The sequence below is a fragment of the Parafrankia sp. BMG5.11 genome (assembly GCF_004337455.1).
The window spans coordinates 1-53,601 of record NZ_SJXI01000108.1; the positions used below are offsets into that span (position 1 = coordinate 1).

The window sequence follows — 53,601 nt, forward strand, 5'->3', positions numbered from 1 at the left end:
CACACGTTAATCTTCAGTAACGCTGGTGAAGAATCCGATACGCCAGCCGCTGCCGCCAAGGTCGTCGGGAGTAACGTGCGTGCGCTGTCTTACCTTTAACCACCTTCGTTGAAGGGTGGGATCTGGGGAACTATGGGATTCCTCCGAAGGTTCCGGACGTTATCCGTTCTTTTTCTGTGCGAGCAGTACCCGCCCATCGTCTGGGACGGCGCGGGTACCTATACCGCCGCACTCGCGGCGGCGCTGGTGGGGCTCGGGCACAACGTTCATGTTCTCTGTGCCCAGGGCCGCCAGTTCACCGACACGGTGGAGCACGGGGTGCATGTGCACCGACGTCCGCTGCTGCAGGTCCCGATCACCAGGATGCTGGGCGGGTTCGGCGCGCGGCTGCGCGGTCCGCTCCATCCGCGCGACTCGCTGGCGCTGCGGGCGAGCCTCACGCTGTCCTACAGCACCTGGATGCGCCAGATCGGCCTGCGCCCCGACGTGATCGAGACACAGGACGGCGAGACGCGCGGGCTGATCGAGGCCCTGTGCCGCACTCGTCCGCTGGCGATCCACCTGCACTGCCCGACGATGCTCACAGTCCGGATGGCCGGACAGCCGGTGGGCGTCCGCGGCCAGCTGGCGGATCGGCTGGACCGCGCGTCCGCGAGCCTCGCCGCCGTCGTCACATCCCCGTCGCAACTCCTCGTGGACGAGCTGCGGCGGGACGGCTGGCTGGGCGACCGCGATGTCGAAGTGATCCCGAACCTCTTCGACGCCGGTCCGTGGCGGGACATCCCGGAGGCGCGCGGCACCGAGCCGACCATCGCGGTGGTGGGCCGGCTCGAGCCCTACAAGGGCGTGGACGTCCTGCTCGAGGCGTCGGCGCGGCTGCGTGCCGCCGGCGTCGCCCACCGGCTGGCGGTCGTCGGGCGCTCGTCGGGCGCGATCGACGGCGTGCCGTCAGGCGCCTGGCTGGCCCGCCGGGCCCGTGAGCTGCGCCTCGACGTCGAGTTCAGCGGGCATCTGGCGGGGTGTGAGGTCCGTGACGTCTATCGCGGTGCCCGGGTGGTGGCCGTGCCCAGCCGTTTCGAGAGCTTCTCGATCGTCGCGGCCGAGGCGATGGCGGCCGGGCGCCCGGTGGTCGTGACGAAGCGGACCGGGATCGCCCCCTTCGTGCAACGGTGGGGCGCGGGAAGCGTGGTGGAGACCGGTGACCCGGGCGCGCTGGCCAGCGCGTTGGCTCCCTTCCTCCTCGACGCCGGACGGGCGGTCGCCGTCGGGGAGCGCGGGCGGCTGGGGGTGGCCGAGCTCGACCCGCAGGCCATCGCCCGCCGGAAGGAGGCGGCCTACCTGCGGGGAATCGCCGAGTTCAACGACCGGATCCGCGTCCGGGACCGGTTCATCGGCCAGAGCCGTCCCCGGAACCGGAACCGGACCCGGGATCACGATCGGTGGCCGGGCCGTGCGGGGCGGCCGGGCCCGGACCAGGTGTGGGAACACGAGAAGGGACGGGACCAGGGCTGGGACCACGGCCACTTCCGCGACCCGGCGGCGGAGAGTGCGGCCGCCCCGTGCCCCGAGCCCCGCCAGCTCGCCACGGACGGTCGAAATCGAGGTGCCGCAGCCCGTCGGCCGCCACATAGACCTCGTACCGACTCTCCAAGGTCGCCAGCAGGGAGCCAGTGAGCGGCGCCCCCGTACCCGGGCGCTGATCGCCCTCCGCGCCGGGCCCGACCTGCGTGACGTGCGCGGCGAGGGCGTGCTTCTGCCGTTCCCGCAGGCCGCGGGCGTCCACCAGGAGCGGGCGCCGTTCGTGCACCCGTTGGACCGGTGCCAGCAGGAGCCGTCGTGCCGACCAGTGTCCGGTCCCGTGGCCGAGGGTCCACGGCCAGTGCGTCCACAGCCACACGGTGTACTCGAGGATCTCTCCGTCGAAGCCGCCCGCCCGCACCGCGCGGCGCACCGCCTCGTGGGTGGCATCGTGGTCGGGATGTCCCTCGCACGAGGCCGGCGCCAGGATCTGAGCGGGGGACCGGGCACTGATCACCTCGCCGAGCCGGGCCGCGATGCTGTCGACGCACCCGGGCAGCTCGGAGTCGGGGAACCCCAGGAAGATCACATCAGTCTCGGCGACACCGAGGCGGGCGCAGGCCCGCCGCGCCTCAGTCCGTCGCATCTCGGCGAGCTCCGCGGGCGAGTGCCTCTCGACCAGGCGCTGCGCGGGTGGGCCTGCCGCTGATCCGCCGCGGGCCCCGTCGCTCACCAGCACGACGGTCACCGGCGTCCCGGCCGCGCGTTTGCGCATGATGGCCACCGCGCAGCCCAGGGTCTCGTCGTCGGGATGCGGTGCCACGACCAGACACGGCGCCGCGGCCATCGACGCGGTGATGTCGATCCCCCGGCGCTCCCACACCCGTCGCCAGAAGGAACGCGCCGGCACCATCACCCGCTCATGCCCCAGCCACACATCCCCGGGAACCATTCGTCGAGCCAGCAGTGAAATGTTCATACCGTGCCTTCCGTGCCCCCATTCTCCAGCCAATTCAAACAACAAATACAGCGGTTTGGGCGGGCGTCACGGCGGGCGAATCCGATGTGCGGCGGTTGAGAGAGTCCATGGTGACACTGGACCGCCACAGTTCGGGTCAGGCGTGTTCTCCCGAGGCACGGTGTTGCGGGGGGATTCCGTCGGGGCGTTCGGTGGCCAGGGGGGCGCTGGTCGGGTCGGTGCCGAGGTTGTTTCCGCAGCGGGTGGAGATCCAGCGGCGGCGTCCGGGGGTCGGCCGCCAGCTCTCGACGTCGAAGCTGTCGCCGGTGGCGTACTCCTCGCCGCCGCGGCCCGGTACCAGCGCGAGGGACTCATGGCAGCGGAGCTGGTCCTGCAGGCTCTCCGCGACCGCCGGGTCCACCCCACCGACACAGCCCTGGACGGCTTGCCAGATCTCGGCACTCGCGGCATCCCGGTCATCGGCGTGCCGGGCCTCCTCGGTAGGCCACACGGAGATACGGAAATCCCCGCCCGCCCATCGCTGCAGGGTGATCTCCTCGACATAGCGGCTCGAACCGCAGTACGGCGCCCCCGGGGCCGGCCGCGTGCCAGCGCCGCCGTCGTCGCCCGCGCTGCCGGGAGCCACGGCGGCGAGGCTGGGAGCGGCGGTGGCTGTAGCGGTCGGCGTGGTCGTGGCGGCCTCCGTGCCGGCGTCGGTCTCCGAGCCGGAGCCGGAGCCGCGGAGCATCGCCACCCCGACGGCCATGGCGGCCAGCACCCCGACGGTTCCGCCGAGGGCACCGCGCGACCGCCGCTGCTCCGCCACCCGACGAGCGTATGGCGTTCGGGCGGTCCGGGCCGGTCGAGCGAGCCAACCCGGTGATCCCGCCCCGACTTCGCGACACCGACCCTGACACGCGCGCCGATATCCGCGCCGCGCCGGCGGTGATGATGGAACGGTGAGCACACCGATCCCCGGCGAACTGGACCGCCCCGGCGAACTGGACCGGGCCGCCGCCCTGCTGCGGGAGGCCGACGCGCTCCTCGTCTGCGCCGGTGCGGGCATGGGGGTGGATTCCGGCCTGCCCGACTTCCGCGGTGACACCGGCTTCTGGCGGGCGTACCCGCCCTACGCCCGCCTGCGGCTGTCGTTCGCGCAGCTCGCCGACCCGGTCCACTTCGGCGCCGACCCGACCCTCGCCTGGGGCTTCTACGGTCACCGCCTCGGCCTGTACCGGGGGACCGTGCCGCACGCGGGGTTCGACGTCCTGCGCCGGTGGGGTGCCGGGCTGCCGGCCGGGATGTGGGTGTTCACCTCGAACGTGGACGGCCAGTTCCAGCGTGCGGGCTTCGTCGACGTGGCCGAGGTCCACGGCTCGATCCACCATCTTCAGTGCACGGCCACCTGCGGGCCGGACGTCTGGCCCGCCGACGGGGTCGACGTCGACGTCGACCCGGAGACGATGCGTGCCCGGGAGCCGCTGCCGCGGTGCCCGCGGTGCGGCGCGCTGGCCCGGCCGAACATCCTGATGTTCGGGGACTGGAACTGGCTCGGGGCACGCTCCGAGCGGATGCTGCGCGCCTGCTCGTCCTGGCTGGACGCGCTGGCCGGCGCCGGGCGCCGGCTGGTGGTCGTCGAGATCGGCGCGGGGACGGCGGTGCCCACCGTGCGCCGCATGGCCGAGTCGGCCGCGGGCGGGCGGCTGATCCGCGTCAACCCGGCCCCGGACAGGCTCTCGCCGGGCTCAGGAGTCTCCGTGCGGCTCGGCGCGCTCGCCGCCCTCACCGAGCTGGACGCCCGCCTGACGGCCTGAGCGCCGGGCCGAGGCCCGCCGTGATCGGTCGTGACACTGACCGATAACTTTTACGAAACAGGGAGCCTTATATTCCTGTTTGCCGCGAGGGGGCGGCCGTCTGGTCGGGCGTCGCGCGGCACCGCTTTGTCCTCCGACGGCCCGGGCTGCTGATGGAGGACCGATGGTCGCTGTACCGACCCTGCCGAAGGGCGCCAACACCGTCATACCGACGGAGGTCGTCACAGCCGTCGTCAGTTCGGCTTCGGGCGAGCCGGTGGACGTCTGCGCCGTGCTGGTGACGAGCGCCGGCCAGGTCCGGTCGGACGCCGACATCGTGTTCTACAACCAGCCCCGGCACAGCTCCGGCGCGGTCAGCCTCGTCTCCTCCGGTGCCGGCGCCACGCTGACCGTCGCCCTGCCGGACGTCGAGCCCGACATCGTTACCGTGGTGGTCGCGGGGTCGGTCGACGACGGGACCTTCGCCCAGGTCGACGGCCTGCGGTTGCGCATCGACGGCGTCGCGGGCCGGCCGCTCGTCGAGTTCGCGTCGGCGACGTCCGACCCGGTGACGACGATGGTCTTCGGCGAGATCTACCGCCGGGGAGGCGGGTGGAAGTTCCGCGCCGTCGGCCAGGGCTGGGCCAGCGGCCTCGCCGGCCTGGCCCGCAGCTTCGGGATCTCCGTCGAGGGGCCGGACGAGGCCGCCGGGAACGACGAGACCACCGGGATCGCGGCCTCGCCGCCCGCACCGGTCCGACCGCCCGCGCCGGTCCGACCGCCCGCACCGCTCCGACCGGCCGAGCCGGCGCGCCGGGCCGACTGGTACCCCGACCCCGCGGCGCCCGGCCTGCTGCGGTGGTGGGACGGCACGACCTGGGCGTCCCGCACCAGGCAGCCCTTCGTCGAGTCGGAGGCGACCTGCGGCAGGTGCGGCGCGGCGAAGCGGCGGCGCCTGTTCTCCGCCCCGGTGCCCTGCGTGGCGTGCGAGGACGAGATCCGCCGGGTCCTGGCCGACTGGCGGCGGCGGCTCGTCGAGGCGGTGGACGCCGGTCCCGGCGCGCCCGGGCTGGACGCGCTGTGGGCCGAGCTGCGCTTCCAGCTGGTGCCGGAGGCCGCCGGCCAGCAGGTGTTCCGGTCGGTCGCCCTCGCCTACCTCCAGCGGATCGTCACCTTCGCGTTCGGTGACGAGATCATCGAGGAGCACGAGTACCAGCTCTTCGAGGACGAGGTCCGCCGCCTGGGCGTCGTGGACCCGGCCGTCGAGGAGATGCGCCGCAGGCTCCGCCGAGGGCTCGACCTCTCCCGCATCCGCAACGGCGACCTGCCGCGGGAGACGTCCTCGACGCTGCACCTCGATCTCGACGAGATCGTGCACCTGGACACCGACGTGGTGCAGGTCCGCCAGCTCGCGAGCGGTCCCCGGCACACGCCCGGACGTCTGGTCGTCAGCAGCCGCAAGCTGCGGTTCCTCGCCCAGAACGGCGGCGGGACGGAGACCGCCTGGTCGAAGATCGTGGCCGTCGCGGCGGGCTACGGCACCATCGACGTCTCGGCGACGACGAGCCGTGGCGGTGGCACCTACCAGGTCGGGGACCCCGAGTACGTGGCGGCGGTCCTCGCCGGCACGCTGCGGATCGCCCGCCGGCTGGTGATCGCGCCCGGCGCCCGGGACAGCCGTGCCATCTCCCAGGTGGTGAAGGCCGAGGTCTGGCAGCGTGACGGCGGCGCGTGCGTGCAGTGCCAGGCCACCGAGTACCTGGAGTTCGACCACGTCATCCCGCACAGCCGCGGCGGGGCCAGCAGCGTGAACAACCTCCAGCTGCTCTGCCGCCGCTGCAACCTGGAGAAGGGCGCCCGGATCTGACAGCGGCCGCACCTGCCGGGTTTCCCACGTCGGCCGGGCGCGGCCACGCCCGTCGGCCTGCGCCCGGCGGAGGTGCCGGCGCTACGGCGAGCTCGGGCGGCGGCCCTCGCGGATGGCCTCCACCACGAGGCCGATGACCCAGTTGATGGCGTTCGTCGCGGCGTCGCCGTCGAACTCCCACACGCTGACCAGGCGCTCGTAGGACGGCACGTTCCACAGCACGTCGAGCATGGCCGCCGCGGTCTGGCGCTCGGCCTCGGACCAGTCGGCGGTCTGCGGGATGACGGCGTTGAGCAGCGCGTCGCGGCGCAGCCTGTCCTCGGCGACGAGGGCCGGCTGGCGCGGTTCCGGGTGGCTCCACCGGGAGACCGAGTAGGAGGACAGCGTCGCGAACGACCGCCTGGTGACGTCGGGGAGACCGTCGAGCTCCAGCCCTTCGTAGGTGACGCCCGCCTCCTCCTGCAGCCGGCGCATGACCGCGTTGTGCAGGTCGCGCTCGGTGGGGAAGTGCCGGTAGACGGTGCGCTCGCCGACCCCGGCCCGCTCCGCGACCGCGCGGAAGGTCAGGCCGCCCCAGTCCCAGACCGGGAATCCGTGGACGAGAGCCGAGCCGGCGGCGACGATGCGTTCACGCGTCTGGACAGCCCGCTCACGGCGCAGCGGGCTGTCGTAGGGCCGCCGAGGCCGGGCGGCCTCGCCGCCGTCCTCCTCAGGTGTTGCCGGGACGCTCATATTGGTGACATCATACTGTCGCCAAACCCTTTCGGCTGGACGAGGTGGACGGAGGCAACCGAGGTGGATCTTGGCTTAGCTGGTGCCGCGGTGGTGGTACAGGGCGGTACCCAGGGTATGGGCCTCGCGGCGGCGGAGTGCTTCGCCGCGGACGGGGCCAGGGTGGCCGTACTGGCGCGGAACCGGGCAAATCTGGAGAAGACCGTCGGCCGTCTGCTGGAGCTGGGGGCCGCCGACGCCGTGGCCCTGCCCGCGGACATCACCCGCTCCGACGAGGTGACCGCCGCGTTCGGCCTCGTCCGTGACCGGTGGGGGGAACTGAACTCCCTTGTGAACGCGACCGGCCCCAAAGGCGGCCGGATGGGCCCCTTCGAGGAGCTCACCGACGACGACTGGTTGGCCGCGGTCGACGTCGGCGTGTTGGGTATGGTCCGGTGTGTGCGGGCCGCGCTGCCCCTGCTGCGCGCCGCCGAGTGGGGCCGCATCGTCAACATCTCCGCGCATTCGACCAAGCGGCAGACCGCCTCGCTGATCGCGTACACCGCCGCGAAATCGATGGTCACCAGCATCACCAAGAACCTCTCGCTGACCCTGGCTCCGGACGAGATTCTCGTCAACACCGTGTCTCCGGGAAGCTTCGCCTCCGAGGGCCTGGCCATGTGGGCCCGCGGCATCGGCATCGACCCGGAGGACCTGCACGCCGTGATGCGCGGCATCACGGAGCATTTCGGCCATCCCGCCCACCTTCCCCGCGCGGGCGCGCCGCGTGAGATCGGTGCCGTGATCGCCTTCGTCGGCTCGCGCCGGAACACATACATGACCGGCGCGAACGTCAACGTCGACGGCGGCTCCGACTTCTCCTGACGGACGGGTTCCCGCGGTCAGCCGCGGGTTCGTCGACGCACAGATCCTCAGTCGCCCAGTCGCCCAGTCGCCCAGTCGCCCAGTCGCATAGCCGCCTGGGCCCATAGCCACCCGCGACGCACGCCGCGGGCGGCGGCCCACGTCCGAAGGGGAGAAACCGTGGGAGCGCATCACGAACTGCTCGACGCCGCACGCGCCGAGACCGGACTTACCGACTTCGGTGAGGACACGTTCCTGGAGGGCCTGGAGGTGCTCGTCCGCGCCCTCCAGCAGGAGGCCGCGCTGAACAGCACCGGCCAGGCGGCGTTACGCAAAATGATCGTCGGCCTGTTGAGCCAGCGGCTGCAGATCGAGGACTGGTACCGGCGCCAGCCCGAGATCGACGACGAGCGGATCACCGCGCCGCTGATCGGGCTCGGCCTGCCGCGCACCGGGTCGACGGCGCTGTCGTTCCTGCTGGCCGAGGACCCGAACGCCCGGTCGCTGCGGATGTGGGAGGCGACGGCGCCCTGCCCGCCGCCGTCCACGGTCCACGGTGACGACAAGAGGATCGAGGACGGCCGGGCCGACGTGGCGGAACGGAAGCGGACCTCGCCGCGCCGGGTCGCGCTCGTCCCGGCCAGCGCGACCGGCCCGACGGAGTGCCAGAGCCTGATGGCGCTCGACTTCCGGGCGCACTTCTTCCAGGCGTTCGCCTACGTACCGTCCTATTCGAAGTGGCTTCTCAACGCCGATCTCACCTCGACCTACCGGTACGAGCTGCGTGCGCTGAAACTGTTGCAGTGGGGCTTCGAGGCCCAGCCGTGGCGGCTTAAGTGCCCGACCCACCTGCTCTTCCTGGACGATCTCGACAAGGTGTTCCCGGACGCCCGGTTCGTGATGACGCACCGCGATCCCGCCGAGGTCATGGTGTCGGTGGCCGACCTCTACGCCGCGGTGGCCCGTTCGTACTGCGACGACATCGACGAGCGCTATCTCGGCCAGCTCAACATCGAGCACTGGTCGGTCGGCATGGAGCGGGCGCTGGCGTTCCGCCAGAAGGCCGGCGACGACCGGTTCTACGACATCGACTTCCGGGCGATGCAGCGTGATCCGCTCGGCGAGATCCGCGGGCTCTACGCCTGGCTCGGCGAGCCCGTCACCCCGGAGTTCGAGGCCGGAATGCAGGGATGGTGGCGGGAGAACGCGGAGAAGCGCGAGCGCAACGTCCACCCGGACCCGGCGACGTTCGGTATCGACGTCGACCGGATCCGCCCGCTGTTCGCCGACTACACCGCGCGTGCGGCGGCCTGGACCGCGCACTAGCTCGACCGCTCATCGAAAGGAAAGCAGTGCAGGACGAGAGCGTCTACTACGACCCGTACGACTTCGAGATCGACGCGAACCCCTACCCGGTGTGGCGGCGGCTGCGGGATTCCGCGCCGCTGTACTACAACGAGAAGTACGACTTCTACGCGCTGAGCCGGTTCGAGGACGTCGAGAAGGCGTTGACGGACTTCGGGACGTACACCTCGGGCAAGGGTTTCATCCTCGAAGTGATCAAAGCTGGTATCAGGCTGCCGCCCGGCAACCTCCTGGCGGAGGACCCGCCGCTGCACGACATCCACCGCGGTCTGCTGTCGCGGGTGTTCACGCCGCGGAAGATGGCCGCGCTCGAGCCGCAGGTGCGCGAGCTGTGCGCCCGCATCCTCGACGAGCTGGTCGGCACCGACGGCTTCGACTTCGTCGCCGATCTCGGCGCGATCGTTCCGATGCGGGTCATCGGCATGATGCTCGGCATCCCGGAGAGCGACCAGGTGGCGATCCGTGACGCCGGCACGCGGCGGCACCAGCTCACCGAGGGTGAGGCGCCGGCGCCGACCGACGCCCGGTCGACGGCGCAGCCGTTCGCCGACTACATCGACTGGCGGGCCACCCATCCCTCCGACGACCTGATGACCGAGCTGCTGCGGGCCGAGTTCGAGGACGAGACCGGCACCACCCGCCGGCTCACCCGCGACGAGGTCCTGACGTACACCTCGGTGCTGGCCGGTGCCGGCAACGAGACCACCCGCCGGCTCATCGGCTGGACGGGACAGCTGCTCGGCGAGCACCCGGACCAGTGCCGGGAGCTCGCCGCGGACCGCTCGAACGTCCCGCAGGCGATCGAGGAGGTCCTCCGGTTCGAGTCGCCGTCACCGGTGCAGGGCCGGGTGGTCTCCCGCGACGTCGAGCACCACGGCGGCACCATCCCGGAGGGGAGCGCGGTGATTCTGCTCAACGCCTCCGCGAACCGGGACGAGCGGCACTACACCGACCCGGACACCTTCGACATCCACCGCCGGATCGACCGGCATCTCGCCTTCGGGCACGGCCTGCACTTCTGCCTCGGTGCCTCGCTGGCCCGGATGGAAGGCCGGGTCGTGCTCGACGAGGTGCTGAAGCGGTGGAGCAGCTGGGAGGTCGACCGCGACAACTGCGTGCTCGACCACACCTCCACGACGCGGGGGTGGATGAACCTGCCGGTGGTCACGTCGTGAGGAACAACTCCTAGACAAGCAGAAGTTGCGCAGGACGGCCGGCCCGGCGGGAGGATGAGCAGGATGCACCGAGAACGGACACACGGAGTTCGGGCGCGCCCGAACCAGGTGAGGACCCGGTGGACCGATGTGCGCTGACAGCTCCGACGCGGCGCGGGAGCTGGCGGCGGCGGTTCTGCCCGTGGACACGGTGGGCCTGCTGGAGGGCCTGACGACGACCCGGGCGATCCGTCGTTACACCGACGAGCCGGTGCCCCGTGAGGCGCTGCGCGCCATGCTGTTCGCGGCCACCAGGGCGCCCAGTGGCTCTAACCGGCAGCCGTTCCGGTTCATCGTGCTGACCGACGGCCCGAAGGCCGGGGCGGCGAAGAAGCTGATCGGTGACGCCGCGCGGCGGACCTGGGGTGGCAAGCGCCAGCGGGACCGGTACGACAGCGGGACGGGGACGGTCGCGGACTCGCCCAAGGCCCGGATGGCCGCGGCGATGCAGCAGTTCGTCGACGGGTTCGAGCGGGTGCCGGTGCTGATCCTGCCGTGTCTGGTGCGTTACCGGGACCCGACTCCGACCGAGGGGGCGTCGGTGTATCCGGCGTGCCAGAACCTGCTGCTGGCGGCTCGCGCGCTCGGCTACGGCGGGGCGTTCACCGGCTGGAACTTCGCCGTCGACGCGCAGCTGCGCGAGCTGCTCGGCGTGCCCGAGGGCACGTTCGTCGCCGGCACCATCACGCTGGGTCGGCCGGCGGGCCGGCACGGTCCGGTGCGCCGCCGCCCGATGGCCGAGCTCGTGTTCGAGGAGGAATGGGGAGCGCCCGCGGACTGGGCGCTCGACCCACCCGGCACCGCGTTCACTTCCGCCGGCCCGCCCCGGCCCCCGGCCGCGGCGGGCGGTGGCATCACCGGTGGCACAGCCGGCAACGACGAGGAAAGGCCCCGGTCATGACGCCGGTCGACGGTACGGACACACCGGTACGGACGGAGAAGGGTAGCCCTGGCATGGGCCGACTGACACATCTGCAGCGCCTGGAGGCGGAGAGCATCCAGATCTTCCGGGAGGCGGTGGCGGAGAGCGAACGGCCGGTGATGCTGTATTCGGTGGGTAAGGACAGCACCGTGCTGTTGCACCTGGCGATGAAGGCGTTCTTCCCGTCGCGGCCGCCGTTCCCGCTGCTGCATGTGGACACGACGTGGAAGTTCCGGGCGATGTACGACTTCCGGGACAAGGTCGCCGCGGAGCTCGGTGTCGACCTGCTCGTCTATCAGAACCCGGAGTGTGTGGAACGGGGCATCAACCCGTTCGACCATGGTTCGGCGACGCACACGGACATGTGGAAGACCGAGGGTCTGAAGCAGGCGCTGGACAAGTACGGGTTCGATCTGGCGTTCGGTGGTGCGCGCCGCGACGAGGAGAAGTCGCGGGCGAAGGAGCGGGTGTTCTCGATCCGCTCGGCGCAGCATCGGTGGGACCCGAAGGCGCAGCGTCCGGAGCTGTGGCGGTTGTACAACGCGAGCAAGGCGCCGGGGCAGAGCGTGCGGGTGTTCCCGCTGTCGAACTGGACCGAGCTGGACGTGTGGCAGTACATCCACCGGGAGCAGATCCCGATCGTGCCGTTGTACTACGCGGCGCCGCGCCCGGTCGTGGAACGCGACGGCGCTCTGATCATGGTGGATGACGACCGGATGCGGCTGGCACCGGGGGAGGTGCCCGAGCAGCGCAGTGTCCGGTTCCGGACGTTGGGCTGCTACCCGCTGACCGGCGCGGTGGAAAGCGCCGCCGGAACCCTCCCGGAGATCATCCAGGAGATGTTGTTGACGACGAGCTCGGAACGCCAGGGCCGGGTCATCGACCATGACTCGTCCGGGTCGATGGAGAAGAAGAAGCAGGAGGGGTACTTCTGATGGCGCACGCGGCCAGCGACCTCGTCGCGGACGACATCGAGGCGTATCTCAATCTGCACGAGCACAAGAGCATGCTGCGGTTCATCACCTGCGGCAGTGTCGACGACGGAAAGTCGACGCTGATCGGCCGGCTGCTGTACGACTCGAAGCTGGTGTTCTCCGATCATCTCGCCGCGTTGGAAGCGGACTCGAAGAAGGTCGGCACGCAGGGCGACGGGCTGGATTTCGCGCTGCTGGTCGACGGGCTCGCCGCGGAACGTGAGCAGGGCATCACCATCGATGTGGCGTACCGGTTCTTCTCCACCGAGCGGCGGAAGTTCATCGTCGCGGACACCCCCGGGCACGAGCAGTACACCCGGAACATGGTGACCGGGGCGTCCACCGCGGATCTCGCGGTGATCCTCATCGACGCGCGTAAGGGTGTGCTGACGCAGACCCGCCGGCACAGCTATCTGGTGTCGCTGCTGGGGATCCGCCACATCGTGCTCGCGGTGAACAAGCTCGACCTGGTCGACTACTCCCGCGACGTGTTCACCCGGATCGAGGCGGACTACCGACAGTTCGCGGCCCGGATCGGCCTGAGCGACATCGTCGCGATCCCGCTGTCGGCGCTGGCCGGTGACAACATCACCGAATCCAGCCCGAACACCCCCTGGTACAGCGGGCCGACCCTGGTCGGGCATCTGGAGACGGTGGCGGTCGACGACGACGCGCACACCGGGGCGTTCCGCCTGCCCGTGCAGTGGGTGAACCGGCCGAACCTGGACTTCCGCGGGTTCTCCGGGCAGATCGCCGGGGGCACGGTCCGCCCCGGGGACCGGGTCCGGGCCCTGCCCTCGGGGCAGGAAAGCACCGTGGAGCGGATCGTCACCGCCGACGGGGACCTGGACGAGGCGATCGCCGGCCAGTCGATCACCCTCACCCTCACCGACGAGATCGACGTCAGCCGCGGCGATGTGATCGCCACCGCGATCGACCCGCCCGGGGTCGCGGACCAGTTCGAGTGCCATCTGGTGTGGATGGCCGACGAGCCGATGCTGCCCGGCCGCCCCTACCTGATGAAGATCGGGGCGCGGACGAGCAGTGTCACCATCGCCCAACCCAAGTACAAGGTCAACGTCAACACCCTGGAACACACCGCCGCGCGCACCCTGGACCTCAACGAGATCGGCGTGTGCAACATCAACGTCGACCGGCAGATCCCGTTCGATCCGTACACGACGAACCGGCACACCGGCGGGTTCATCCTGATCGACCGGTTCACCCGGGCCACGGTCGCGGCCGGGCTGCTGCACTTCGCCCTGCGCCGCGCGGACAACGTGCACTGGCAGGCCGTCGAGGTCGACAAGACCGCCCGGGCGCGCGCGAAGGGGCAGCGGCCGGCGGTGCTGTGGTTCACCGGCCTGTCCGGCGCGGGGAAGTCGACGATCGCGAACCTGGTCGAGAAGCGGCTGCACGAGCAGGGTTTCCACACCTACCTGCTGGACGGCGACAACGTCCGGCACGGGCTGAACAAGGACCTCGGGTTCACCGACGCCGACCGGGTGGAGAACATCCGCCGGGTCACCGAGGTCGCCCGGCTCATGGTCGACGCCGGGGTGATCGTGCTCGCCTCGTTCATCTCCCCGTTCCGCGCGGAACGCCAGCTCGCCCGTGACCTCCTCGAGCCCGGCGAGTTCATCGAGATCCACGTCGACACCCCCCTGGACGTCGCCGAGTCCCGGGACCGCAAGGGGCTCTACGCCAAGGCCCGCGCCGGTCAGCTGGTGAACTTCACCGGGATCGACTCGCCCTACGAGCCTCCCGAGCACCCCGAGCTCCGCCTCGACGCCAGCGGCACGATCACCCCCGAGGCCTCCGCCGACCTCGTCGTCGAACACCTGCGCACCAACGGCATCCTCACCCCGCCGGACCCGGCATGACCCCCACCGCCACCCTGACCCGTGTGGAGACCGGCCCATGACCAGTGACACCGCCGGCGCGGCGCCGTCCATCCCGGCGGCCGGGATGGACGACCACACCCTGGCCGCCGCCCTCGCCCACGAGGCCGGCGAACTGCTCCTCGCGATCCGCGACCAGGGCGGCGCCGAAGGCGACCGGCAGTCCAACGAGTTGCTGCTGCACCTGCTCGCCCAGACCCGCCCGCGCGACGCCGTCCTCTCCGAGGAGAGCACCGACAACCACATCCGCCTCGAACGCGACCGGGTGTGGATCATCGACCCGCTCGACGGCACCCGCGAGTACGGCGAGCCACCGCGGGAGGACTGGGCCGTCCACGTCGCTCTCACCAGCGGCGGGACGCCCATCGCCGGGGCGGTCGCGCTCCCCGCGGCCGGCCTCGTCCTGCACACCGGCACACCACCGGTCCTCCCCGCACCGGTGGGCGGGCCGATCCGGCTCGCGGTCTCCCGCACCCGCCCACCCGCCTGCGTCGACCACCTCCTCACCCAGCTCGACGCGACCCTGGTTCCCATGGGCTCCGCCGGCGCCAAGGCGATGGCCGTCGTCCGCGGCGACGTCGACGTCTACGCCCACTCCGGCGGCCAGTACGAGTGGGACTCCTGCGCACCCGTCGCCGTCGCCGCCGCCGCCGGGCTGCACGTCTCCCGCCTCGACGGCTCGCCCCTGCGCTACAACGAACCCAACCCCTACCTCCCCGACCTGCTAATCTGCCGCCCCGAACTCACCGACACAGTCCTGACCGCGCTGAGAGACTCGTGAGGGGAACCGCGCTGTGAAACTCGCCGGCAGGGTCGTCGTGATCACCGGCTCGGGGGGTGGTCTCGGCGAGGCCTGCGCGCGTCGGTTCACCGCCGAGGGCGCGAAGGTCGTCGTGACGGACGTCGACCCCGCCGGCGTCGAGCGGGTGTCGAGCGCGATCGGTGGTGTCGGCCTGGCGGCCGACATCACGGTCGAGGACAACGTCCGCGCCGTCGCCGACCTCGCTCGCCGTGCCTACGGCGAGATCGACGTCTGGTTCAGCAACGCGGGGGTCGCCGGACCCCGCCAGCCCGGCGACGTCCAGGCGAACCCCCTGTGGGATTCGTCCTGGCAGCTGCACGTGATGTCACACGTGTACGCGGTCCGCGAGGTTCTGCCGGCGATGCTCGAACGGGGCGACGGGTATCTGCTGCAGACGGCGTCGGTCGTCGCGCTGTCGACGCAGGCGGAGAAGGCGGCGTACTCGGTGACGAAACACGCGGCGCTCGCGCTCTCCGAGTGGCTGGCGGCCGCGTACCGCCCGCGCGGCATCAAGGTCTCCTGTTTCTGCCCCGGCGCGATGCTGACACCGATGCTCCTCGCGAACGGCCTGCCCGCCGACCATCCGGTGCTCCGCTCCGCGCCGACACCGGACGCGCAGGCCGACCGGCTCGTGCGGGCGATCGACGAGGAGCGGTTCCTCATCGTCGACTCGGAGCAGGGGCCGGACGCGATGCTGGCCAAGCTGACCGACTACGACCGCTGGATCGACGGCATCGCGCCTCCGTTCGCCTGAGTTCGCCTGAGATCCCGCCCCGCCGCGGCCCCGACACACGCCCCGTCGTGACCCCACCACCCGGTCCAGCCGGCCTTCCCCGGCCGCGCGGTCAGGCGTCCGCGTCCGCCTCGGTGAGGATCGGCGGCCCGGCGTCGATGCGGGCGCGGGCGTCGTCGGGACCGCCGCGCCACCAGCCGAGAGCCTCGACCCACCAGGTCAGCCCGGCATCGGCATAGGGCCGGACGACCGCGGCGCCGCGGTCGGGCGCATCCGCGTCGGTCGCCCCCTCGAGGACGATGTCGAACGGGCGTCCGTGCGTCCCCGCGGACACGCGTAGGGCGTGCACGTACCGGACGATGTCGGCGAGCATCGGCGCGGGCATGGTGGTCGGGCGGCCGTAGTCGGCGTGGACGGGCATCACGCCGTCCCACCGGGCGGCGCGGCGGAACGGCGCGCGCAGCGGCCACCGGCCCGCGCACCACACCGGTGGCCGCGGGCGCTGCACGGGGGTCGGCGCCATCGACACGCCGTCCACGACGACGTGCTCGCCGTGGGCGGTCACCGACTCGCCGCTCCACAGCGCGGCGAGCGCCGCAAGTGACTCGTCCAGCCGGGCCGCCCGCAGCCGCGGGTCGGCGGGCTCCCCGAACGCGGTGTACTCGGACGGCATCGAGCCCAGGCCGGCCCCGAAGACCAGCCGGCCGCCGGAGAGGACGTCCAGGGAGGCGATCTCGCGGGCGAGCTTGCCGACCCGGCGCCGGGGAACCGCGGTCATCAGGATTCCGAGCCGGATCCGCGTGGTCGTCGCGGCGATCGCGGCGGCGACCACGGTCGGGTCCACGACCGGCCAGTCGTGGTGGTACAGGACGTGATCCCATGCGAACGCGCCGTCCCACCCGGCCTGCTCGGCCCGGCCGGCCAGCTCGGTGAGCAGAGCCGGGTCGGCGAAGACGCCGACATTGGGCAGGCCGACGGCGAACCGCGGCGACGTGCCGTCGATCGTCATGATTGGACGCTAGGCGAACGCCGGCACCGCCGGTCACCGGTTCGGGATGGGAAGCTGTGGACCATGAACGTGGGCACGGGGGGCGTGGCGGGCCGCGAGGCCTCGGGCGGTCCGGCGGGCGTGGCCTTCTTCGTCTCCTACACGCGGGCTGACCGCCGCTGGGCGGAGTGGATCGCCTGGGTGCTGGAGGAGAACGGTTACTCGACGCTGCTGCAGGTGTGGGACTTCGGCCCGGGGAGCCGGTTCGTCGAGGAGATGCACCGCGCGGCGGGTGCGGCGGAGCGCACCGTCGCCGTCCTGTCGTCGGAGTATCTCGACTCGCGGTTCGGCGCGGCGGAATGGCAGGCGGCCTGGGCGGACGATCCCGACGGGCGGCTGCGCAAGCTTCTGGCGTTCCGGATCGAGGACTGCCCCCGGCCGGGTCTGCTGGGCCAGCTCGTCAGCGTCGACCTCTTCGGGGTCACCGAGGAGGTCGCGGCCGCCAGGGTGCTCGCCGCGGCCCGCGGCGGCCGGGAGAAGCCCCCGATCCGCCCGGCGTTCCCGGGCTAGGCGCGGGCCGGGAGGTGTCGGGAAGGCGCGGAGAAGAGCCCGCGTAGTCGGATGATCGACAGGGCATGTCGCGTAGGGTCGGTGGGGGCAGAGACTTCCTCCGGCATGTGCACCCGCCGGGCGCGGGTGCCGGAAGGGGACGCCATGTCGGATTCGCTGGACCTGGGCGGGCCACCGCCCTCACCCGTCGGCGCGGCCGCCGCCGGCACCACCAGCGGGGTGCTCGAGCTCGCCCCACCGGCTCCGGTGCCGGTCGTCGCGGACGACCAGGTGGACAGCATGGTCCCGCTCGACGAGAAGACGCGGGCGCAGCTGCGCACGCGGGCCGCGGCCTTCGCCGACGACCTCGCCGCGCAGGACCCGCGCAGTCCGGCGTTCCAGGACAAGATCAACGACATCGTGCGCATGGGCGAACGCGAGATCGTCGCGAGCGCCCGGGTGTCCAGCCGGATGCTCGAGCGACCCGCGGCGGCGCTGCGCGGCACCCGCGGTGGCCGCGGCTCCGGCAGCGGCGGCGACGCCCAGGCCCGGGTGGCCCACACCCTCGTCGAGCTGCGCCAGACGGTGACGGACCTCGACCCGGCCGGGGCCGACCTCAAGGGCACCCGCCGGCTGCTCGGCGTGGTCCCGTTCGGCAACCGGATCTCCCGGTACTTCCAGCGCTACCAGTCGGCGCAGAAGCAGCTCGACGCCATCATCAGGGCGCTCGACTCGGGCCAGGACGAGCTGCGCAAGGACAACGCCGCCATCGAGCAGGAGAAGGCGAACCTGTGGGCGGCGATGGGCAAGCTCACCGAGTACGCGACCCTCGCGAAGGCCCTCGACGGAGCCGTCTCGACGAAGATCGACCACATGCGGGCCACCGACCCGGCGACCGCCGACGGGCTCACCTCCGACGCGCTGTTCCCCATCCGCCAGCGCCAGCAGGACCTGCTCACCCAGCTGGCGGTGAGCGTGCAGGGCTACCTGGCCCTCGACCTCGTCCGCAAGAACAACATCGAGCTGATCAAAGGCGTCGACCGGGCGCAGACGACCACGGTCGCCGCGCTGCGCACCGCGGTGATCGTCGCGCAGGCCCTGGCGAGCCAGAAGCTTGTGCTCGACCAGATCAACGCGCTGAACGCCACGACGAACAGCATGATCATGTCGACGAGCGAGCTGCTGCGCCAGCAGTCCGGCCGCATCCAGGAACAGGCGTCGTCCAGCACGGTGGACGTCGAGACGCTGCAGAAGGCGTTCGACAACGTCTTCGCGACGATGGACGCCATCGACACGTACAAGGTGAAGGCGGTCGAGAGCATGGCGACGACCGTCGCCGCGCTCGAGACCCAGGTGGGGCGGTCGAAGGCGTACCTGGAGCGGTCCCGCGCCGGCGAGAGCTGACCGTGCCCGCGGATGACCCGTCCTGACGCCCGCGCCGCGGCCGGCCCTGGGGCCGGCGCCGCGGCCGGTGGGGAGAGGAGGACGCCGTGATCTTCCGGCGGCGTTCCGACAGTGCCGGGAGCTCGGCGAACGACGATCCCGCCGCGGTGGCCGGCGGTGCCCGGGGGCCGGGCGACGACGTCGTCCGGCCGGTCCGCCAGCTCCAGCGTGAGCTCGCCGAGCTCGTCGCGGGCGCGAACGCGAACGGCGGGAGGCTGCCGCCCGGGGCGGTGCCGACCGTGCGCGACATCGACGACGTCCTGCGCCCGTTGCTGCGCTACATCGAGGTCCAGTCGGCGAGCGAGGAGGAGATGAGGTACCTCACCGCGATCGTGCACGAGTACCTGCCGCAGGCACTCGGGGATTTCGTCGCCCTGCCGGCCCACTACGCCGACCGCCCCGGGGTCACGGGGACCACGCCCGCCGACGACCTGATCCGCCAGCTGCAGCTCCTCGACGAGGGCGCCAACGAGCTGCAGGATCTCGTCTACACCGGGGACGCGGCGAAGCTGGCGATCCAGGCGCGCTTCCTGGACGCCAAGTTCCGGCGCTCCGACCTCGACTCGTGACCGTCACCCTGCCCAGGGGCGGCAACGTGCTGCTGTCCCGGTCCGCGCCGGGCGTGGCGCGGGTGCGCGTCGCGTTCGGCTGGAGCGAGGCGCCCGGCTCGGCCGTCGACGTGGATGGCGTCATCGCCCTCGTCGACGGCGGTGGCGCGTCCACCCGGCTGCTCCTCGCCCACCAGGTGCCGAACCCCGCGGAACGGCTCGGCTCCCTGGCACCGCCCCGCCCGACCAGCGGCGAGGCCGAGGCCGTCGAGGACGTCGTCGTCACCCTGGCCGCGGTGCCCGCCACCGTCAGCCGGCTGCAGTTCGGGGCTGCGATCTACGACTCGGCCGGCCGCGGGCAGACGTTCCGGTCGGTGCCCCGCGGCCACATCCGGGTGCTCGACGACGCCGACGGCCGGGAGATCGTCAGCTACGCCTTCGACGTGGAGACCGGCCTCGAGACCGCCCTGATCTTCGGCGAGCTGTACCGGCACCCGACGGGGTGGAAGTTCCGGGCGGTCGGCCAGGGGTACGCGGGCGGCCTGCCCGGCCTCGCCGGCGCGAACGGAGCTGGTGCGAACGGAGCTGGCGCGAACAGTGCCGGCGCGAATGCCGCCGTCGCGAACGGAGGCGGTGTGCCGGCGGCGCGGCCCGCCGACGTGGCCCCGTTCCTCACCCGGACCTCTCGGGCCCGGAGCCGCCGCAAGATCGCCGATCACCTGCACCCGGCGCATCTCGCCCACCCGACCGGCCCGTCCACACCTGCTCGGCCGGCACCGACCTCACAGCCGGCACCGACCTCACCGCCGGGGCCGCAGCCACCCGCGCCGGGAGCACGGCCCACTCCGGCGCCGGCTTCACCGCCGCCATTCCCGCCTTCATCGCCACAGCGGCCAGCGTCACCACCGCCTTCGCCGCAGGCACCGCCGCCTTCCCCGGCACCATCGCCGCCTCCGCCACCACCATCTCGACCTCCGGCACCACCGCGGCCGGCACCACCACGGCCGGCCCCGCCGTCATCTCCACCGGCGGCCGGCGGCGCGCGGTCGCCGCTGGACCTCGGCGGGGACGACGAGGACACCGCGCGGCCGGAAACGCCGGCGGCCGGCGTCCCGGAGCGCCGCCCGTCGACCCCGGTCGAGGTCGGTGAGCGGTCCTCCCGCCACCGGCAGCGCAACGAACACGTCAGCGCGCTCGACGACGATCACCCGGCCACCATCTGGACGGCGGAGCAGCGCGGCTCCGGCGCCCTGACCGTGACCCTGCGCTGGGAGACCCTGACGACCCGCACGGGGCTGCCGCGCCCGAGCAACATCTACCTCGGCTGCCTCTGGCAGGCCCTGGACGGCGCCGCCGGCGTCATCCAGCACCTGGGGCACTCCGCCAGCAGCGCCGGGCGCGCGGGCCGGCAGGTGCTGCGCCTGGGCAGCCGCGACGAGCGGGACGGCCAGACGATTTTCGTCGACCTGAGCACCCTCGCCACGTTCAAGCGGTTCTTCGTCTTCGCCTACGGGCTGCACAGCGCTCCGGAGTGGGCGTCGCTGCGGCCGGTGCTCACCGTCGCCGGGCGGTCGGGCGAACAGCTCGCCATCCGCCCCGGCGGGGCTTCGCCGAGTGCCCGAACCTGTGTTGTCGCCTCTTTTCACATGGTGGGCGACGACCTGGTCATCCGGCGGGAGAACGATTTCGTCGAGGGGACCCAGGCCGACGCCGCGGCGCGGTACGGCTGGTCACTGGAATGGAATCCGGACGGCATGACACCGCGCGATACTCCGTAGTGTTCCTTCGTGCCGCCGGGCGGGTCAGACCCCGGCGTCGACCCGGACGGGGAAGGCCATGACCGTCGTCAGGAGCTCGCGCACCTCCTGCGGTACCGGCGCCGGCCCGGTGGCCGGGCGGTGCACCAGCACGGCGTCGCACAGCGCGACACAGGTCTCGCCGTCGAACATCGCGCACACCTGCAGGACGGAGCTGGTGCCGACCCTGCCCACGCCCACGCCGACGCGGTACTCCCCGGGGTAGCGGACCTCGCCCAGATAGTCGATCTCCACGCGGGCCGCGACCACCGGTAGCGGACGGCTCAGCGCCGGCGCCACATGGCTGTCGCCGAGCAGCGCCCGGTTCATCCCGACCCGGGCCTCCTCGAAGAGCGCCGCGATGGCCACGTTGTTCACGTGCCCGAGGCTGTCCATGTCGCCGAAGCGGGGTTGCAGCGTCATGACGAACGGGTAGTTCGCCAGCTGTGTCCTCGCGGGGTCGTGCGTCGCGCCCATGCAGTCCTTCTACCGCGCCGGGCGCGGCCCGGGGGAGCCGGCGTGGCATGCGTCTCCTCCGTCGCCGTCGCCGTCGCCGTCGCCGTCGCCCGTGGCCGCGCCCGGCGCCCTCGCGGTGCCGGGCCGACTGCCGGGCCGGGTCGACCGTGGCGCCGGGCCGGCCCGCGCCGGTCGTCGTACGGATCGTCGTGCCGGCGGTCGCGCCAGTGGCGGGGCCGTGCCGGCGCTGTGCCGGTGATGGGTCGCGCCGGCGCTTAACTTGCCTCCGTCGGGCGGCCTGCCTGTCCCGCTCGCGGCCGGAGGGTGACCGGCAGCGTGGCGTAGCCGTGCAGCACCTGGGTGGGCCGGCGCCGGGCCTGGCCCGCCCGGGCCAGGCCCGGGTACCGCTCGAACAGGGCCCGCAGGCCCACCTCACCCTCCATGCGGGCCAGGGCGGCGCCGACGCAGTAGTGGATGCCGCCGGAGAAGGCCAGGTGCTCGCGCGCATTGGGTCGCGTGACGTCGAGGACATCCGGTTCGGTGAACACCGCCGGATCCCGGTTCACGCCGCCGAGCAGGATGGCGACGAGTCTGCCGGTGGGGATCGCGGTGCCGAGGACGTCGACGTCCTCGTAGGCGACACGGGCGGTCATCTGCACCGGCCCCTCGAAACGCAGGATCTCCTCCACCGCGTTCGGCCACCGGTCGGGCCCGGACCGCAGATACTCCAGCTGGTCGGGATGCTCCATCAGCAACGCCGCGCCGTTGCCCAGCAGGTTGACGGTCGTCTCGAAGCCGGCGGCGAGCAGGAGCTGGGCGGTCGCGATGAGCTCCGTCTCGGTCAGCCGGTCACCGTCGTCGACGAGCCTGACGAGCTGGCTGAGAATGTCCTCGCCGGGATCGCGGCGCAGCCTCTCGAAATGGCCGCGCAGCCAGGTGTTGATGGCCTGCTGCGCCCGTTCCACCCGCCGGAATGTGCCGTAGGGAAGGCCGAAGTCGAGCGTGGCCGCGGCCGCGGTGCCCCAGGCGAGGAACTGCGCGTGCATCGCCGCGGGCACGCCGAGAATCGTGGCGATCACGGTCACCGGTAGCCGGCTCGCGTAGCGGTCGACGAGATCGACGGTGCCCTCGCCGGCCATGGCGTCGAGCAGCGCATCGGCGGCCCGTTCCACCTCCCCGCGTAGCCCGTCGACCGCGCGGGGCGTGAACACCTTCGACACGAGTCGGCGCAGACGGGTGTGGTCCGGTGGGTCGATAGCCAGCAGCGACGGCGGGTCCAGCGGCCCGTTCACCGTCGGGTCGGGGGAGAGCCGGGCCATCAGCCGCAGTGGCGCGGGCAACGCCGACATGTCGAGGACCATGCCGAGCGCGTTGTCGCGCAGGACGGCCGACGCCGCCCGGTGGCTGGCGGTCACCATTGCCAGCCGGCGGTCGACGAACAACCCCTGGGAACGGATTTCGTCGTAGGCCCCGTAGGGATCCGCGAGAAGGGCAGGCTGCGCCATCGCCAGCGTCGCCAGGTCACCCGACCGCCTGGCTTGCCACAACGCCCCTCGGACGACGCCGTGCCGGACCGTCCAGCGCATTCCGGCCCGAAGCGACACCGCTCTCCGAACCGACCTGCTTTCCCTAACCGACATGGCTGGCCGAGCTGACACAGCTGGCCGAGCTGACACAGCTGGCCGAACTGACATGGCTGCCCGCCTCCGCCGTCCTTCCGGTCGTGCTTCCGTGCCCGGGCCACCAGCCGGACCTGTTCCCGGTCGTGCTTCACCGGCGCCCCGCCCGTATCTGGACGGACATCCGGTGACCGTGCCATGGCCATCCTGTGCCGGGTCGACGTCCACGGCCTTGTTCCCGCTCGTCCCAGCGATTCCGTGACGAGCACGGCATCCTGGCCGGTGCGGTCCGCGCGCCGGCAACGCCGCGACAGCTACCAGAGGTTTGTCGCTGTGCGGGAGTAGCGGCGGAGCGGACCGTGCCGCCTCGACGAAACCGTCGAATGAGTGTTTTTCGGCCAGGCACGCCCAGGAACGATGGTCCAGCGTGTGCGTGACCACGTGGCCTGCCCTTTGCTGGCATTACCTGTGTAGTTCCTCTGTGGAGCGAAGATGGAGCAGTGGTTTGTCGCCCGGGGTTCGCGGATGCAGGTCGCTCCGTACTCGTGTTTAACGTCATGTCATCCGGTATGGTGCATAGCTTGATGGACGAGATTTTCGGGGGGTCCATTGCGTACGGGGGGGCTCGGCCATCCGCGCCGGGCGTTAGAGAAGTACTTGATAGGCCTTCTGACCTGCGTGTTTATCGTTCCCGTGGCCGTCGGAACGTCGGCCACGGGTGCGAGGGAAGTGCTGCCGGCCGCGCCGGTGGTTCAGGCCCGGACGGCAGCTTTCGTGGGCGGCGCCCAGGCGGCGGCGAGCCCGATGCCGGAGGCGGTGCCGCTGCCCGGCTCGGCGGGTGCCGCCGACAGCGGAGCGATGGACGCGGTGATCCTGGTCGATGTGTCCCGCTCGCTCGACGAGCCCACGATCGCCCTGGAGGCGCGTGCCGCCGGCGTGATCGCCGCAACCGACCTGTCGACCCGCACCAGGATCGCGGTGACCGCGTTCGCCAGCATGGGGCCGTCCGGGAGTAGCACGGCGAGACCAGCCGCCGAGACCCTCTGCCCGCTCGCCCCGGTAGACGACCCGGACGACCGGGACCGCATCAGCGGCTGCCTTTCCGGGATCATGCGGCGCACCGCCGGCCAGGGCCAGGACACCGACTACGTCGCCGCCCTGAAATCGGGCTTCGACACGCTTCTGTCCGCGCCTGCCACCGGCTTCGGCCCAGCCCGGAAAGTGATTTTCATTCTTACCGACGGCCAGCTCAGCACGGCCGGAACCGACTCGAGCGGGGGCTCGTCCACCGACCGGTCCGAGAGCGGCCAGATCCGTGACGAGATCCTCCCCGCGGCCAGGAAAGCCGGCATCGAGATCTGGCCGTTCGGCTTCGGGCCGAAGCCGAACATCACCGATCCCACCGGCCACACGGTCGACCTGGCCACGCTGGCACGCGACGCCAGTCCGCCACCCACGCCGTGCCCGGGCTACGATCCGGCTACGGAGCGGGTCGTGCCGCTGGCCACGTCCGCCGATCTGACCGGGCCGCTGCTGACCACGCTCGGCCTGCTGCGCTGCGAGTTCGCCGGCCCGGTGAAGTCGTACGGTCTCGACCTCGGGTCCGAAGTCGGCGTGGTCATACCCGCCGGCGTCGCCGATGCGGCGATCACCGTCCTCAAACCGAGCCAGGGCACCCGGCTCACGTTCCACCCCCCGGGCCCGGGCGGTGTCGGAGACAAGGACGTGCCCCTCCCGCGCGACTTCGACGATGCGGGCAGCAGCTATATCCGGCGTGGAGGCTCCGGATGGGTGGAATCCCTGCGGATCGTCAATCCGCCGCCCGGCACCTGGGTCGTGAAGGCCGAACCGGCCCCCGGCGAACCCGGCGGGATGATCACGGTCGTCCCGGTCTGGCGGCTGCTCGGGAACCTTGAGATCGATGGGCCGGCGCCGTACCCGGGTTCGCAGGCCAGCGCGCACCTGCGCCTGTTCGGCCGGCGGGACGCCTTCGCCGACGCGGCAGGCACGGCCGGCCTGCGGGTCGACGTGACGACACTGCGGCCGGGGCAGAACCCGGCCGACGGGATCCCCGCCGGCACCCTCAGGGACGACGGCGGGAAGCAGGACGTCCCAGGGGCCGAGCGTGGCGGCGGGGCCGGGAACGGGGTCGGAAGCGGGACTGAGAGCGGCCGCGGTGACGGCGTGTTCAGCGGTTCCGTGGCCGTCCCGAAGGACGCCTCCGAACGCGTCATCTTCGTCGCGCGGCTCGGCGGTACGAGTTTCGGGCAGGCGCTCTGCGCCCGCCAGGTATGCGGCGAGTGGACGTTCATGAGTGCCGTCAGCGGATCCGCCGGCGGAGTAGGCGCCGCCGGCCCGCATATCCGCATCCGCCCTCCGGCCGGATCCGTCGTCGCGGGCGGCGAGATCAGCGGTGAGATCACCATCCACGCCCTGGGAACCGGCAAGCTGCCGCTGCTCGGCATCGCACTGCTCGACCAGGATCCGGGAGTGACGGTGAGCCCGGCCCGGATCCAACCGCCGGCCGGCGGCGGCTCCGGTACCGGGACCACCGTGCGCTTCACCCTGCGTGTGGACTCGTCGGCACGGCCGGGGCCGCTGCGCGGCAGCGTCGCGGTGACCAACCTCAATGCCCCGCCGAACATGGGGATGGCCATCGGTGACTTCGACATCACCGTGCGCCCGGCACCGACCGGCGGCACATCCGGATGGGTGCGCCTGATCGTCGCGCTGGTATCAGCTGCCCTGTTCGCCGCCCTCGTCTCCGGGGGTCTGATGGCGTGGGGCAGCTCCAAGAAGCGGAGGAGCATGGGGGGCAGGCCCGACAGGGGCGTCGCGGATCCGTCGGACATACCGAGTGATCAGCCGGTGCCGTCCGGTACCCCCGCGTCGCCCGAGCCGCGGGGGGTGCTCGGCCTGACCGTGTACCTGTACGACCACGGAACGCCCGTCGACTACCTCGACGCGGAGGAGTCGGACGGCGCCCGCCTGGCCCTCCGGCTACCCAAGCCCGATTCGCCGCCCCAGTTGGCGCGACCGGCTGACGGCGCCGAGCCTGACTTCGTCATCCGGCGGGTGGAGGATCCGGAATCGACGGATATCCGGATCCGTCGACCGGGCCAGCGCGAGCTCACCTTCCCGGTGGGGCTCACGGTCCTGCACCGCGCCGAGAACGCCTTCGACCTCGCGGTGATGGACACCTGGGAACCAGCCGAGCCGGACGTCAACCCGGCCGACCGGGTGAACGCGGACGGGTACGCGGTAAGCGGGGACGGCGCACCATCCGCGGCGGTCCAGCCGACGGCTCAAGCCGTTGAGCCCGGCACCGGGCCTGCGCCCGCGGTGGATGGGGAACCGGATCCCGCCACGGAACCGGTGGCCCCGCCGCCGGGCGGATCGCGGGTCGGGGAGGTGAACCGGGCATGACGCTGAAAGTTTTCATCAGCTATGCCCGGAAGAACGACCGGCGCAAGCACATTACAATCTTCCGGCAGGATCTGCAGAACGAGCTCGATCAGCAGATAGGCGGGGAGCCGGTCGAGGTTTTTCTCGACCGGGATCTCACGCCGGGGGCCGACTGGAAGTCGGACATCGAGAACGAGCTCAACACGTGCGATTTCTTCATCCCAATCTGCACCGAGAGCTATTTCCAGTCCGCGGCCTGCGCCGAGGAGTGGGGACTGTTCCGTCGCCGTCTGTTCGAGGCGGTGAGGTACGGCGACAAGCGGCCGTCCCGGATCATCCCCATCTGGTGGAAGCGGATGAGCTATATACCGCCGATCGTCAAGGCTTACCAGCTCACGATCGACGGCAACCCGCACACCACGAAGAGGGGCCTCTTTGATGACCTGATCGAGAATCGGGATTTCGGAGCGTACCCGATGGCCGTCCAGCATCTTGCCGAGCAGATCAAGAAGGTTCACAAGGCAAAAGCCTCGAGGGACTGGCGGCCGCGAAGCCCGCAGCTGAGGATGGACGGGCGGAACTTTGCGTTCGAGCCGGGCCAGTTCGGCAGGGACGACGTCCTGAAGTGCCATCTGGTATATGCGGTGGCCAAGAAAGAACAGCTGAACGGACGGCCGGTCCCGGATGAGGGCGCGTATCATGAGTCCGTCGACGAGTGGGACCCGTTCCGCAGGCGTGCGGCCTCCTCGGGGCATCCGATGACCCACTGGGACGCGATGACGAGCTACCCGGCGCTCGGTCTGAGCTGGGCACTTCACATGCTGAACGTAGAGGTGATCGGCGAGCCGCTACCCGCCTTCGAGGAATGGAGTGCCGCGACAGTGAGATCGATCAGGCGAAAGGGGACGCCGATGATCGCTTTGTTCGACCGCACGGATCCTATCGGGGCTCGAATCTGGATGATATCTACAATTCAGCCGACGCAGGCTCGAAAAAGGGTCGTGATTTCTCCGCTGCCCGAAGCTGCCGCCGGGACCGAGAGCACCACGGGCGCCGTGGGCGTGCAGAGTGCCGCAAGTGCTGCGAGCGCCGTGGATTCCGTGGATTCCGTGGATTCCGTGGGTGCCGCCGGAGCCGCCCGCAGCGACCCTCGCTACATATTCGAGTGCGTGCGGGCGACGACTGAGATCGTCGCCGCTGTCCGGCGCAGTGTGGAGCACCACTGGCCCGACGGGTCGGGCGGCGACGGCGGGCCGCTGGTGACCAACCCCTACGATCTGGGCACCTGAGATGCCCGGCACGGTGGTCACCTTCTACTCGTACAAGGGTGGCGTCGGGCGTTCTCTCGCACTCGCCTGGGTAGCCTGGATCCTCGCCTCGGCCGGAAAAAAGGTCCTCGTCGTCGACTGGGATCTGGAGGCCCCCGGCCTGGAGAACTACTTCTGGCCGGCCGCGGCCGTCAAGGGGATGCGGACCAGGGCCGGTCTCGTGGATCTCGTCATCGACTACCGCGACCGCCTCGACGCGGACGCACTGGCACGGTACCTGGAACGTCATTCATGGCAGCCGCTCGCCGCCCACCCGGACTGGTCCGGGGAGGACTGGGCGGACCCGTCGACCGCCGAGCAGGCGCGTGCGGAGCTGGCCGATCCCGACCTGCGGGAGTGGGTCCGGGAGCGGATCACCAGGGTGGATCTGGATGCGGCCCGCGCCGAGCTCACCAGGGATTCGTCCGGCGGCGAGGCTGATTCCGACCCTATGAAGCAGCGGTTGAGGGACTGCACCAGCTGGGCCTCGTTCGTCGAGGAGCTGGACATCGACGACGTTTTCCAGCCCGGTGGCTCGGTCGACCTCATGCGATCCGGCCGCCTCGATGCTGAATACGCCGCAAAGCTGGCGCTCCTGGACTGGAACGAGCTGTACACGAAGTTCGCCGGGCACCGCTTCTTCCGGACCCTCAAGTCCAGATGGGCGGACTACTACGATTTCGTCCTGGTGGATTCGCGGACGGGCATGGGGGATGTGTCGGCCACCTGCACGCAGGTTCTCCCCGATGTCATGGTCGCCTGTTTCGGTATGAACGAGCAGGGCATCCTCAACACCGCACGGGTCGCCGCCCAGGCCCGTGCGGCAGGCGCCCGTGAGCGGCGTGAACTGAGAATCCTGCCGTTGCCGTCACGGATCGAGACCTCCGCGCGGGCGGCGGCGGGAAAGGCAAAGGACCGCTACCAGCGGGTGTTCGAACTGCCGTGGGAGGAGTTCGAGGAGGTCTCCACGACGCTGCCGCGTCAGCCGTTGATAGGGCCCAGAATCCTGGGCGGCACGCAGAAGTACTGGGAGCAGGTGGCGTTGCCGCACACCCCGCGGTACGCGTTCCAGGAGGGTCCGCCGCACGGAATCGACCGGGATCGTCTGCAGCGGGCCTGCGAATTTCTCGCCCAGAACATCGGGCGGGATGACACAATCCGCCTGAACCCGCCGTCGCGGACGGCATGGGCGAAAATGGTGGCGGGCTTCGACCGTCCCGCGCGCAAGCTGCAGTACGACGAGTTCGTGATCAGCTACGCCGAAGGCGGCCGGGATCCGCTCTGGGCGGCCTGGGTGTACGAACAGCTGTGCCGGATTTCCGCGCGGGTACGGCAGCACAACGCGAGCCGGGACGGGACGGGCTTCCTCGACGACCGGCTCCGGGACGCCGGCGGCGATCCGGGCACGGACATCGACGGCGGGAAACTCTGTGTGCTGATCCTGCTCAGCCCCAGATATGTCGAATCCGACTTCGGCCGGGCCACCTGGCGGTGGGCCGCCAGCCGCTACACCAGGGCGGACCCGGCCGACCGTGGCTCCAGCCGATGGAGCCTCCTGCCCGTTCTCATCTCCTCCCACGCCCCGGAGACGGCACCGTTCGCCGAGATCCAACCGGTGAGCCTGGTCAAACTCGACGAGGAGACAGCCAGAACGACGCTGCTGGCGGAGCTGGCCGACACGTGGGACGAGCGCGAGTCCGCGGTCCTGACGCCTGTGGAGTTTCCCGGGAGCCCGGAGGATCTCGTCCGCCGTTACCAGGAGCGGGCTGACGAGCTCGAAAGGGCGAACGCCGTGACGGCGGAACGGGTGGCGACCCTGCGCCAGCTCGCCCAGGAGAAGCTGGAGCATCACGGTACGACCTCGACCTCCCAGGCCGTCCAGCACCTGAGGGAGGCGAACCGGCTCGCCCGCGACAGGCGGGACAGCCTCGTGGCCGCTCTCACCGGGTTCGAGCTCGCCTACGCCGAGTTTTCGGAAGAGCAACTACCACAGCGGCGGCGTACCGGCCGGCCCCGACAGACCGCCGTGCGCGCGGTCGAGGAGACCATGCGGCTGGTGGACTCCGACACCATCGCAGATCTCTCCGACGCCACCGACATCCGCGGCGCCATTGACCCCAACAATTCCCGCGGCGGAATCCACGCCAGGAGCACCCTGACGTCGTCCAGGCTCTACCGCAATGATCTGCGCCCCCTTCGCCGGGCCATAGACGAGGTGGACCGGCTTGGGCTGATCGAACCCCTGTCCCCGGACGGGCAGCGGCTGCGGCTGGCGAAGGCGGTCGTGCTCCGTCTCCTCGACGACGTCCAGGAGGCACGGCCACTCCTGGTCGAGGTCCATCAGAACGCCGGCCGGGACCGCGCTCTCCGGGCCCGGTGCGACCTGGAGATCGGGATGGGGTCGTTCGCACGCGGCAGAACGTTCTGGGACGACGCGTACCGCAAACTGCTGCGGCTGGTCCAGCAGCCAGATGTCGAAGCCCGGATCAGGTTCCTGGCGCTTTCCACCCTAGGTGCGATGGCGAAGCCCGAAGAGGCCAGGGGGCATTTCGAGCGGGCGCTCGAGGCGGTAGCCGGGGAACGTCACCTCGCCGGACTCCGGATCGCCGCCCTCGTGAATCTCGGCCGGAACGCGGCTGCCCGCGGCCTGCATCCCACGGAGGAGGGCGGACCGCTGAAGCACTTCGAGGAGGCGGTCGACGCGGCCAGGGGCGAGTGGCCACTGGTCTCGCTTCCGCTCGCCGAGGCGTACTGGCAGACCAGCCGGCCGGTGAAATCACCTCATACGTCGAAGGAAATTCTGGCCCGTCTGCTGCGAGCGATCTGGATCTACACTGTACTCGGCCTGCAGGCCGAGGTCCATGAATGCCGAAAGATCATCGGGACTCGCGCGGCGAAGGACATGGGCTGGGATTCCTTCAAGGAAATCAACGACGGCGAACCGACCTCCACGTTCACCCCCGCGAAGATTAGCGACTTCGACGTGATCATGGCGATCCTCGACGTCCGAGTGCCCGACACCACCGCGCTCCGCTGACCCTCCGCCCCGAGCGGGCGCGGACCGGAACAGCGCATAGATACGGTGTCGCCCGGCACCATCGACACCCCATGGTGGCCGCGGAGGACGCTGCCGACGCCAAGACGGACGCGCTGGTCGAACGCACGCCACTCGGCCGCAGGGGCCGGCCGCAGGGGCCGGCCGGAGGAGGTGGCCGCGGTGGTGGCGCTCCTGCTCTCGGACGAGGCCAGCTTCGTCAACGGGACCGACGTCCTGATCGACGGCGGGGTGCACGCCTCGTTCGACAGCGGGTCGTTCCTGCTGTTCGGACAGTGACCGAGGCGACCGCGGAGCTGGAAGTGGAGCAGAATCACGACGCACCACGGACGAGAGGGTGGCGATGAAGGCGGTTCGGGGACATGAGGGACGCCCGGTGGTCATCGACGTCGCCGAGCCGCCCGGCTGGGACGAGGGCGAGCTGCTGAACATGGCCGTGGCCGGGATCTGCGCCTCGGACCTCAACTACCTGCGGCTCGGCACCCGGTTCATCCTCGGCCACGAGCTCGCCGGGCGGAAGGCGGACGGGACGCCCGTCCTGGTGGAGGGGCAGTTCGGGTGCGGGAGGTGCGACTTCTGCCGGGAGGGCCGGAACAACCTCTGCGACCAGTCCACCAGGAAGGCTCTCGGCATCATGCAGAACGGCGGCATGGTGGAGCAGTTCCGGGTGCCAGCCCACAAGGTCCTCGAGATACCGGCCGGGCTTGACGTCTCGAACGCCTCGCTGGCCGAGCCCGCCGCGGTCGCCTGGCACGGCGCCCGCGTCGGCGGGACCGCGCCGGGCCGGACCGTCGTCGTCGTCGGCGGCGGTTCGATCGGCCAGCTGGCCGCCGTCGCGGCCCAGACCCAGGGCGCTGCCGAGGTCGTCATGGAAGCCCGCTACCCCCACCAGCACGCGATCCGCGAGCGGATGGGCGTCGGGGAGCCCAGGGCGGGCGAGCGCTACGACGTGGTGATCGAGGCCGCGGGGTCACCCAGCTCCCTGCGGCGCAGCGTCGAGCTGGTGAAGCCAGGCGGCACCGTCTCGCTCCTGGGCGTCCACCAGGGCGGTATCGACGTGCCGTACTCGTCGTTGTTGACCAAGGAGGTCACGCTGGTCGCGTCGATGGGGTACTGCGGGCATGCCGGCCGGCGGGAGATGCTTCAGGCCGCCGAGATGCTCGCGGCGCGCCCTGAGATCCCGGACTCGCTCATCACCCATCGCTTCCCGCTCGAGGACGCGGCCGAGGCCTTCCGGGTGGCGGGCGACCGCGAGTCGGGCGCGGTCAAGGTCGTCGTCGAGGTTGGCTGAGCTGGTCCAGGCCGGCCGTGGTAGCGGCTGGGGCTCCGTCCACCACTGCTTCTACCGCGGAACCGTAAGGGCGGCATCCATGCGTTGAATCCCTTGACACCGCCCGGCATGCCAAGCCTTTCGAACACCTTCTGAAATGCGTGAACGGATGAATCCGGCTGGCCGGCGCCTGTTGGGCACCGGAGCCGGGCTCCGGCGTGCTGCCGGTCGTCGGGGGTGATGGGAGTGGCGACTGGCCGCGATGATAAGGAGTTAGCGTCCTCCCAGGTAGGGACAGCCATGGTCGCGTACGACCGGGGTGGCTGACTCGTGAGAAGTGCCGGCGGTCCGGCCCACATAGTGCGCAACCGGGCGCAACGGATCCACCAAATGAAAAAGCCCCTGCGAATCGGCAACCCTTCACAGTCGCGGAACGACTTTCCATGGGGAGGGGCCCGATTCGACGAAGAGGTCACATGTCCTTGAAACGAGCAGTCCGGAGCGCGGCGCTGGTGGCGGTGGCCACCGCCACGTTCGCCGGCTGCGTACCGGTCAGCCCGGGCGGCGGAGGCGGCGCCGTCCCGACCGCCTCGCCGTCCGTCCCCCCGACCGCACCCTCGTCGCCGTCCGGCACTCCGGCGGGCACTCCGACCGTCTCGCCGTCGGTCCAGCCGACCGTGCCGTCGTCGCCGACCAACACCCCGGTGGGCACCCCGACGCCTTCGCAGACCACGTCCCCGTCCGGACCGACGTCCGGTGACTGCGGGCGGACGTCGGGAGCCTCGCCGGCGACGAAGATCACCGAGGTCGGCCTGGGGTCGCCGGCGGTCAGCTTCGCGCCGCAGGGCGACACCGACCCCCTGCCGACCGCGATCGCCGCCGCGCCGGGCGGCGGGTCGTGGCTGGCCTGGCTGGGCACCGACTCCAAGGTGCGCCTCGGCAAGCTGGACTGCGGTGACCAGCTGGTCGGTACTCCCACATCCCTCGACGCGGTCGACCTGCAGGACGTCAAGGCCGATGCGGACGGTGTCGTGGTCCTGCTGACCCGTCCCGGCCCGCAGGGCAGCGGGACGCTGTGCGGCGGGACGTCCAGCCCGACCAGGACCATGTGGATGGTCCGCCTCGACAACACCGGCAGACAGCTGTGGGAGCGTCAGGTCACCAACCTGAGCAGCAGCCGCGGCGGCTACGACCCCGGGGCTCTGTTCGTCTGGTGGTACAACCACCACGGCACCCTGGCCTACGACGGCACCAACTACGCCGCCTACTTCGAGGCGGCGATCACCGTGGCCAACGGCGGCTGCGTCGACATCCACGAGGGCGACCGGATGCAGGTGGTCAACGCCGCCACCGGCGCGCTGGTCTCCGGGCACGACAGCTTCGACTGGGGCTGCAGCCACGCCTGGGACTCCCACATCATCTGGGACGCCCGCACCGGCCACTTCGCGATGGTCTGCGCCACGGACAACAACTGCCGCATCGCCCGCCCCGGCACCGGCCAGACCGTCGTGCCCGGGGTCTGCGACGGAACCCTGTTCGGCGGCAACATCGTGCTGGCCGGCACCCCGGGCTACTGGACCGCGTGGAGCAACGGCAACCAGGTACGGCTGGAGCACTTCTCCACGGGCGCGTCCGACCGGACGGTCCTCACCGCCGACCGGACCCAACACTCGCACCTGGTCGGCTACGGCGCCGGCAGGATGCTCCTGACCTGGAAGTCCGGAACCTCGACCACCGCCCAGGCGTACGACACCACCAGTGGCGGCACCGTGGGCGGCCAGTTCACGATCGCCGTGCCGGACCACACCTACGTCGAGGCCAAGGCCTACCCCGACGGCAGCGTCGCCTTCCCCGCCGCCGGCACTTCCAGCACGTCCATCCGGGTCGTTCGGGTAATGCCGCTCACCTGACACCACAGGCGAGGGGCGGGCGGGCGCGGCGACCTCGTCGCGCCCGCCCTGCGCCTCGGGCGGATCCGGTCGGGTGGTGCCGCGGGCGGTGCGGCCGGCCGGCCGTCCGGTGCCGGTGCGTGCACGGACACCTACCAGGAGGCGCAGTGTTCGTGGCAGAATGCCTACCGTGCACGGACAGGACGGTGCGGCACCCGTGACGCGCCGGCCGTCAGCGGCCGGCACCGGCGGCGGCGCACCTACCCCTGCCCGCACGCCGGCCGCGGCCCGGCAGCCGCTTTCGCGGCGAGAGGTCGTCGAGCTGCACGGCCGTCTGGTCGCCGGGGATCCCACGGCGCTCGCCGTCGTCCACGAGCGGTACGCCCGCTACCTGCTTGCCGTCGCCACGCGGGTGACCGGTGACGCCGACGCGGCCCGGGACGTCCTCCAGGAGGTGCTGGTCGCGTTCTGGCAACATCCGCTCCGGTTCGACCCGGACCGCGGGGAGCTGCGCACCTGGCTCGCGGTACTCGCCCATCGGCGCGCCGTCGACTGGGTCCGCCGGGAGATCGCCCGGCGCCCTACCGACCTGGTCGCGCGGGCCCTCGCCGAGCAGTCGGACGGCCCGGCGGCCGACCGCGACTTCCTCGCGAGGGAGGACGCCGACGCCGTGCGGGCCGCCGTCGCCGCGTTACCCGTGAAGCTGCGCGAGGTGGTGGAGTTGGCCTACTACAGGGAGTTGACCTACCGTGAGGTGGCCATTCGGCTCGCCATCCCGGAGGGGACGGCGAAGTCGCGCATGCGAGCGGCCCTGTCAGCCCTCGCGCTGGCCCTCACCCGCCTGGGAGCCGCCCCGTGACGGTCGACCCAACGGCCGCGCCCACACCGGAACACTGTGTGACGGCGCTGCTGGACGCGTACGTGGTGGGTGAGTGCACGGCCGCCGCGGCGGCCGCCCTCGAGACCCATCTCGGCCGGTGCGTGAGCTGTTCCGTCAACGCGGCACAGCTCGCCCTCACCGTCCCGCCGCCGGCCTGGTCCGCCGCCGGGCCCCCCGACGCGCCAGCCGCCGACGTCGACATGGACCTCACGCCCGGCCGACCCGGGTCGCTCGACGCCGTCCTCGCCGCGGCGCTCGCCGCCCGGCCCGCCGCGCCCGGCACGGTCGTCGCGGGCCTGACGGCAGCGGCACAGGCCGGCCCCGCCCGGCCGCGCGGACCGCGGACCCCGACCCACGGGAGCCGGGCTGCCGCGCTCGACAGGCTGCTGGCCGAGCTCACCCCGGCGCACTGGGGGCGCCCGGCCGCGGCCGGCTGGTCGGTGCGTGAGCTCGTGCTGCACCTGTACGCCGTCGACGGCCTGTTGCTGGCCGCCCTCGATGGCGCCGGCAGCGACGCCGGCACCGGCGGCGACGTGCCCGGCGACCTGGGACGGCCGGACGAGGATCCGGTGGCGCGCACCGAGGCCGTCCTGGCGGCCACCCGGGAGTGGTCGGTCGAGCAGGTTCGGTTGCGCTGGTTCGAACGCGCGGGGTCGGTGTGCGCGGCCGTGGCCGACGCGACCCGGGCCTCGGGGCCGTCAGCCGTGACGGCGGGCGGCTGGACGACCACCCCGGCGGACCACCTGACCGCCCGGGCGTTCGAGACGTGGATCCACACCCGGGACATCGCCGCGGCCGCGGGTCTGGCCGTACCGGATCCGGGCGGGGACGAACTGCACACCATGGCTGATCTCGCGCTGCGCCTGCTGGCCGACCCGTGGACGGCGGCCGTGGAGACGGCCGGGCCGGCCGCGCTCACCGTGACGTTGACCGGGCCGGGCGGCGGTACCTGGTCGCTGGACCCCTCCGGTGTGCACGAGTGGGAGAACGGCGCCGGCCTGGTGGAACCTGGCCCCGCCGCGGGTCTGGCGCTCACGACCGGCCCGGCGTCGGGCCCGCTGACCACGGGGGCTGTGACCACGGGGATCGTTCCGTTCTGTCTGCTGGCCGGCGATCGCGCGACGGTGGACGCGGTGGCCACGAGGATGGAGGGCGACGAGCGGCTCGCCGTCGAGCTCCTCACTCTCGCTCCCAGCCTGGCCGGCCCCTGAAAGGGAGTCTTTCGGGCTGAGGCCGGAGCGAGACGGCGCGAACGCCATGCCCGCCGTCTCCTCCGCGCTCGCCACGAGGCCGGCCGCGGTGAGCGGACCACCTGAAGGATGGCGACCAACCCGTCGCGCTGCGGCGGGATTCAGTAGGGCGAGCCCGCGGTCAGCGAAGATCCCGTGCGCTCGCCTGCGCGCAGACCGCGACGACGTCGTCGAAGCATTCCAGCAGGGACGGCCGTTCCTCGGTGAGGTAGATGTGGGCGGCCGTGCTGAACCAGCCGAGCGCCATTTTTGTGAGAGCGCGGATTTCGAGTGCCGGGATGGTGTCGCCACATCTGCTCTCCAGGACCGCGGCCAGACTCGTCTCGAATGCCCGACTGCCCGTCGAGAACTGCTCCGCGGCGAGCTGTGGCTCTGTCGCGACCACGGCGCGGATCTGCTCGATCAGCCGCTGTTCGTAACCCTGCTCGGCGAGTTCCCGGAGCAGGAGGTGCAGGCTTGTCAGGGGCGCTTCATCGGCCGGTCTTTCGCGCAGGCGTTGGGTCGCGGTTTCGCGCCGTACGATGAGGTGGTCGAAGAGAACGGCCTCTTTCGTCGGGAAATGATGAAAGACGGTGCGGCGGCCGACGCGTGCTGCCGACGCGATCTGGTCGATCGTCGTCTCTGTATATCCCTGTGCTTGGAACAGGCGGAGGGCCTCGTCGGCGATGCGCACGCGCTTCGCGTTCGGATCGCGCTCGCGGGTCGGTGTTTCCGGCACGCATCAGGATTCTAGCCCCTTGACCCGGCGGGTGATGGCGGTCGCCCTGCGACCGCGGACGCCCCGCCCTCGGGTGGCGTGGCGCCTGCCGACGCCCTCGACCTTGACCACCCCTAGCTGTTGCACTAGTGTCATAGCTGGAAAGTTCGCAGGTAGCAGGGCTGAACTACAAGATCGAACCAGGTTGGGGCTCGGGGCTCGGGTGGAGGCACGAGTCCTCCCTGCGGCGACACGGGCCGTGGCACGGCACGCAGACATGTGGAGCCAGTATGCGTCCAGACGGACAAGGTGATCCCGCCTTACCCCCGGATCACCACTGCTCTCAGGTTCATGGAAGGCCGCGGGTGATCCGGCGCGGGTCGGGCGGAGAACCCGGGCCACCTGGCGCGCTCGAGACCATCCGCCGGAGAACACCGAAAACCGCCGGTGCAGGCCGACCGGCACGGAATCCAGACATTCTCGCGTGGTCGCGTGGTCGCGCGGACGGAGACCGGGACCGGCTCCAGGCCGCACCTGAATCGGCTCAGGCTCCACATCGGCCGCCTTGACCCCGGCCCCTTTTTTGGCTGCCCCCTCTCGGGCTGCCTTCTCTCGCTGCCGCCCGAATTTACCCATCCCGGCTTCAGTCCTGCCAAATTTCAGCTGCCTTCCGCCATCCGGCGACGGCAAGAGAGCGCGGGAAGGTGTCGCTTTCCGTGGCGCTCCTGGGCACTTGCGTCGCCCCGATCCGGGGATTTCGAACTTCGGCCTCGACAGAGGAGCTCCAGTGATCATCATACCGTTCAATGGAAAGAGCCCGAAGGTGGCGGCGTCCGCGCTCGTCGCCGACAACGTCACCCTCATCGGCGACGTCGAGATCGGCGAGGAGTGCTCGATCTGGCCCGGTGTGGTCATCCGGTCGGACACCACCCCGATCAGGATCGGCAACAACGTCCACATCGAGGAGAACTCGGTGCTGCACACCAGCACGCACATCGAGGACAACGTGATGATCGGGCACAACTGCACGATCGAGGCCTTCGTCGGCCACGACTGCATGATCGGGAACACGGCGGCGCTGATGCCGCTGTCGCGGGTAGGCGCCCACTGTGCCATCGCCGCCGGGTCCGTCGTGCTGGAGCAGGTGGAGATCCCCGAGTACTGCTTCGCGGTGGGTGCTCCCGCGAAGGTTCACTCGAAGATCGACCCGGGCAACCCCAAGCACGCGATGCGGCTTGCCTCCACCTACCTGCCCACGATGCGCAAGGTCGCCGACGAGTACCGCCGCCAGGGCATCTGGAGCCGGGCATGAGCAAGCCGGACGGGCCGCTGACAGGCATACGTGTCATCGACTGGACGATCTGGCAGCACGGCCCGGTGGCCGGCGCCATGCTCGGCGATCTCGGCGCGGACGTCATCAAGATCGAGGAGCGGCTCGGTGGCGACTCCGGCCGGGCCCAGTACGCCTTCCCCGACACCGGCACCTCTCCGTACTTCGAGGTCAACAACCGCAACAAGCGCAGCCTCGCCGTCGACCTGAAACGACCCGAGGGGGTGGCGCTGGTACGCCAGCTGGTCGCCCGTTCCGACGTGTTCATCCAGAACTTCCGGCCCACCGTCGCGGAGAAGCTGGGGCTGGACTACGAGACGCTGCGCGCCGACAACCCGATGCTCGTCTACGGCGCCGGCAGCGCCTACGGGCCCAACGGCCCCGAGCGAACCGCCCGCGCCTACGACCTGCTCGGCCAGGCCCGCTCCGGTCTGATGCTCAGACCCGGCTCCGACCAGGTCAACGTCGCAGACAGCGGCCTCGCCGACCAGATGGGCGCCATCATGCTCGCCTACGGCGTGCTCGCAGCCCTCCTCGCGCGGGAACGGCACGGGGTGGGCCAGCGGGTCGACACCTCCCTGTTCGGCAGCATGCTCGCCCTGCGCGGCCTCGCACTCGCCCTCGAGCTCATGACCCAGGACGGACGTGTCGCCACCTCGACGTTCCGCAAGCACCTGGGCGACGAGCCACCTTCACGGGAGAACCCGGGCAACCCGCTGTGGAACTACTACCAGTGCGCGGACGGCAAGTTGATCGCCATGGCCATGGTCCAGTCCGACCCGCACTGGGCGACCCTCCTCCACGCGCTCGGTGACCCCGAGCCGCTTGCCAGCGACCCCAGGTTCACCGACCACATCAGCCGCTGCCAGAACGGCCGCGCCTGTGTCGCCCTCCTCGACGAGCTCTTCGCGAAGGAACCCCGCGAGACCTGGCTGCGCCGGCTGCTCGCCACCGGCGACATGCCGATCACCGCGGTGAACACCACCGCCGACATCGTGAACGACCCCCAGGCGATCGCCAACAACTACATCGTCTCATTCGACCACCCCGCGATGGGAAAGACCCGGGTCCCCGGTTTCCCGGTCGCCCTCTCCGAAACACCGGCGCGCATCCAGCGTCAGGCGCCCGAGTTCGGCGAGCACACCGAGGAAATCCTGATCAACGTGCTCGGCCTGACCTGGGACGACATCTCCGACCTGCGCGAACAGGAAATCCTCTAGTGGCAGGCCCGGTGACGGAATTCAGGGCGGGTACCCGCCTCCACAGCGTCACCTGCACGACCGAGGTGATCGTGACCAAGGGAGGAAACGGCGTTCTCACCTGTGGGGGGAAACCCATGACCGCAGAGGACGTCCACGCCAACGGCGCCCGGCCGGGCCAGCCGGAGGAGGATCGCACTCTTCTCGGCAAGCGGTACCGGGCCCCGGGGGGAACCTTCGAGGCCCTCTGCGTCCGGCAGGGCGCCGGGGTGCTGGAACTCGACGGCGTGCCCCTGGAACTGGTCAAACCCAAAATCCTTCCGGCCTCGGACTGACTGCGACCGGCAGGTGGCCGCCTTCTGGCTACCAGCCGGCCTTCCGTCCGAACACCTCATGTCACTGCCGTTCGCCCGGACCCGCGCTCGCCCAGGTCTTTTGGTTCCGTCCCTTTTCATCTGTCTCGAACGTTGACAAGAGGTCCGTTGTGATCCCCAAAGTACGATTACTCGTCACCGCTGCCGTCTGTTGCGCAACGCTCGCCCTGGGCGCCTGCGGGGGAGGCGGCGACACCGGCCCGTCCTCGGGTGCCTCCGGCGAACCGGTTGCCGGTGGCGAGGGAAGAATTCTCACCCTCAGCGATCCGCGCAGTCTCGACCCGGCGGCTCTCGGCAACGCCTACGCAACCACCGGTGTCGTGGGCAACGCGCTGTACGGGACGCTGATGACCGACCCGGGCGGCAAAATACGGTACTCGATGGCCGAGTCCTTCCAGACCACCGACGCCGGGGCGACATTCGAGCTGAAACTGCGGTCGGGTCTGGTGTTCTCCGACGGAACCCCACTGGACGCCGAAGCCGTGAAGTTCAACTGGGACAGGCTCAAGAACCCGGCCACCGCCGCCATCTCCCGGTCGGAGGCGTCGATGATCGCCTCATCCGACGTGGTCGACGACACCACCTTGAAGATCACCATGGCCACACCGGTGCCGAAGTACGCCCAAGCCGTCCTCACCTCGTCCATGAACTGGATCGCTTCGCCGACCGCCCTGGAGAAGGGGCCGCAGGCCTTCGACGCGAACCCGATCGGCGCCGGGCCGTTCACCCTGCGGAGCTGGACACGCCAGGCCGCCATGGAACTGGTCAAGAACCCCCGCTACTGGGACGCCCCCAAGCCCTACCTCGACCGCCTCACCCTCCGCGCGGCCCTCGACAGCAGCCAGCGCTACAACACGGTGCTCACCGGGGGCGCGGACGCGGCCGTCGAGTCGAGCTGGGTCAACCTCGACAAAGCCGAGCAGGCCGGCCTGCCGACGAACCTCGTACCGACCGGCGGCGGCATCTTCATGGGGCTGAACACACGCAGGGCACCCTTCGACGACGTCCGCGCCCGCCAGGCCCTCGCCGCGGCAATCGACAGGGACGCACTCAACCAGGCTGTCTACAGCGGGACCGGTGAGCCCGTCGACACCCTGTTCAGCAAGGACTCTCCCTACTACTCGGACACGCCGCTGGCGACAACGGACCGCGCACGGGCGCAACGGCTCCTCGACGAGCTGGCCGCCGACGGCAAACCGCTGTCCTTCGTCTTCTCCAGCGTCCCCACGACGGACGGCAAGGCGATCGCGGAGAACATCCAGGCCCAGCTCAGCAGCTTCAAGAACGTCACCGTCAAGATCAGGACCATCGAGGTCACGGAGCTGGCCGCGCTGCGCACCACCCACGACTTCGACGTGCTCGTCTCGTCGGCCTTCTTCCAGGACCCCGAACCGCGGCTGTGGACGACCTTCCACGGGAGCTCGGCTGCGAACCTGCCCGGCATCGACGACCCGACACTCAACGAAAGCCTCGCGACCGCGCGCACCGCGACATCGGAGGCCGAACGCAAATCCGCCTACGCCACTCTGCAGGAACGGCTGGCCGAGCTGACTCCGGTGGTCTTCCTCTCGCAGGCGGCACCCAGCGCCTTCTCGAGCAAGAACGTCGGCGGACTCGTACAGTACGGCCTCGGTTCACTTCAGCCCGAGGAACTCTGGATCCAGCACTAACAGAGCCTCCCGTGATGGCCGTCCGCGGAGTTGTCCCTTTCGCCGGGCGGCTTTACCGGCCAAGCGGGTGATTCGTCGTCTTTCAGGGCAGATATGGACAGCCGACTGCTCTCGTGGAGCCGTTTCGATGACTGGCTGTGGTCGATGTAACGCCCATGGCACGGTCGTTGGACGGCCTTCCGGTTTCCCGACAGCCGGTTGCTGGATTCCGTTGGCCAACATCATGATGGGTGGGATGCTGTGCTGCCTGAGCGGGAGGTCCGCTACCTGCGCCTCCTCGTTGCCTTGCTTCGCAAGCTACTCGTCGACCGGTTGGTCGCTGTCTACCTGTTCGGCTCGGGGTCCTACGGCGACTACGACCCGGGGCCCAGCGACCTTGACGTTCAGGCAGTCATCGATGGCACCCTCGAACCGGCCCAGCGGGCGCGGCTCATCGAGGAGCTCGACCATACGGCGCTGCCGTGCCCGGCCCGCCGCCTCGAGTTCGTGTGCTACGACGTCCGGGATGTCGCACCACCGGATCGCCATCCTCGTTTCCAGCTCAACCTCAATACGGGTTCTGACATCGCTCGCCACGTTTCGACCGACCCGTCTACCGAGTCGAGCCACTGGTTCCTGCTCGACCTGGCGATTGGTCGAGACCTCGGTCGGGCCCTGTACGGACCGTCGCCGGCGGACCTGCTGACAGGGATCCCTCGAACCTGGCAGCTATCCGCAATCCTCGACTCTCTGTCGTGGCACGATGCCAGTGAGCCGGCGACTCCCAACCGTGTTCTCAATGCGTGTCGGAGCTGGCGGTATGCCGAAACCGAAATCTGGGGCTCAAAGCGGCAGGGAGCCCGCTGGGTCACCGCTCACCATCCGGATCTCACCGTGGTATCCGAGGCCCTGTCGAGTCGCCGCAACTACGGTGCCGTCAATTCTCGTGCCGCCGATGAGCTCGACATGCGAACGCGCGCTGCCGTCACCGCCGCTCTGAACACGACCACAGGACCTGCCTAAAATGACTCGTTTGGGTGGTCGGTGCCCCGCAAGATCATCTTGTGCCTAGCCCGCAAACGGGCTCCAACTGGAGCAGCTAGACATACTCAGAGTTGCTGGCAACCGCGCTCGTGTCGAGATCAGCGGCAACGCGGATACGACGGAAATCCCGCACACCCGCGTTCACGACCTGCGCCACACCGCGGCGTCGCTGCTGTTCTCCGCCGGTGTTGACCTGAACGAGATTCGCGCCCTGCTGCGGCACACCCGGCTGGCCACCACGGCGGACGTCTACGTGGACATCCTCGACGAAGTCCGGCGCTCCACGGCCCGGAGCATGGATGGCATCCTCTCCCGGCTCTACAGCTCGTCAGTTACGGAAAAGTGACGAGGATCGGGAGGAGGCGCCGTCGGCCCATGCTCCCGGACACGGGCGTCGTCCGCTCCGGTGGTCACGCGTCACGGCTGCGCAGCGCATGCCAGCCGCCGAAGACCGCAGCTGTCGCCCAGAAAGTCATGATTATCAGGCCCAGCCATGGGTTATAGAAGACGTCGGGGTCCGACTGGAGGTTCATGATCGCGTACTGTCCGGCCCGGTCTGGCAGGAACTGGGTGATGTTCCAGAGGCTGGGAACCTCCATGCTCAACGGGGACAGCAGGAACAGGAACGGCAGGAACAGGCCCAATGTCGCGGCCACGGAACGGGTCATCGCGGCGAGGCCCATGCACAGGAGGGTCAGCAGCGGAAAGTAGAGGATCAGAGAAATCACGCCGCGCACCGCGCCGGGATCGCCGAGGGACACCCCGTGCTCGCCCAGCAGACCCTGGGTCAGGAAGAACGTCAGCGGCGCAGCGGGGAGAGCAACGGCCAGTGACAGGCCCGCAGTGGTCAGGAGCTTGCCCAGGTAGAAGCGGGTTCGCTGGGGAACGGCGGTGAGCGAGGTGGTGATCGTGCCCTTCTCGTATTCGCCCCCGAGGGACAGCATCGCGAAGACAGCCAGCGCGATCTGGGCGAAGTTCAGGCTCCAGAAACCCACCGCCAGCGGATCGTAGTCCGCTTCGGCGGCCTCTGCGTCGCCGTAGGCCCCGCACGCGAGGGCACCGAAGCCGACGAGCATGACGGCGGCCAGTGCCAGCGACCAGACGAGGGATCGGAGGGACCTGATTTTGGTCCATTCCGAGTACAGCACCGGTTGCAAGGTCATGTCAGAGCGCCCGTCCGGCGGCGGCGAACTCGGTGGAGTGCGCGGTCATGCGCAGGAACGCCTCCTCCAGGGAGTCGCTGTGCAGCGCAAGCTCCTGAAGTGGCACGCCTTCGCGTGCGGCGACCGCGCCGATCTGGTCCGGCTGGGCGTCAGGTATCTCCCACGTTCCGCTGTTCGTCGGTGTCAGGACGAACCCCTCGGCGGCCAGGGCCTTGCCCAGCTGTTCGGGTCTTGGCGTGCGCAGCCGTACCCGGCCGCGGCCGTACCGGGCGCTGAACTCGGTCATGCTGACGTCGGCCAGCAGACGGCCCCTGCCGATCACGATCAGATGGTCGGCGGTCACCGCCATCTCGTTCATGAGATGGCTGGAGGCCAGGACCACCCGCCCATCCTCGGCGAGCTCCTTGAGCAGGCTCCTGACCCACTGGATGCCTTCGGGGTCGAGGCCGTTGAGCGGCTCGTCCAGGATGACCACTCGAGGATCACCGAGCAGTGCGGCCGCGAGCCCGAGCCGCTGGCGCATCCCCAGGGAGAATCCGCCGATCCGACGTCTGGCCGCGGCGGCCAGGCCCACCCGGTCGAGCATCTCGTCCACCCGTGCGTCCGGGATCCTGTTGCTCCTGGCCAGGACCAGTAGCTGGTCACGAGCCCGCCGCCCTGGATGCACGGCGGACGGATCGAGGAGCGCACCGACGTGCCGCAACGGCTCCCCGATCTGCGCGTATGGCTGGCCGCTGATGAGCACCTCGCCGCCCGTCGGCCGGTCGAGCCCGAGCATCATCCGCATGGTGGTCGACTTGCCCGCTACCGAAGTACCGTAATGCTCCCAAACCGACGGGAGTGATCATGGTTGTGACGGTGGGCGACGTGCGACAGGCCGCGCGGTTGCGTGCGGGTACCTACAGTCGCGACAGCGATGATCCGGCGGGCGGCCGGTCGGTGGCGTCGCAGGACGACGATTCGACGAGGGTGTGTGAGCGTGAGGGGTGGACTATTGTTCGCCGTTTCACGGACCAGCGGCGTGGCGCGTCGCGGTTCTCGGCGAACGGGGGCCGTGGCAGGCCCGATTTCGACGCGATGGTGAAAGCTATCCGGTCGGGCGAGCTGGACATTCTGGTGACGACGGAATGCTCTCGTTTCATGCGTGATCTTGCCGTGTACGCGGAGTTGGCGGAATTGTGCCGCCGGGCGGGTGTGTTGTGGTGCTACAACGGCAGGGTTTACGACTTGGCAGACGAGGAAGACGAGTTTCAGACGGGGTTGGATGCACTGTTGGCTGTGCGTGAGGCAGGAAAGATTGCCAAGCGAGTTCGGCGGGGTATGCGGTCGCAGGCGACTAATGGAAAGTATCACGGGGGTGGGAATCGGCCGTATGGGTGGCGTCGTACGGGCAGCAGGGGGACAGCGGTGGGTAAGCTCATTCCCGTTCCTCGGGAACAGGAAATCATCCGGGAATTGACGTTGCGGGTGATCCGGGCGGGTGAGCGGGATTCGTGTCGCCATCTGGCATTGGAGTTGCGGCAGCGATGGGAGCCGACAGCGGTTCAGTACCGGACGTTGAAGTCACGCGATGGGAAAGTGAGCTTGAAGAAGGCGGAATGGACGGCTGAGCGCGTTCGGAACGTTGTGTTGCGCGCGATGAACGCGGGTCTTCGTGAGCACCACGGCGAGTTGTACCGGGCAGTATGGGGACGCGAGATCGCACAGAAGGACGGTACGACGGAGTGGGGATGCGCGGTCACTCGCTCGGAGTGGGAGGCAGCGTGCGCGATTCTGAGAGATCCGGAGCGACGGACGAACCATTCTCCGGCTGAACGGTACCTGCTCTCCGGAATCGCGACGTGCCCCGACGGCCATTTCTACTGGTCGGCAGGTCTCCGTAACGGAATTCTCACGTACGCCTGTGGCGTGTCGACCGAGCATAAGAACCATCTGTTCCGGCAGATGCGAAAGACCGACGATCTTGTGTATGCGGTCCTGTGTGGGGTGTGGCAGGACGGTGTGTGCACTACGCCGGGGCTGTTGGCGCGGGAAAACCTGGGCTGGACTTCGGAGAATGATCCGGTGTCGGTCACAGAGATGCGCGCGAAAGTGGATGCGCTCCGCAAGTCTCGGGACCAGTTGGAAGACGCTTTGGCGGGATATCCCGTCGAGGAGTTGAAGCACGTCCGTAAGGAGGGGTTGCAGCGGAACCTACAGCGGACCCTTGCGGACTTGGAGAAGGAAGAGGAGAAGCTAACTGGCATGGTGGTGCCGGATGTGACGGATGGGTTGGAGGACATCAGCGAAAAGGATTTCCGGGCGCTGCCGATCGCTGTGCAGCGTGAGGTTGTGCGCGCGCTGCTCACGGTCACGATCCTCCCGACACAGCGGGGGTCGCGGTTCAACCCGGACGCGATCATCATCCGGGAACGGCGTCGCGTCACGTTGACCAGTGATGGGGAGTGACGACCACGCTCGCCGTGGCCTAGCGGGCACGCAGATGGCCTCCCGCACCCTGCTCAGGGTGCGGGAGGCCATCTGCGTGTCGGCTGGTGTCTATCCGGCCGGTGGCGGATCGGAGCGTTGCGGTAGGCCGTCACGGGTCAGATGCCGCTGGACCGCGTCGCGGACATCCTGGGGTACCGGGGGGATGGAGGCGAGTGCGGCACGGACGTACCGGTCAAGGTCGGTGAGCGGTGGATCGTCGCTGGTCTCGTCCGGGTGGGGGGTGTCGTCGGCCGGGGGCCGTGGGTCGTCCTGGGTGGCTATCGGCGGGCCTCTCTGGCGTGTGTGGCGCCGTGGGTAGCGGTAGCGGCCGTGACGGGCCTGTGGGGGCCTCTGCGGGCCGTTCGGCGCGTGTGGGGGTCCTGGGCGCTACGCGCTACACGCGCGGATTGCGCTGGTCACGGGCGTGCACGGGCCATCGGGGGTGTGAACGGTGCCGCTACGTGTAGCGGCACCGTGCGCTACGGGGAACGGGGGTGTGGGGCGCGTTGGAGGGCCGCGCGGACCGCGTCTGCGCGTGCGCCCTTGAGCACGCTGGTGCCGCGCCGGACGTTGACGGAGGGCACGCCCAGCGCGCGGCACTGCGCGCTGATCACTTCGGCATTCACGTCCGCGTAGTGCTCGGGAAAAACCCGGGCCAGACGCTCGGCAACTTCCGGCCAGTGCAGCGCGGAATCCCCCCCGAAGATCGTGGCGACGTCTTCGAGCACGTTCCGCGCCGCTTCCGTGGCCTGGAACGGGAGTCCGGCAGCCTGCCCGGTGAGGGTTCCGAGCTTCTCCCGGCGGACACGCGCCGCTGTCAGGATCTTCGCGGAATCCTCTGCGTCGGCAAGGTAGGAACGCACGGTGGGACTGTGATCCAACGCGCCGCGTAGGATACCGACTCCCTTGTATTCAGGGTCAAGGGTGCTCGAATCAAGACCTTCCGAGTAGGCGCCACTACCGAGTACCAGGTCGGACACGACGTAGCTTCCGGTTTTCAACGCGAACCGCACAATATGATTGTCGCGGTAGTCCGTGAATCGGCGCGCGACTTCGCCACCGGACCCGATCCCGGACGGCCGTTGCGTCGCACTCCCAATGATCACACCGGCGGCGGGAGCCACCCGGACGAGGTAGACGAGAAGATCGGCTATCTCCCGGTCGACGTCGCTGTCACCGGTCGAAAAGTAGAGCTGGAATTCGTCGAGGATGAGGAACCGCACGGGCATTCCGTAGGACGGATCACGGGCTATTTCGCGAGTGAGTTTTCCCTCTGGGACAACGGACGGGGGAAGGTCCGACAGGCGTATGTAGCGGTCTTCGACGTCCCGTTTGATCTCTCGGAGTGTGTCGAGAAGAATTTCGATCGGGTCGCCGTCGCGAGTGAGTGCCATACCGAAGGAACAGCGGTCGGCTACCGCCGTGAACCCTCGCCAGTCGGGCCGTCCCGATGCATCGAACACCGACAGTTTCACGTAGGGGTCGGCAGCCGCGTACAAGCCGATGTGACGCAGCGAGAACGATTTTCCTTTTCGTGGCTGCGCGCCGACAAGGATGCTGTTCCACAGGAGGTCTAGGAGGACTTGCCGGCCGCGTTCGTCGAGTCCGAGAGGAATCGGTTTCCAGATATCCGTTTCATGGAGACGCAACAGGGGGGTGCGTCCGGCTGGAATGGCCAGTGGGTCGCGGTCCGCCACCCACAGGACATGCCGCCTATTGGATGTTTTGTCGGGAGAGAGGAATACTTGGGAGATGGCCACGTCGAGGCCGGACGCGATCGCCGGATGCGCTCTCGTCGCGTCCGTGAAACCTTTGCCGTAGGGAAGGTCAACGAGCACGCGGCTACCGTCTCCGTCGCGCGCCATCGCGCTCCCGAAGGTGATTTGCTGCCCGGGTTTTTCCGGGTCGCCGAGTCTCGCCGCGTAGTAGGCACGAAGAACGATGTCCGCGGTCAGCCTGCGGAATCGGGGTGTGACGACCGCCGGGGGAATCAACCGGCCGTGCTGGGGTCGTCCGGCCACGACGAACGGTGCCGCGATCCCCACCACGAGAATGATCCGTCCGAGGATCGGCAGGGTTTCCCACACGGACGGGAGAACGAATATTGCACATCCGCACACGGCCATTTCGGCGAGCACGATGAGTGCGTGTCGTGTCCGCGCGGCGTGCACGGTCCGGTGCAGGCTCAACCAGGTCGATGCGTCCCCGTTCGCGGCAGCCTGCCGGAGACCGGACGCGTCCGTGACCATGAGCCATCGGCCGTGCTGGGACAGGAGCCGTCCCGCGCCGATGAGAGCAGCGCGGAGCGCCACCACGAGGTACCAGGGGGCGCGGACGGTGTGGAACAGCGCCACGTAGGCCCAGAACGCTCCGGTGTGGCGCACGGTGGTGGCAAGGTGGGGCCACCGTAGATCCTCGCGCACGATCGGCCGCCGCTCCCCCTCACGGGGTTTCGTGGCCGCGTGGGGAAGGTCCACCACGGTGCCGGTGGGGGGCCGGTCTGCGTCGAGGTCGACCGCGTAACTCTCGGCGCTGGTGTGGCGGGTCTCGGCGAGTGCGGCAGCGATATCGGGTGTCCAGCCGGATGCATCGGATCGCGGATCTTCGTCCGCCATCGAAGGAACCTCCAAGGTGCGGGAAACGGGTGCCGGTCCGGCCTGTGGGACGGACCGGCACCCCGTTTACAAGGGAATGGTTAGCGGACGGAAATGTGGTGTTCGATGGCCTTACCGGTGTTGGTGTCGTCGCGCCGGTCGAGGTGGCCCTGAATGAGCTGCCCGCTTGCCAGGATCAGCGCGCACAGGTTCGCGAGAACGACATCAACCACGAGGAGGATGAAAAGGAAGGTCATCACTGCTGTGACTCCACGCGGACCGGGAGAACCGACAGGACGGACTCGATGAAGTCCCACACCCCGTGGGCGACGACCCCGATCCCGAAACGGCCGAGAAAGAAACCGAGAAGGACGCACGTCACGGGAACCAGGCGGCTGACTCGCAACCGCGGCGCGAACGCGGAAACACCGAGGAGAAGCAGGATCAGAACGACGGCAGAAATGTCCATGGGGGTGGTCTCCATGAGTCCGGAAAACGGATTGGGAGGCGAGAGAGGATGGGTCCTCACTCGACCGGACCGAAGTAGTCCGGGGGCACCTCGACACCCGCGGCGTCCGCCCACGTCATGTAGGTGTCGCGGTAGGCCGTGCGGGTGTCCGCCTGATACGTCGTCATGCGCTCACGGACGATGTCGAGGACGTCGAAGAACTCCAAGTCGAGCAGCGTCGTCGCCGATCCGATGATCTCCATGTAGATGCGGTGCAGCACCGTGAACGCGGTGTAGGTCGCCTGGTACTCGTCCCACTTCACCTGAATACGGTTCTCCAGGTCGGACAGGGTGAGCGGCCCGAACTTCGGGTCGATTTCGGACATGCTTAATAAGCCCCTTCTAGGGAACGGAAACCGAGGGATTGAAAGCGAGAGGTAAAGCGGAGGTCAGTGCCGGTTACGGCGGCGGAAGAACAGCACGGAACCCGCGACAATTGCCAGGACGGCCACGGCCAGGGCGCCGCCGCCGTGCTCCGCCAGAAACGCAAATCCGGTCAGGAGGAGAACCAGCGCCCCGAGAGCGAGGAAAACGCGACCGGCCCACTTCACCAGCGGCACGAAGACCAGCAGCAGGAGGAGGAGAAAGAGCATGGGAGTACCCCACAAAGGACACGTGCGTGGACAGGGGGAAGGAATTCGGTGTGATCCGAGTCGCGCGCCCCGGATCGGTACGAAACCAATCCTGCCCCCGCAGAACCGCCTTGTCTGGGCGCCCAGTGGGCAAGTATTCGGGTTTTCGATCTTCATGGAATGGGCGCCAACTGGGCGACGCTGGGCGTGGAGTGGGCGGCACTGGGCGCCTACTGGGCAACGATCATCCGTGCTCCGCACTGGGCGCAAAGTGGGCGCGTACTGGGCGGGAACAGAGCACGGACGACCCGCATAAACACAGGGCCCGGACTACCTATGAACAACTACGGGCGCACCGCAACCCGCGATGGCATGTCCTAGCCATACTCATAGGTAGTAGTTAGACGATCGCCCAACGTGACGATCGTGGGGCGTATTGCTCACTGTCAGTGAAAGGAGGTGCGCTCCGACGGTAGGGCTTGCCCTCCCCTTACCCCGGAGCGCCCCACACGCGCCATGAACGACAGCCACGCGGACCACGACGACCGCGACCCGACGGGCCTCATCGCGCTGCTAGATGACCTACTCGCGACCGGCGCCCAGCACCCGAAGGATCTACTGAACGGCGCCAAGGGGCTCGTCACCCGTCTCGCACCCGGTGAACCTGGCACGGTGTACCACCGTGCGCGACGGGCTCACCGTGTCCTCATCGCGTCTATCGATGCTCTCGGGAGGCCACGAAGTGACGCACTACGGGCCTTGTATAACTTGGACCCGATCCCACGCGGAAAAAAGCCGCCCTTCACGCTGACGGAAAGACGAGAAAAAGCGGCGGAAATTTACCATCTAAGCGCCGAGACGATCCGACGCCACACCGAAGACGATCTCCTTGAAGCTCTCGCGATGGAAATCGATTACCGGATTTCCCGCGGCGAGGGATCGACGTGGTTGTCAACCTACTTGCACTTTAAGCTCCCGCACCAACTCCCACCCCCGCCGATCGAGTTTTACCGGCTTGCGCGCGAGCGACACATAAGGAATCAGCCGCGAACCGTACGGGACAATCGGCGCCCATGGACACCGAACCAAGCCGACTCATGATCAGAATCCGAGTCCCACGGTCAGCGCCCCGCCGCCGGCCGCACTGACCGAAACGGCCCCCGGTGCGGAACACGTCCACGTGGTCCCCATCGATCATCACGTGATGATCGCGCGCCCTGCCGGTCGTGGCAGGGCGCGTGCGGGCACGGCTACTCGGCCTCCTTGGATGCCGGCCGATGCCGCGCGATCCACGCTTGCACGTCCGAGGCACGCCAGAACCGGTAGTGCCGAGCCTGCTGCACAGGCTTCGGGAAGTCCGGCCGGTGCGAGAGCTGCCGCGCGCGTTCGGTCGTGACGCCTAGCTTCTCGGCGATGTCGCCAGTGGTCCACAGCGGTTCGTCGGTCACGCGCGTGATGCTATAGCCCGACCCCAACAGTGCCTCTATCATTGGGGTTGCCCCACACCAACAGCGGTCCGCAAGCGGTCCGAGGGCAGTGCTGGCACACCGTCCCCGGACCTAGGACCGCCACCCCTGACAGCGACAGGAGGAAGCGGCCCCATGCCCAGTATTCCGCCCACAGGCCACGGTCCCTGGAGGAACCCGTTCGACGGAGAGCGGTTCGTCTCCGTACGCCGGACCGCACGCGGACTGTACGAACTCGCGGTCAGCCCCGGAGCTGACCTCCACGAGATCGTCAACGTCACCGCCACCATGCCCAGCGTCGTTTACCTCGACCACCGGCCGGCGGAACCGAGCGACCCAACCGTGATCCTCACCTTCGGGCCCATCCCCACCCCCACCGGACGGCGACCGTACGGCCCACACGGGACGGGCGCCACCGGGTGGACACCCGCCCTCGACCCCACCGACGACCCACCCACCCTCACTGATATCGAACTCCGGGACATCGTTAACCGGACCCTTCGCCGGTTGTAAGGACGTCACCTCGACGCAACGAGGAACCCAACTCGGTAACCGACCAGCAAAGGGCGAAGGGGCACCCCGAAGGGTGCCCCTTTCGTCGTTGTGCGACCGGGAACGGCGAGCACACCGGGTCGTGTCCGGTGCAGTAGGGTCGGTGTTCCGAGATCCGACTAGCCCGAGGAACAACGATGCTCGACCTACGGGAGACTCCGATCCCTGACGTAATCGGCCATTGCGCGGCGGCATTCTCCATCGATCTCGATACCGAGAATCCGGCTTTCGGATGGGGTGGAAAATCCATGGGGTTCGGGACGAGTCGGGGAACGTGGATCAAGATTCTCTTTCGACCTGCGAGCCAGATCAACGAGCGTATATGGACGGGGGAAGAATGCGCTTCGGTCCTCACTGGCGTGTCGAAACCGCAGCTTCTCGGTTCTGTGCGCTGGTTCGACCCAACGCGCGAACTGGTGTGGCGGGCAGACGAGACGACCCGCGTAGAGAGCCCTTCGATCAGCTCAACACCGGAGATACGCGAGGAACCGCGGAACCTCTCTGGCGCGTGGTGGACCGCTCTACGTGATTCGCTCACTGCCCTTACCGAGACGAAGACGACTCGCGTAGCCGTCCGACAGGATTTGATCGACAGGCGGATACGGGAGTATGCCGGTCCAATGGTAGATCCGACCGTGGACGAGTGGTTGCCGACTCATGCTGATGTCCACTGGGCGAATCTCACGGCGCCTGAAATGATGCTTCTGGATTGGGAAGGTTGGGGTCTGGGGCCGCGTGGGCTCGACGGTGCGACTCTGTGGGCTTTTTCGTTGCTGGTTCCTGCCGTTGCCGAGCGAGTGTCTGATCTATTCGCCGATGACTTGTCCTGCCGGTCTGGGGCGCTGGCTCGCTTGTTTATGTGTGTCGAACTTCTGAGGATGATCCGCAACTTCGGCGATCACCCGGATTTGGCTGAGCCCCTGACCCGTGAAGCTGAGCGGCTCGTGACCGAACTGTCAGGGGCTGAGTAGCCCCCTCTGCGGGCCGGTCGCTGTCGATCCCGCAGGACGGATCGGTATCTGTCGATCGTCGTTCGGTCGACGCCGAGCCGTGTTGCCTCCACCAGTTCCCGGAGATGGCCCGGATCATTGACGCTAACCGCGACTCGCCCGACCTTCGGCAATTCGTAGGCCAAGCGGAAAGCTGCCTCGACGGAACTGTGTTGACCCTGCGTGCTAAGGAACGGCGCAAGGTTGACCGTGTCCCAGAAAGGAGCCCGGGTACTACCCGAAAAAGGGCTCATTCCCCACCGCCGGTCCCGGGCCACCCCGAAAAGGTCTGCGAGATTCTCGGATGCCTCGACAATAGCGGAACTGGCGAGCACCCCGGATCGGTGCATCAGGTGGGAGGGAGAGCTGCGAAGTTCCCGGCCATGGCATAGCACTTGGACGATAATTCGAGGGTCCCACGTCGATATCCCCCACTCCCCACACAGCCCGGAGCGCGCCGCTTTATCCAAGGCGTGACAGGCTTTATCCAGGGAGTTGCGGGCCGCATGTGGTCCAAGCTGGCGGATACTTCTCTCGGGATTGTGTAGAAACACTACGTCCGGAACCCGACCCAAGGAATCCGCCGTGGTCTCGATTGCCACTCGGAGCCGCGTGGGGTCTAGCGAATGCTCGGAATTCCCCGTGGGCGATGGGAAAAAGCCGACTTTGGTAGACAGAAAAAATTCTGTCAATAGATCACCGGCCACGCCCGCGAGCAGCTCCAACGACGCAAAATTGGCATAGTTGAAAGCCGTGTCGAGATCTCGTACTCCCCGATCTAGTGCGGCTTCTAAGATGGCTCGACTGTGACGAGTCCGGTAAAACCCGAGAGCGATTCGTCGGTCAGGTGGGCGCATATCCCCTCTTTGACTAGGGCTCTGGCGAGGGATCGGATATCGGGCTCTTCCCAGTTGGCCG

Annotated in this window: 48 protein-coding genes and 2 pseudogenes; 32 read left to right on the forward strand and 18 right to left on the reverse strand. The window is 69.5% G+C overall.

Annotated features, from left to right (window positions below):
• Positions 1-132: 132 nt before the first annotated feature.
• Positions 133-1,674: a glycosyltransferase family 4 protein gene (locus E0504_RS44415; RefSeq protein WP_131627481.1), complete on the forward strand. Its 1,542-nt coding sequence runs from the start codon at positions 133-135 to the stop codon at positions 1,672-1,674.
• A gap of 322 nt (positions 1,675-1,996) precedes the next feature.
• Here E0504_RS44415 and E0504_RS53835 read toward each other — a convergent pair.
• Together E0504_RS53835 and E0504_RS44425 are read right to left on the reverse strand one after the other, a co-directional pair.
• Positions 1,997-2,497 (reverse strand): annotated as a pseudogene (locus E0504_RS53835) (PIG-L deacetylase family protein); the annotation flags it as partial.
• Between the two features lie 136 nt (positions 2,498-2,633).
• Positions 2,634-3,302 carry a DUF2599 domain-containing protein gene (locus tag E0504_RS44425; RefSeq protein WP_112106212.1) on the reverse strand — a complete coding sequence of 223 codons (669 nt, stop codon included), beginning with the start codon at positions 3,300-3,302 and terminating at the stop codon, positions 2,634-2,636.
• A gap of 133 nt (positions 3,303-3,435) precedes the next feature.
• Here E0504_RS44425 and E0504_RS44430 point away from each other — a divergent pair, with 133 nt between their 5' ends.
• Both E0504_RS44430 and E0504_RS44435 read left to right on the forward strand, forming a co-directional pair.
• On the forward strand, positions 3,436-4,290 hold the full coding sequence (locus E0504_RS44430; RefSeq protein ID WP_207974698.1) for a Sir2 family NAD-dependent protein deacetylase: 855 nt from the start codon (positions 3,436-3,438) through the stop codon (positions 4,288-4,290).
• 163 nt (positions 4,291-4,453) lie between these two features.
• Positions 4,454-6,136 (forward strand): TerD family protein, encoded by a 1,683-nt coding sequence (locus tag E0504_RS44435; protein ID WP_131627482.1) that lies wholly within the window; start codon positions 4,454-4,456, stop codon positions 6,134-6,136.
• A gap of 81 nt (positions 6,137-6,217) precedes the next feature.
• Here the strand turns inward: E0504_RS44435 and E0504_RS44440 are convergent, their stop codons facing one another.
• Positions 6,218-6,868, reverse strand: coding sequence for a TetR/AcrR family transcriptional regulator (locus E0504_RS44440; RefSeq protein ID WP_071064138.1), 651 nt, complete (start codon positions 6,866-6,868; stop codon positions 6,218-6,220).
• 63 nt (positions 6,869-6,931) lie between these two features.
• On the opposite strand from E0504_RS44440, the gene E0504_RS44445 reads away from it, so the two are divergent.
• The 8 genes from E0504_RS44445 (at position 6,932) to E0504_RS44480 (ending at position 15,643) form a co-directional block, all read left to right on the forward strand.
• Positions 6,932-7,732 carry an SDR family NAD(P)-dependent oxidoreductase gene (locus E0504_RS44445; protein WP_131627484.1) on the forward strand — a complete coding sequence of 267 codons (801 nt, stop codon included), beginning with the start codon at positions 6,932-6,934 and terminating at the stop codon, positions 7,730-7,732.
• A gap of 159 nt (positions 7,733-7,891) precedes the next feature.
• Positions 7,892-9,037: a sulfotransferase gene (locus tag E0504_RS44450; RefSeq protein ID WP_131627486.1), complete on the forward strand. Its 1,146-nt coding sequence runs from the start codon at positions 7,892-7,894 to the stop codon at positions 9,035-9,037.
• Positions 9,038-9,063: 26 nt separating this feature from the next.
• Positions 9,064-10,251 (forward strand): cytochrome P450, encoded by a 1,188-nt coding sequence (locus E0504_RS44455; protein ID WP_112106216.1) that lies wholly within the window; start codon positions 9,064-9,066, stop codon positions 10,249-10,251.
• Between the two features lie 127 nt (positions 10,252-10,378).
• Positions 10,379-11,191 (forward strand): nitroreductase family protein, encoded by an 813-nt coding sequence (locus tag E0504_RS44460; RefSeq protein WP_131627488.1) that lies wholly within the window; start codon positions 10,379-10,381, stop codon positions 11,189-11,191.
• Complete coding sequence (cysD, locus tag E0504_RS44465) at positions 11,188-12,147, forward strand: sulfate adenylyltransferase subunit CysD (protein WP_373694008.1); 960 nt, start codon at positions 11,188-11,190, stop codon at positions 12,145-12,147. The genes E0504_RS44460 and cysD overlap by 4 nt, the downstream gene beginning before the upstream one ends.
• A complete protein-coding gene (gene cysN, locus E0504_RS44470; RefSeq protein ID WP_112106219.1) occupies positions 12,147-14,069 on the forward strand; it encodes a sulfate adenylyltransferase subunit CysN in 1,923 nt (640 codons plus the stop codon). The genes cysD and cysN overlap by 1 nt, the downstream gene beginning before the upstream one ends.
• Positions 14,070-14,154: 85 nt before the next feature.
• Positions 14,155-14,868: a 3'(2'),5'-bisphosphate nucleotidase CysQ gene (locus tag E0504_RS44475; protein ID WP_165938828.1), complete on the forward strand. Its 714-nt coding sequence runs from the start codon at positions 14,155-14,157 to the stop codon at positions 14,866-14,868.
• Between the two features lie 13 nt (positions 14,869-14,881).
• Complete coding sequence (locus E0504_RS44480) at positions 14,882-15,643, forward strand: SDR family oxidoreductase (RefSeq protein WP_112106221.1); 762 nt, start codon at positions 14,882-14,884, stop codon at positions 15,641-15,643.
• Positions 15,644-15,734: 91 nt separating this feature from the next.
• Here the strand turns inward: E0504_RS44480 and E0504_RS44485 are convergent, their stop codons facing one another.
• On the reverse strand, positions 15,735-16,631 hold the full coding sequence (locus E0504_RS44485; protein WP_112106222.1) for an LLM class flavin-dependent oxidoreductase: 897 nt from the start codon (positions 16,629-16,631) through the stop codon (positions 15,735-15,737).
• Positions 16,632-16,694: 63 nt separating this feature from the next.
• On the opposite strand from E0504_RS44485, the gene E0504_RS44490 reads away from it, so the two are divergent.
• From E0504_RS44490 to E0504_RS44505, 4 genes are all read left to right on the forward strand, one after another.
• Complete coding sequence (locus E0504_RS44490; protein WP_131627492.1) at positions 16,695-17,180, forward strand: toll/interleukin-1 receptor domain-containing protein; 486 nt, start codon at positions 16,695-16,697, stop codon at positions 17,178-17,180.
• 144 nt (positions 17,181-17,324) lie between these two features.
• Complete coding sequence (locus E0504_RS44495) at positions 17,325-18,563, forward strand: toxic anion resistance protein (protein WP_112106245.1); 1,239 nt, start codon at positions 17,325-17,327, stop codon at positions 18,561-18,563.
• Between the two features lie 86 nt (positions 18,564-18,649).
• On the forward strand, positions 18,650-19,171 hold the full coding sequence (locus E0504_RS44500; RefSeq protein WP_112106223.1) for a hypothetical protein: 522 nt from the start codon (positions 18,650-18,652) through the stop codon (positions 19,169-19,171).
• Entirely contained in the window at positions 19,168-20,928 is a 1,761-nt protein-coding gene (locus E0504_RS44505) for a TerD family protein (protein ID WP_131627494.1), read from the forward strand. The genes E0504_RS44500 and E0504_RS44505 overlap by 4 nt, the downstream gene beginning before the upstream one ends.
• A 24-nt stretch (positions 20,929-20,952) precedes the next feature.
• On the opposite strand, the gene E0504_RS44510 is transcribed toward E0504_RS44505, so the two are convergent.
• Both E0504_RS44510 and E0504_RS44515 read right to left on the reverse strand, forming a co-directional pair.
• The gene (locus E0504_RS44510) at positions 20,953-21,423 is read right to left on the reverse strand and encodes a thioesterase family protein (protein ID WP_071062254.1); all 471 of its coding nucleotides are present in this window, start codon (positions 21,421-21,423) and stop codon (positions 20,953-20,955) included.
• A gap of 254 nt (positions 21,424-21,677) precedes the next feature.
• Positions 21,678-23,042: a cytochrome P450 gene (locus tag E0504_RS44515; RefSeq protein WP_112106225.1), complete on the reverse strand. Its 1,365-nt coding sequence runs from the start codon at positions 23,040-23,042 to the stop codon at positions 21,678-21,680.
• A gap of 708 nt (positions 23,043-23,750) precedes the next feature.
• Between E0504_RS44515 and E0504_RS44520 the strand changes: the two genes are divergently transcribed.
• The 5 genes from E0504_RS44520 to E0504_RS44540 all read left to right on the forward strand — a co-directional run bounded on the left by E0504_RS44520 (position 23,751) and on the right by E0504_RS44540 (position 32,079).
• Positions 23,751-26,447, forward strand: a complete 2,697-nt coding sequence (locus tag E0504_RS44520; RefSeq protein ID WP_207974700.1) for a vWA domain-containing protein — start codon at positions 23,751-23,753, stop codon at positions 26,445-26,447.
• Positions 26,444-27,715 (forward strand): toll/interleukin-1 receptor domain-containing protein, encoded by a 1,272-nt coding sequence (locus E0504_RS44525; protein ID WP_131627498.1) that lies wholly within the window; start codon positions 26,444-26,446, stop codon positions 27,713-27,715. Before E0504_RS44520 ends, E0504_RS44525 begins: the two co-directional genes overlap by 4 nt.
• 1 nt (position 27,716) lies before the next feature.
• Complete coding sequence (locus E0504_RS51655; RefSeq protein ID WP_112106228.1) at positions 27,717-30,770, forward strand: hypothetical protein; 3,054 nt, start codon at positions 27,717-27,719, stop codon at positions 30,768-30,770.
• A gap of 45 nt (positions 30,771-30,815) precedes the next feature.
• Positions 30,816-31,067: an SDR family oxidoreductase gene (locus tag E0504_RS44535; protein WP_165938825.1), complete on the forward strand. Its 252-nt coding sequence runs from the start codon at positions 30,816-30,818 to the stop codon at positions 31,065-31,067.
• 64 nt (positions 31,068-31,131) lie between these two features.
• Positions 31,132-32,079, forward strand: coding sequence for a zinc-binding dehydrogenase (locus E0504_RS44540; protein WP_131627502.1), 948 nt, complete (start codon positions 31,132-31,134; stop codon positions 32,077-32,079).
• Positions 32,080-32,530: 451 nt separating this feature from the next.
• Here E0504_RS44540 and E0504_RS53000 read toward each other — a convergent pair whose 3' ends face one another.
• Complete coding sequence (locus E0504_RS53000) at positions 32,531-32,770, reverse strand: hypothetical protein (RefSeq protein WP_235013946.1); 240 nt, start codon at positions 32,768-32,770, stop codon at positions 32,531-32,533.
• Between E0504_RS53000 and E0504_RS44545 the strand changes: the two genes are divergently transcribed.
• From E0504_RS44545 to E0504_RS44555, 3 genes are all read left to right on the forward strand, one after another.
• Positions 32,763-33,968: a hypothetical protein gene (locus E0504_RS44545; RefSeq protein ID WP_243657919.1), complete on the forward strand. Its 1,206-nt coding sequence runs from the start codon at positions 32,763-32,765 to the stop codon at positions 33,966-33,968. The two genes, E0504_RS53000 and E0504_RS44545, sit on opposite strands and share 8 nt — an antisense overlap.
• 160 nt (positions 33,969-34,128) lie before the next feature.
• Complete coding sequence (locus E0504_RS44550) at positions 34,129-34,806, forward strand: RNA polymerase sigma factor (RefSeq protein ID WP_112106232.1); 678 nt, start codon at positions 34,129-34,131, stop codon at positions 34,804-34,806.
• On the forward strand, positions 34,803-36,038 hold the full coding sequence (locus E0504_RS44555; RefSeq protein ID WP_131627506.1) for a maleylpyruvate isomerase family mycothiol-dependent enzyme: 1,236 nt from the start codon (positions 34,803-34,805) through the stop codon (positions 36,036-36,038). Before E0504_RS44550 ends, E0504_RS44555 begins: the two co-directional genes overlap by 4 nt.
• A gap of 160 nt (positions 36,039-36,198) precedes the next feature.
• Here the strand turns inward: E0504_RS44555 and E0504_RS44560 are convergent, their stop codons facing one another.
• Positions 36,199-36,795, reverse strand: a complete 597-nt coding sequence (locus E0504_RS44560) for a TetR/AcrR family transcriptional regulator (protein WP_112106234.1) — start codon at positions 36,793-36,795, stop codon at positions 36,199-36,201.
• 766 nt (positions 36,796-37,561) lie between these two features.
• Here E0504_RS44560 and E0504_RS44565 point away from each other — a divergent pair.
• From E0504_RS44565 to E0504_RS44585, 5 genes are all read left to right on the forward strand, one after another.
• On the forward strand, positions 37,562-38,086 hold the full coding sequence (locus tag E0504_RS44565) for a gamma carbonic anhydrase family protein (protein ID WP_112106235.1): 525 nt from the start codon (positions 37,562-37,564) through the stop codon (positions 38,084-38,086).
• Positions 38,083-39,324: a CaiB/BaiF CoA-transferase family protein gene (locus E0504_RS44570; RefSeq protein ID WP_071062274.1), complete on the forward strand. Its 1,242-nt coding sequence runs from the start codon at positions 38,083-38,085 to the stop codon at positions 39,322-39,324. The genes E0504_RS44565 and E0504_RS44570 overlap by 4 nt, the downstream gene beginning before the upstream one ends.
• 116 nt (positions 39,325-39,440) lie before the next feature.
• Entirely contained in the window at positions 39,441-39,638 is a 198-nt protein-coding gene (locus E0504_RS53005) for a hypothetical protein (RefSeq protein ID WP_235013950.1), read from the forward strand.
• 149 nt (positions 39,639-39,787) lie between these two features.
• Positions 39,788-41,347, forward strand: a complete 1,560-nt coding sequence (locus tag E0504_RS44580; protein ID WP_131627508.1) for an ABC transporter substrate-binding protein — start codon at positions 39,788-39,790, stop codon at positions 41,345-41,347.
• Between the two features lie 240 nt (positions 41,348-41,587).
• A complete protein-coding gene (locus E0504_RS44585) occupies positions 41,588-42,349 on the forward strand; it encodes an aminoglycoside adenylyltransferase domain-containing protein (protein ID WP_160144269.1) in 762 nt (253 codons plus the stop codon).
• 76 nt (positions 42,350-42,425) lie between these two features.
• Here the strand turns inward: E0504_RS44585 and E0504_RS53010 are convergent, their stop codons facing one another.
• Positions 42,426-42,593 carry a hypothetical protein gene (locus tag E0504_RS53010; RefSeq protein ID WP_235013951.1) on the reverse strand — a complete coding sequence of 56 codons (168 nt, stop codon included), beginning with the start codon at positions 42,591-42,593 and terminating at the stop codon, positions 42,426-42,428.
• Here E0504_RS53010 and E0504_RS44590 point away from each other — a divergent pair.
• Complete coding sequence (locus tag E0504_RS44590; RefSeq protein ID WP_373694009.1) at positions 42,540-42,716, forward strand: hypothetical protein; 177 nt, start codon at positions 42,540-42,542, stop codon at positions 42,714-42,716. The genes E0504_RS53010 and E0504_RS44590 overlap by 54 nt on opposite strands.
• A gap of 64 nt (positions 42,717-42,780) precedes the next feature.
• Here E0504_RS44590 and E0504_RS44595 read toward each other — a convergent pair whose 3' ends face one another.
• Together E0504_RS44595 and E0504_RS44600 are read right to left on the reverse strand one after the other, a co-directional pair.
• Positions 42,781-43,533, reverse strand: a complete 753-nt coding sequence (locus E0504_RS44595) for an ABC transporter permease (RefSeq protein WP_112106239.1) — start codon at positions 43,531-43,533, stop codon at positions 42,781-42,783.
• 1 nt (position 43,534) lies between these two features.
• Positions 43,535-44,338: pseudogene (locus tag E0504_RS44600) on the reverse strand (ATP-binding cassette domain-containing protein); the annotation flags it as partial.
• A 41-nt stretch (positions 44,339-44,379) separates the two neighbouring features.
• Here E0504_RS44600 and E0504_RS44605 point away from each other — a divergent pair.
• Entirely contained in the window at positions 44,380-45,981 is a 1,602-nt protein-coding gene (locus E0504_RS44605; RefSeq protein WP_131627510.1) for a recombinase family protein, read from the forward strand.
• 500 nt (positions 45,982-46,481) lie between these two features.
• On the opposite strand, the gene E0504_RS44610 is transcribed toward E0504_RS44605, so the two are convergent.
• From E0504_RS44610 to E0504_RS44630, 6 genes are all read right to left on the reverse strand, one after another.
• Complete coding sequence (locus E0504_RS44610; protein WP_243657921.1) at positions 46,482-48,251, reverse strand: cell division protein FtsK; 1,770 nt, start codon at positions 48,249-48,251, stop codon at positions 46,482-46,484.
• 446 nt (positions 48,252-48,697) lie between these two features.
• Positions 48,698-48,853, reverse strand: a complete 156-nt coding sequence (locus E0504_RS50950) for a hypothetical protein (protein ID WP_165938826.1) — start codon at positions 48,851-48,853, stop codon at positions 48,698-48,700.
• Positions 48,853-49,065: a hypothetical protein gene (locus tag E0504_RS44615; RefSeq protein ID WP_131627514.1), complete on the reverse strand. Its 213-nt coding sequence runs from the start codon at positions 49,063-49,065 to the stop codon at positions 48,853-48,855. The genes E0504_RS50950 and E0504_RS44615 overlap by 1 nt, the downstream gene beginning before the upstream one ends.
• A 56-nt stretch (positions 49,066-49,121) precedes the next feature.
• Positions 49,122-49,430, reverse strand: a complete 309-nt coding sequence (locus E0504_RS44620) for a hypothetical protein (protein WP_131627516.1) — start codon at positions 49,428-49,430, stop codon at positions 49,122-49,124.
• A 63-nt stretch (positions 49,431-49,493) separates the two neighbouring features.
• Positions 49,494-49,697 (reverse strand): hypothetical protein, encoded by a 204-nt coding sequence (locus E0504_RS44625; protein WP_131627518.1) that lies wholly within the window; start codon positions 49,695-49,697, stop codon positions 49,494-49,496.
• 1,229 nt (positions 49,698-50,926) lie between these two features.
• Entirely contained in the window at positions 50,927-51,124 is a 198-nt protein-coding gene (locus E0504_RS44630) for an AlpA family transcriptional regulator (RefSeq protein WP_243657922.1), read from the reverse strand.
• Positions 51,125-51,277: 153 nt separating this feature from the next.
• Here E0504_RS44630 and E0504_RS44635 point away from each other — a divergent pair, with 153 nt between their 5' ends.
• The gene (locus E0504_RS44635; protein ID WP_131627522.1) at positions 51,278-51,655 is read left to right on the forward strand and encodes a hypothetical protein; all 378 of its coding nucleotides are present in this window, start codon (positions 51,278-51,280) and stop codon (positions 51,653-51,655) included.
• Between the two features lie 176 nt (positions 51,656-51,831).
• Positions 51,832-52,665 (forward strand): hypothetical protein, encoded by an 834-nt coding sequence (locus E0504_RS44640; RefSeq protein WP_131627524.1) that lies wholly within the window; start codon positions 51,832-51,834, stop codon positions 52,663-52,665.
• On the opposite strand, the gene E0504_RS54720 is transcribed toward E0504_RS44640, so the two are convergent.
• Positions 52,593-53,540 carry an aldo/keto reductase gene (locus E0504_RS54720; RefSeq protein ID WP_131627526.1) on the reverse strand — a complete coding sequence of 316 codons (948 nt, stop codon included), beginning with the start codon at positions 53,538-53,540 and terminating at the stop codon, positions 52,593-52,595. The genes E0504_RS44640 and E0504_RS54720 overlap by 73 nt on opposite strands.
• Between the last annotated feature and the right edge of the window lie 61 nt (positions 53,541-53,601).

What these genes read in the sequence shown, in the direction of transcription:
- E0504_RS44415 (WP_131627481.1), top strand. Translation starts at nt 133, where the DNA reads ATGGGATTCCTCCGAAGGTTCCGGACGTTATCCGTTCTTTTTCTGTGC.
- E0504_RS44435 (WP_131627482.1), top strand. Translation starts at nt 4,454, where the DNA reads ATGGTCGCTGTACCGACCCTGCCGAAGGGCGCCAACACCGTCATACCG.
- E0504_RS44440 (WP_071064138.1), bottom strand. Translation starts at nt 6,868, where the DNA reads ATGAGCGTCCCGGCAACACCTGAGGAGGACGGCGGCGAGGCCGCCCGG.
- E0504_RS44460 (WP_131627488.1), top strand. Translation starts at nt 10,379, where the DNA reads ATGTGCGCTGACAGCTCCGACGCGGCGCGGGAGCTGGCGGCGGCGGTT.
- cysD (WP_373694008.1), top strand. Translation starts at nt 11,188, where the DNA reads ATGACGCCGGTCGACGGTACGGACACACCGGTACGGACGGAGAAGGGT.
- cysN (WP_112106219.1), top strand. Translation starts at nt 12,147, where the DNA reads ATGGCGCACGCGGCCAGCGACCTCGTCGCGGACGACATCGAGGCGTAT.
- E0504_RS44475 (WP_165938828.1), top strand. Translation starts at nt 14,155, where the DNA reads ATGGACGACCACACCCTGGCCGCCGCCCTCGCCCACGAGGCCGGCGAA.
- E0504_RS44485 (WP_112106222.1), bottom strand. Translation starts at nt 16,631, where the DNA reads ATGACGATCGACGGCACGTCGCCGCGGTTCGCCGTCGGCCTGCCCAAT.
- E0504_RS44490 (WP_131627492.1), top strand. Translation starts at nt 16,695, where the DNA reads ATGAACGTGGGCACGGGGGGCGTGGCGGGCCGCGAGGCCTCGGGCGGT.
- E0504_RS44495 (WP_112106245.1), top strand. Translation starts at nt 17,325, where the DNA reads ATGTCGGATTCGCTGGACCTGGGCGGGCCACCGCCCTCACCCGTCGGC.
- E0504_RS44510 (WP_071062254.1), bottom strand. Translation starts at nt 21,423, where the DNA reads ATGGGCGCGACGCACGACCCCGCGAGGACACAGCTGGCGAACTACCCG.
- E0504_RS44515 (WP_112106225.1), bottom strand. Translation starts at nt 23,042, where the DNA reads ATGTCGGTTAGGGAAAGCAGGTCGGTTCGGAGAGCGGTGTCGCTTCGG.
- E0504_RS44525 (WP_131627498.1), top strand. Translation starts at nt 26,444, where the DNA reads ATGACGCTGAAAGTTTTCATCAGCTATGCCCGGAAGAACGACCGGCGC.
- E0504_RS51655 (WP_112106228.1), top strand. Translation starts at nt 27,717, where the DNA reads ATGCCCGGCACGGTGGTCACCTTCTACTCGTACAAGGGTGGCGTCGGG.
- E0504_RS44540 (WP_131627502.1), top strand. Translation starts at nt 31,132, where the DNA reads ATGAAGGCGGTTCGGGGACATGAGGGACGCCCGGTGGTCATCGACGTC.
- E0504_RS44550 (WP_112106232.1), top strand. Translation starts at nt 34,129, where the DNA reads ATGCCTACCGTGCACGGACAGGACGGTGCGGCACCCGTGACGCGCCGG.
- E0504_RS44570 (WP_071062274.1), top strand. Translation starts at nt 38,083, where the DNA reads ATGAGCAAGCCGGACGGGCCGCTGACAGGCATACGTGTCATCGACTGG.
- E0504_RS53005 (WP_235013950.1), top strand. Translation starts at nt 39,441, where the DNA reads ATGACCGCAGAGGACGTCCACGCCAACGGCGCCCGGCCGGGCCAGCCG.
- E0504_RS44595 (WP_112106239.1), bottom strand. Translation starts at nt 43,533, where the DNA reads ATGACCTTGCAACCGGTGCTGTACTCGGAATGGACCAAAATCAGGTCC.
- E0504_RS44605 (WP_131627510.1), top strand. Translation starts at nt 44,380, where the DNA reads ATGGTTGTGACGGTGGGCGACGTGCGACAGGCCGCGCGGTTGCGTGCG.
- E0504_RS44610 (WP_243657921.1), bottom strand. Translation starts at nt 48,251, where the DNA reads ATGGTCACGGACGCGTCCGGTCTCCGGCAGGCTGCCGCGAACGGGGAC.
- E0504_RS50950 (WP_165938826.1), bottom strand. Translation starts at nt 48,853, where the DNA reads ATGACCTTCCTTTTCATCCTCCTCGTGGTTGATGTCGTTCTCGCGAAC.
- E0504_RS44615 (WP_131627514.1), bottom strand. Translation starts at nt 49,065, where the DNA reads ATGGACATTTCTGCCGTCGTTCTGATCCTGCTTCTCCTCGGTGTTTCC.
- E0504_RS44620 (WP_131627516.1), bottom strand. Translation starts at nt 49,430, where the DNA reads ATGTCCGAAATCGACCCGAAGTTCGGGCCGCTCACCCTGTCCGACCTG.
- E0504_RS44625 (WP_131627518.1), bottom strand. Translation starts at nt 49,697, where the DNA reads ATGCTCTTTCTCCTCCTCCTGCTGCTGGTCTTCGTGCCGCTGGTGAAG.
- E0504_RS44635 (WP_131627522.1), top strand. Translation starts at nt 51,278, where the DNA reads ATGCCCAGTATTCCGCCCACAGGCCACGGTCCCTGGAGGAACCCGTTC.
- E0504_RS44640 (WP_131627524.1), top strand. Translation starts at nt 51,832, where the DNA reads ATGCTCGACCTACGGGAGACTCCGATCCCTGACGTAATCGGCCATTGC.
- E0504_RS54720 (WP_131627526.1), bottom strand. Translation starts at nt 53,540, where the DNA reads ATGCGCCCACCTGACCGACGAATCGCTCTCGGGTTTTACCGGACTCGT.